Consider the following 57,671-nt stretch of genomic DNA (forward strand, 5'->3'; position numbering starts at 1 on the left):
AACTTGCGGTAATCGAAGGTATTTTAATTTCACCCGTTCCTACTTCTTTAGGAATTTCAAAGAACCTCTTTACATTTTCTGTTAAAATTTCGATGTTTTGATAACCCTTCTCTATTGATATGGTGTAAAGAATCGGATTGGTCCATCCATCTGGGCGAAGAGAAGCACTAGAGGAAGCAATAAAACCTTTTCCATCCGGCTGCCATTCATAATCGCTTACACCTAGGGCGATATTATAAAAACTGTTTAGGTCAGATATATTTAAAACGGGACCACTCTGAAATGCGACAATATTTTCGTTTGGTGACCATTTTGGATTATATCCATCGTAGAAGATTTTAGTATGCTTTTTTGTATTTATGTCATAAACCCATAATTCATTTTGCGTTTCCTTATTTTCATTGATGTTTTCTGTCACTTCTTTTTGATAAAGAAGCATCTTCCCGTCCAAAGACCACTGAGGAGAATTAGAATATGATGCTTTTTTATCTGTCAGCTTTTCAATTCGTTTATTTTCTTTAATCCATAAAAACCCATCCTTAATAAAGGCTACTTTCACGCTTGGATTGTTCGGCTCTGCGTGTGCATGGATAATGGATGGAGAAATCAAACATAAGATAATAAGGATATGAAGTAATTTTGCCATATTAACACCTCTGATTCATATGTTCTCCCGAAAATGATAAATTAGGCATGAATGATAGCTAGTTTTTTGTTGCTTTATATCATTTGAGAAGTTACACATTTTTATATTATTCAAAGGCTTTAAAACAATCGAAGAAGGATTTATATGTGGAAAAGACGAATACCTTTATATTTAAGGGATGTTTGGAGTATGAGATGTAGAGCGCGTATTAAATGAGGATCTACCGGAAGGCAGGAGAAAACATGAGTAATATAAAAAGTGACCTTCCTACTAAATTAGCAAAGCCAGCACAACGAGCACTTGAGGGAGCTGGGTATTTGCGACTTGAGCAATTCACTAAACTTAGTGAAGTTGAGGTCTTGAAATTGCACGGTATGGGACCAAAAGCTCTTGAGCAAATTCGGCTTGCACTTAACGAGAGAGGATTATCTTTTGCCAATGGCTCTTAGAATTAGCCACATATTGAAATGTCTGAGAAGATTTGTTTAACAATCATGCAACTTAAAAAAGACTATATAGGATAAGGAGTGATTCCAATCATGTATGAACCAAAAACGAAACAAACAGAAGCTAGTGTCATAGAGTTCATTGAAAACGTCGAAAATATTAAAAAGCGTGAAGATGCATATAAATTATTAGATATTTTTACTGAAACGACAGGTTTTCCTGGAAAGATGTGGGGACCAAGCATCATTGGATTCGGTTCATATCACTATAAATACGAATCTGGCCACGAAGGTGATGCAGCACTTGTTGGTTTTTCGCCTCGCAAAGCAAAAATCAGTTTGTATTTTACAACAGATGAAGCTATCCAAGGGGATTTATTAAAAGACCTTGGAAAACATACGTCTGGCAAATCTTGTGTTTATATTAATAAACTAGCGGATATTGATGTAGATATCATGAAAGCTTTAATTAGCCAAACCGTCACTTTCATGCAAAACATATATCCGAGCCGTTAAAGAGCAGATCAATAAGCTCTTTATATCCTAAAGTACACTAAAAAAGTACTTAAAGATGCAAACTAAATTAATTATACGTTGGGCACGCCCCAAAAACTAACGAAAAATAGGCAATCGTGACGTCAATTCACCGACCTGTTGGGAATGAAAATATGTGTGGTGAGCAACTTGATGGACATCACTTTCGAAAAAATCGCAGGGATGTATAAATCGGTGGACTATCGAAACGTTTTTTTTGCGGGATTAATCAAAATTTGAATGTTCCTGTGTGGACACCTGCAGGGGCTTATTTAATCACATGGAATTTTCTCAAATGATTTGTTTTACCACTCCTATAAATTTAATGTTCTTTCATGGAACATGAAAAGCGAAAACTTCAAAATCCCGTCAACTCAACAATGTATATTCAAGGAACATGAAATGGATTATGGAAAAAAAGAAGTGTTATTCAGTAAGGTTTAGGGTGTAGTTAAATTCCTTAATTTTCTATATAATGAAAAAATAGAGGGGGTATTAATGATGAAACAAATTTGGAATTCTGATGTGCTAGACCAATATGAATTGAATCCACTGACACCCGAAAAAGTCGAGTCAGCTCAAAGCGAACTTAAAGTAAAACTGCCTGATTCTTATTTAAAATTATTAAAAGAGCAAAATGGGGGTTCTCTTTATCTGAATGCATTTCCCATTTCTTTCGAAGACGAAGACCATTTAGCAGTCGATTATTTACTTGGAATTGGAGAAAATAAAAGGGAAGGTATACAATAATCCGGTTATTTTATTAAGGAATGGGGATTACCAAAACGCATTGTCTTATTATGCGGAGATGGGCATACATGGATTGCGCTTGATTATCGAAAAGTTAATGAAAACCCTCCAATCATATATATAGACGTTGAACAGGAAATTGAAAAACAACTATCTTTGTCATTTGATGAGTTTGTTTCTAAACTTTATCATATTGAGCAATTAAATAATTTCGTTGTTTTTGAAGGGGATAAAACTGAATTTACATATAAAGAAGGAGAAAAAGCTTTTAAAGGCAATAGCCCAGGGATAGTTGGTAATGCTCTCCACTATTTCAGCAAAATTGATTGTGATGTAAATTGGTATATACATCAAATTGGAAAACTTGCAAAAAAGAAAGATGAATTCATTGTGCAGGACGCCGAAATGGCATTAATGAAAATCATAATCAATAAATATGATACACCAGGGACGAATACTGAGGGTATTCAAGAAATTGTGGCATATTTAAAAAGTCATCAGGATGATACGGTTCGAAATTATGCAAATAAATTACAGCGCTTAATCGATCAGAAAATAAATCAATAGATTTCGGAAAACTTCGATTCTTGATTTCGTCTGGATTTGGTTAAAACTTGTAATGACATGGATAGTTTAAATTAGGAGGGACCGTATATGGAGAATGATAAATTTGAAGATATTGAGTCTAAAATAGCTTTAATAACCTACTGTATATCAGAACTACATGAGATAATTAATACCGAATATAAATCACGAGCATACGAACTTTTAATGAATGGTTTTAATTCAAGAGAAATTGAATTAATTGACCAATATTTTTCGGAATGCTTAAGAAACCAAGTAGCACCCTCTTTTAACGATTTTAGAGAAACAGTCATTCGAATAACAAACAATCAACCTTTTACTATTGGATCAGCGGAAAAATTACTTTTAGCTTATAAGCACGAAAACCTTTTTATAAATGTGGTAAATAAAATTCTAAAAAATAAATAGAAAAATTTCATTTGGACTTAAATTCAAAAAGCAACACTTCGTTTCGAAATCGAACAAAATGGGGCTTTTTTCTTTCTATAGATGAACTTTTCATCCTAGTGTTAGTCAACCTATGATGTATAAGTGATACTATCCAATTAAATAAGTAAATCGCTGCTTTGCTGACTAATAACCCTTTTTCTGCACATACCTGCACGTTGGTACGTATTGGTTTGAAGTGTTCTTTTTTAAGCATCATGGAACAATAAATCCTTCATGAATAATATACAGGCTTGGGCTATTCCTACAAATCTGAAAAAGTGACGATTAACATCACGACGAGCATGAAACCATCGGATGAAGAGGAGAAAAAGACGGTTGCCAAAATCCGAAAAGAAATAACAGAATTCCTGGACAGCGAGGAAGTAAACACAAAGACAGCGAACCAGAAATATGAGCTGATTATCCACGACAAGAACGGCAAGGATTTTCCTTTTTAATTAATCAAGCAAATTATAAAACTCGCTAATTATGGGGGTGTCTCATACTCATAGAAAAGTGCTGCCTTTAACTTTTTTAATGCGCTTTTATTATGAATGAGGAAGTTGAATACTTCCTCATTGTGGTGTTATGTCAACCTAGGATGTATGCGCTATACAAATTGGTTCACGTATTGAACCGAGGGGGTTGGGGGACGAATGAACCCGTATACCAACTAAAATGACAGGTATGTTGAAGAAGGATACTTTTAATAATATGGAGAAATAAGCAAAGCATGTGGATTTTCTATTTAATTAAAAGGGAGGTTTTACTTTGAAGAAATTACTTATTCTTGGAGCAAGTGGATTGGTTGGGAAAGCATTAGTTGAAGAATGCAAAGACGGTTTTGATGTTTATGGAACCTACTCTTCATCATCTTTGAAAATGCCTGGAGCTAATCAGTATCGATTACAGATTAACGAAATTGATAAGATGAAAGACATAGTTGAATCAATAAAACCTGACCCAGTAATCTCGTGTTTGAGGGGTGATTTCAATCAACAATTGATATTTCATAAAGAGTTAGCTTTAAAAATAAAAAATATAGAAAGTATATTGTACTATTTTTCAACTGCAAATGTTTTTGATGGGGATTTTTCTGAGCATCATTCAGAGTTAGACACTCCTAACGCAACTTCACCTTATGGGAAATTCAAAATTAACTGTGAAAATACATTGCAGGAAATATTAAATGAACGTGCAGTTATTCTTAGAATACCTCAAATATGGGGAGAGAAATCTCCGAGAATGGATATTATTAAATCTGGAATCGAGAACAATCATATTGATGTATATAGTAATTTAGAATGTAATAATCTATCCGATACGTTACTAGCAAAACAGTTAAAATACATTATGGAAAATAAACTTAACGGGATTTTTCATCTTGGTTCTGTAGATATGATGACACATGAACGATTTATTGAAAAATTAACTAAAAGTCTTACTTACAAAGAACTTCATTTCAACCATAGCTTGTTTCAACAAATTACTGATAACTGTTATTTTGGGTTAAAAAGTTATAGAAATGATATTCCTAAGAGTTTGCAAAAGACAAACGAGGAAATTATTTCAGATTTAGTTAGTTGAGTAAGGAGTATGAAACCATTGGCGTTGTCGCGCCTTCGGTTTTTTATTTTGCCTTACTGATCTCAAACCTATTTCATCCATCTTATTTTCAATTTCTCTTCCTTTGCGAACTGAAGGTAATCACTTCTTCAACCGGATGTTATGTCAACCAGTAGGTATTGTTAGGTGAGTTCATTCAAATTGAGGAGGTAATGAAATTGAGAATAATAGGAACAATCTTGGGAGTTATAGCTGGTGTATTTAGTATTTTTTTGTGGATTATGCTAGTTTTTTATAACCCTTATACAGGTTCAAGTTCTGAAGATGTGGCAATCAATACATTTTTTACGTTATGCCTTCCTGCTTGTTTAGCTATCACTTCTTCTTTCATGAATAAAAAATACCTCATGTTAATTGCATTTATTTGGTCATTACCGATTAGTTTGTATGTAATGCTTACACCTGGTATCTTTGCTTGGTTCATTGTCCCATGTATTACTTATTTCATTTGTTTCTTATGTTTTTCCCCAAGAATAAAAGCGAAAGTAATTCATTAAGTATATTCCAGTAATTGGGACGATGGAATATAAGAGTAGTCGCTATTTGCACTAACGAGTGCTTAGTTGAATAACCAAGTACCATAGGAAAACTTACTAACTAAAATAAAAACGCTGCATTTGGCCAAATTCGGTCGAATGCAGCGTTTTTCAGTTTGGGAAATGGTCGATGACGACTAAAGAGCTACGGTTAAAATATCAATCTTGACGAAACAAGAAAGGAATTGAATATGGACTGACTCACTTGATTTAAAATATTCAGTCGTGCACCTATACTTAGTTTCGTATACGTTATTGAACATTGATTGTTGAACGAGTTCTTGAACATTAACGAAATAGTTAACCCTCAGAAAACACTGTAAATATAGGGTGTTCATTAATTCCTGGTTTTCTGAACAAAACCTTGCTAGTTTGTGTGGTAACTTACATCCTACACGAATCTGTCATGAGTTTTTCTATTGGTGTTTCACTTTATATTACAATCCGTACATACAAAACGCACCGCATAATACGATGCATTCATTTTCAAATGTGAAATTTTGCGAACGAAACGGGAACCGTTACTATCTTTTGCTATGAACTACATAAAGCTTTCAAATTATTTCACTATCCATAAATCAATAATGATAAGAGATACAAAATCAATAAATGAGCTGGATAGAAAGCTCGGTAGAAAAGTCTAGGAATTTTCACTTCAGGTAAGTAATTGTTAAAAATAATAATAACCGTCGCAATGATACTGAATGACTGTATCGAATGCCAAGATTCAAAATAAGTAAAACTATATAGAACATCTAAACTTAAATGACCTATCACTAGAGCTACAGGTCTTTCTTTTAGAAAATAATAAAGTAAAAACAGTAAGTATCCATACATACCGTAGTCTGTGAAATCTGAAATAGGTAGCATGATGAGACCTAATATCACGAGGATGAAAATTCCCCAAATCCGACTAACTTTTTCATACAGTACAACTGCACTTGCTCCGTATAATAAGGTGAAGATTACGTTTAATGTATAGATTTCGAATAGGAGCGTAAAAGGAATTTGTGCTAATACCGCAATACCGACTAATCTTTTAAAGTAAGTAGACCTATTTCTCGTTAATGTTAACCCCCTCACTAACAGGAACGTGTAAACAGGAAATGCAATTCTTCCTATGGTTCTCCAAGTTAGATCACCTGGGAAAAATTCATATCCGATATGATCAATTAACATGGTTATTATCGCTATCCATTCCAACATTATAAAGACCTCATTTGCTAATAAATTAGATTTATTATATCGGTTAAAATTAAATCAAAACACACTAATCCAGGTCTCATGTTGATATTCATATTTTATAACAGTTGTCAGGATATGTACTTATTTTCTAATATTCATTTCTTTAATTATATATTGTCTTTTGAAGAAAAAGGGAAATATGTTTACTTGTAGAATTATATAAAATAGACGATGTGAACCCATACATCAAATTAACGAAAAGAGGACTGAATAATGTCTGATCAAGTACATTTAAAAGAACATCTATTACAGCTAGAAGAAAAATTATTGTTACCTGAAATACGTACTTCACGTGAAGAACTTACAAATTTACTTGCAAGCGATTTTTTCGAGTTTGGAAGTTCCGGAACAGTATGGTATAAAAATGGAATTGAGGTTGATGGTATTGGCGTTGTAAAGATGACATTAAGTGAGTTTGAAATTCATCAACTATCAACAAATACAGTGTTAACCACTTACCGAATATATAACGAAATAAAAATGCAGCATACATTGCGTAGTTCCATATGGAAATTCAGTGATGGCAAATGGAAAATGTTTTTCCATCAAGGGACACCCACTCAAACACAATAAAACGGGTTTATCATTTCATACTGTTGTGGTGCTAGAGAAGATTCTAAATGGGGGAACACAAATGAAACGAAACATTATTAATAAAATACATAACTTGCAAAGTAATAATCAGTTCTCGGGGACAGCATTTGTTAAAAATGGAGACCAGGTTTTAGTAGATGTAAGTTACGGATACGCAAATCGTTCTGAACAAATTAAAAATCAAACAGAAACTCGTTATGGTATAGCTTCAGGCTGTAAGCTCTTTACTTCAATCGCAATTTGTCAGCTTGTAGAGGAAGGGAAAATTTCCTTTGACTCTACTTTAAGAGACTGTCTAGATGTGAACTTTCCGCATTTTGCCGAAACGATTACGATTCATCAGTTGTTAACTCATACTTCTGGAATACCTGATTATTTTGATGAAGAAGTAATGGATGATTTCGAGGAATTGTGGATTAAAAATCCAATGTATCATATTAGGTGTTTGAAAGACTTTTTACCTTTATTTCAAAATGAGAACATGAAATCTGCAGCGGGCGAGCGTTTTCACTACAATAATGCAGGATATATATTGCTGGGTTTGGTCGTCGAACAAGCAAGTGGACTTGTCTTTACTGACTACGTCGAGAAACGGATTTTTAAAAGAGCAGGCATGTTGGATTCTGGGTACTTTGCTTTTGATTCTCTCCCAGAAAGGGTTGCTATAGGTTACATTGATAATGCTGATGGGACATGGAAAACGAATATTTATTCATTACCAGTAAAAGGAGGGTCGGATGGTGGAGCATTTGTGACAGTAACAGATATGGTGAAGCTTTGGGAAGCTCTGATGAATAATCAACTGATAAACGAAGCACTTACCAATCAGTTACTTACTTCTCACACCCAAGTCAAAGAAGATAGCTTTTATGGTTATGGATTATGGATAAAGAAAAATGGAAATTTGATATCGAAGTATCATATTATGGGCTATGATCCTGGAGTTAGCTTTCATTCGGCTTATTATCCTGATTCTTCATTCAAAGTGATTGTATGTTCAAACAAGTCGGAGGGTGCATTTGACATAATGAACGCAATTGAAGATGAATTGTCAAAAGTGAAAATCTAAAAGGGAATGTGGGATGGCTTTTAAAGTCCTGTTGTAAACCGTGCAAAGTTGGTGTTTATATGAAGAAAGTTAATTCTAAACCTATCCACTCGTCAATAAGGGAACTCCTTTCGTATGCAACCTCTGAAGGAGTTATTGATTTAGAATATCAAAATTACTTGCAATCAATTAATTTGAATTTATATACCATGGAGTCAAATGGAGAATCAATTGGTTGTATTGGCTTCGAGTTTATTAGTTCTAATCATTGTAAGATAAAACATATTGCAGTATCTCCTGCGGAAAGAGGAAATGGTTTAGGGAGGAAAATGATTACATTCATTTGTGATAAATACTCAGTAAGCTTGATTTCTGCTGAAACAGATAGAGATGCAGTAAATTTTTATAAAAACTGTGGATTCAAAATAATCAACTTGGGCGAGAAGTATCCTGGGGTTAATCGGTTTTTGTGTGAATTAAGAAGAAATAAGTCTTCTATAGCTTTTAAAGTATTGGATCGTGAAGCAGATATTTAGAATAATTCGATTTATGGTATTTACGTTCTGATCTAAACATCAATAAAGATATATATAGCTAGTTTAGCGTGAATATTTCTTCAACTACATTACATAAGCATCAAAAAGGATGTGTTCACTTTGTTTTTTCTTCAAATGTCTGGATTTCCAGGTTCTGGAAAATCGACTCTGGCTCGGCGAATTTCAAAAATAACAGGAGCAGTCATTATTGACCACGATATCGTCAAATCTGCATTATTAGAATCATTAGATACTGATAATATCGACTCGAATGCTGCTGGTAAAATAGCCTACGATATCGATTGGTCATTAATCGATTTTCAATTGTCTCAAGGTCAAAGCACAATATTAGATAGCCCATGCTTTTATACCGAAATGGTGGAAAAGGGCATAAGGATGACAGAGAAATATCTGGCCACATACAAATATGTTGAATGTTATCTTAATGAAATTTATGAAATTGAACGTAGAATAAAAAATCGAACACCTATGATTAGTCAAATTCAACAGGTTCCCTCTGAGAAGTCATTTATGGAATGGGTGAATAAAAGTAAAAAACCATCAGACCTCCAATGTCTTAGAGTCGATTCTGGAAAACCTATAGAAAAATACATAGATGAGGTTATGTTGTATATCAATAAATAACGTATGCCAACATTCATTTAGGAGTGGGATTTTTGTTTATTGTCAATGTAGAAGGTGCTATTTATAAAGACGAAAAGTGGCTTTTAATAAGACGTAGTGAAAAGGAAGAACACGCAGGGGGTACACTTTCCCTTGTTGGTGGAAAGGTAGATTACGAAGGATCTTCATCAGATATTTTAGAAAGAACTTTGATTAGAGAAATCTATGAAGAAGTAGGTATAGAGGTTTCAAACCTTAGATATGTTAATAGTTCTTCATTTGTTACGGAATTAGGAGGTCATGTTGTTGACATTGTTTTTCTCTGCGATTACCAATCTGGTGAAGCATTTGCGAAGAGTCCTGATGAAGTAGATGAGGTTCATTGGATGTCTACGCAACAAATTTTAAATGATGATGAATTACCGATTTACTTAAAGGAAAATATTAAACTTGCGGATAGAAAAGTAATTCAGGAGTTATTAAAGAGCTAAATAATACGATTTTTAATACTCATACATTAAAATGGTGTAATTAGTCATAGAAACTAGGAGGACACACAATGTGGACAAAACCATCAAATGAAGAATTCCCCGCTTATTTTGGAAAGTATATTGATTTAGTTTCTGAAGGCTCTTTAGAAGATACTCTTATCAAACAACTAAAGGACACAACTGCATTCCTTTCAAACATTTCAGAAACGCAGGGAAATTATCGTTATGCAATAGATAAATGGACCCTCAAAGAAGTAATTGGTCATATCACAGATACGGAACGAATCATGAGTTACAGGTTGCTTCGCATAGCAAGAGGAGATCAAAGTCCACTAGCTGGCTATGATGACGAGCAGTATGTAAAAGAAGCAACATTTCATTCCCGCTCCTTCCCAGATTTACTTAAAGACTTCTCTGCCGTAAGACAATCCACAGTTTCACTTGTGCGTAGTTTGCCTGAAGATGTTTGGTCTAGAAAAGGAATCGCAAACAACAGCGAAATTTCAGTAAGGGGTTTGGCATACATTATTGCTGGACATGAGCTTCATCATGTGGAAATCATCAAGGATAAGTATGTAGTATAGCTGATAAAATAGATTCAAAAACTGAGCCACAAGCGGAAGCTTTCCCGCTATATCTAAAGCTGTAATAAAATACTAATCATTTGTGAGGGAATATGCGAAACGAAACAGTAAGTCTCATCATGAGAAAATTAATCACAACGATTATTGCTACAATTATCTTCTCGATCGTGTTAGCTTCTGGAAGCCTGATTGGAAATGATTTAGATATTGTATATAACCAAGGAAGCAATTTTATTGGTTGGTTTTTTATTTACTTTCTGTATATAGGTGTAATTATCTTAATCTACGGTAATTTGGTTTCTGTAGGCATAGAATTTGTGCAAAGAAAATGGTTTCAAAAGCACGATTGGCTTTATATTTTATTGCACAGTATTTTCGGGTTAGTTAATGGTGTGATTTTTCAAGAAAGGACCCTAGCCTTTTTTGGAGTGTTAGCCGCTTTATTATACGCATGTATAGATAGATGGTTATTTAAAAAAGAATTAAATAGCACAAGTGTAAAAATGCTTATTGTTTTACCTATTATTTCACTGTTCTTATGTTGGGGTTATTTTCAATTAATTTCTCCTCCTATGCCTCCGTTTACAAAAGAAGATGCCGTTGAATTTGCTACAGACGTAGAAGGAACAATTGAAAATGCTTTTCCTAAGGAAATTGGCAAATGGCAGGGTACAATAGATGGATTTCAGGTCGAAAGAGAGACCGATGTAATTGAAATAGAAGATGAAATTTATATTGTTACGTTTAAGGAAGACTGGAGACACGGCACGCGAACTGGTTTTTGGTCATCTTCCTTTAAAGTAGAACGCGGAACTTTATCTGCTACAGGTGAAAAGGGCATATTGCCTGCCTACTATGAAGAGAACTAAAAAAATAGTAAACGATAAGATATGTTCATTCCAGCGCAAGTGTCGATCTATAAGGGGCTTTTCGCTTTTCTTTTCATAAATCAAAGCGATACCGGAGTATCATTGAGCTGCTCAGTTGCAGCTCTTTTTTTATCTGAAATTATGTAAAGAGTAAAATAGAACGGGTGAAGGGAAAATTAAACTGCTTGTCGAATTACATTTTATATTATGGGGAAATGTGGAATATACATGATTGAGAGAGCAACAGAAAAGGATAAAGAATTCATAGCGACTAGGGCTGCTGAATCTGCAAGTGAAGGTGCTCAGCAACCAATAAGTGCCGAAAAGGCATACAGTATGTTTGATTCTATAGTAAACAAAGGTGGTTATTATTTTAGTCTATCGAAATACAGACAGTTCAATTGCTGGTTGGATTTTGCTCGGTGAAAATACGGATTATTTTTCGGATAAGAAATTTGGTTTCATTTATGATGTTTATGTCTTACCGGAATATAGAGGTAGAGGAATATCAAAGGAGTTTATACAAGAAGGAATAAGCACGTTAAAAACATCTGGCTTTGAAGAAGTTGTTCGTTTAAATGTATTTGCTACTAATTATGCTAAAGAAATATATAAGAAGGTAGGATTCAAAGATCTAAACTCCATTATGACTTTATCTATTTAAATTAATATCATTACACCCAGTGCGTTTACTAACAAGTATGGCTGCTTGCTAATAACATAGAAAATGAGGGAATGAAAATGCCTCCTACAGTAGAACTCACAAGATTTAAGGTTAAAGAAGGTAAAACAGAAGCAGTTGATCAATGGATGAAGCTTTTAAATGATAATATGTCTAGTGTTTTATCGACACTTAATGATGAAAAGATGTACATAGAGACGATTTTCCGTGAAGAGATTGAAGGTAATGAGTATCTTTATTGGTATTCTGTTCAGGGAAAAGGTGGGATTGAGGTTCAAGATTCAGATCACGATATCGATAAACAGCACTTGGCATATTGGAAAGAATGCATTGACCAAGATTTTCGGCCAATTGACTTGAAAACTGAAGTGGTTATGATTCAAGAAAATATACTCGCCGCGATAGAGTAACAGAAATTTATAAAAAGTTTGGCTTCAAAGATCTAAACTCCATCATGGCTTTATCTATCTAATTCAATCTCAATAGTAAGGAATAATTAAGTTAATTATTGATCTTCAGAAGTATAAAGGAGATATCTCATGACTAAATCGTTTGTGGAAACAGAATATTTCACATTGAATTGCCTTTCTGAAGGAGTGTATGCAGCCATTGCAAAACCTGGACAAGGCGCATGGAGTAATGCCGGGATTGTGGACTTGGGGGGTGAGTTGCTAGTGTTTGATTCATTTAGTACACCTTCAGCTGCTCAGATGTTAAGGCAACAAGCCGAAGTGATGACAGGGAAGAAAGTGAAATACCTCATAAATAGCCATTATCACGGCGATCATGTATTTGGAAATCAAGTTTTTGAAGACGTAACGATTATATCTACGTCTTTAACAAAAAAATGGTTTGAAGACCATAATAGTTTTATTGATGTGGCAAAAGAAATAGAAGAAATGAATCAATATCTTGATAATTTAAAAAATCAGTTAGAATCAACAATTGATCCTGTATTGAAGTTCAGTTTATCAAATCAATATGCGGAAATGTCCAAAGTGTTAGACGAGTTACCTCATCTGAAAATGGTTTTTCCTTCACTTGTTTTTGAGAAGCTTTTAGTTATCCAAGGCTCAATGCGAAACGTAGAATTACATTGTCTTGGAGGAGGCCATTCGCCTAGTGATACTTTTTTGTATCTGCCTGCAGAAAAGATTGCCTTCATGGGTGACATCATCACAGAAAATCTTCATTTACCTATCTATAATCCAGATGAATTTTTAAGCATTTTAAATGAAGTGAAAACAATTGAAATAGAAACTGTCATACCAGGCCATGGAGATATTGGTACTCTGGAATTAAGTGGTACCATGGTGAATTATTTGTCATTTTTGATTAAGAAGGTAAAGGAAGCACTTGATAACGAAGTATCCTTAAATGACTTTATTGCAGAATTCATCACACCAAGTGAATATGCCAACTGGAAAGGTATGAATGGAATCAACCGGAACCTAACTACTTTATATAATTTCTATAGGTAGTAGGCTGTTCAGTATTGAATTGTGAAAACTAAAAATAAGTGAACCTAATATCATCAGGTTCACTTATTTTTCATTTATAGAATTTGCAATATCGACTAATACTTCTTTTGTAACCGTATTTGAGATTCTCTTATCCACCAATAATGTATATTGCCACTTATCTTTTTCGAATACCAGTACATCAAGGGGTAATTTGGTGCTGTAAATTGCTGCGCTTCCATCCTTTAATTTTATGGTGTGATCAATTTTTTCATCACTGATTTCTAATTTGTACTGTACTGGCCTAACTCGTATTTGATAATGATTTTGTCCGACATGGTCATTCATATAGGCTATTTCAAATTCATCATTTTCTTTTCCAAAAGAGTGATTCAATCTGCCAAAGTTGTGAGTGAAAGTAACTGGAGGTAGTTGGGTGGGCAAAGTAATGTCACGTTTAAAATAATCATTACTTTCTTGCAGGGCTTTATTGACTTCCTTATACCCAATTTCTAACAAACTTTTTTCAAGTGAATTTACATTTGTTTTAATCTTATTGGCACTTGAAGGAATTTGAAGATTAACTGCAACTGAATAATCTTTAAAAATGGTTTCTTGTGCTAATTCATTTGCTATTTCTTTAATGTCTTTTTCAATTTTATTTAGATATTGTTGGTTACCATTAACTCGAATTCGGATTTCTTTAATTTGATAACTGATTCCTATTGCTGATATGTCTATATTTTTCTCCTCTTGAAGTTTATTCTCTATTTTTTGGGTTAACTTACGGGTAGTGTTCAAGAGAACTTCATCGGAGACTTCTTTCTCATCTTTAGAAGTCTGTATTATTTGATTTGACGTTTCAGAAGGTAGTGTTGATTGAAAGAAGAAATTAAAAAGCACAACAAAAGTTAGACCTATTATTTTCATATATGTAACCTCCAGTGTTTAGAAATCACCTTATCATTCCCTCATTTTTGTTATCTATGCTAATTTAATAAACGAAAGCAGCAGTGTGCCCATTGAAAGTTGTAAAATGCCGCTTTCTTTTCTCATAATAAAGAAAAGGAGGGATGGCGCATGAACAAACACATACTCGTCGTTGGTGCTGGAATCGGTGGGTTGACCGCCGCTTCGCTATTAGCTAAACATGGAGAAAACGTGACACTTCTTGAATCGTCATCTGAACTTGGTGGATGTGCGGGGAAGTTTAAACGACATAATTATGTATTTCCTGTAGGTGCAACTCTTGGTATGGGATTAGAGCCAGGTGGCATTCATGAACGGGTATTTCGATATCTAGAAAAGCCAATGACATTACAACCTCTTGATCAAGTCATGCAAATGGTACACCCGCACGCAACGTTCACCTTTTATAAAGATCGCGCACAACATGTTGAACAGATGACCAGCCATTTTCCGCAAGCCTCACAAAATATCACAGCGTTTTATCGTGAAATTTATCAAACTGCTGCGACTGTGCGTACCTTGATGGACCGTTTGCCCGTCCTCCCGCCAACTACCGCAAAAGAATGGCTCTATTTAATTGGCTCACTGCAACCTAAACACATAAGATTACTGCCATATTTTAATCAAACTTTAGAGAAGAGGCTACGTGTCCATGGACTATCAAAGCTGCCCGAGTTTCGTCATATGATAGATGGCTTATTAATTGATAGCATGCAAACGGGTAGTGAGGATGTATCTTATTTACTCGCAGCGATTGCACTCGATATTTACCATGAAGGCGCTTATTATGTACCAGGCGGTTTGTATCAATTAGCAGAAAAAATGGGAGAAAGCTTTATTGAAAACGGTGGTACTCTCAAAAAACGTCGGACAGTTAAGAAGCTCGAACGAAAAAATAATCAATGGAGAGCAACGGATCACCGAGGCAATACATATGATGCACAACACGTGGTATTGAATGTGCCGATTCACCAATTACCGAACATTCTAGCACCAGACTTGTTGCGACAGTTAAAGAAACCACTGCGTGAAGGAATGACGACACCAACATGGACGACGTTGGCGTTGTATATTGCAGTGGACTGGAGAAAGCTCCAAGCGCCACTTCCACCTTTTCGGCAAATATCACTTGATGGTGAACAAGGACTTGCGGAAGTAGGACATTTTTTCATGTCAGTGTCAACTCCTGCAGATTCATTGAGAGCACCAGAAGGCATTCAAACCATTACGATTTCCACGCATTCGGAGGCGCATCGCTGGGATACAAAAGAAAAATATGATGCGGTACGTGACGAATTAAGTGAACGCATGCTCGAAGCAATCGAAAAAGTGATTCCTCATATTAGGCAAGCAATCGTTCATTTCGAAACGGGTGCACCAAAAGGATGGGAACGCTACACAGGTCGTCCAAACGGCTATGTCGGTGGATTTCCTCAAACACTGAAGTCTTCTCTATTTAATTCCATCTCTCATCAATCGGGGCTAGAGAATCTGTATGTATGTGGCGATCATATTTTCCCAGGTGGAGGGACAATTGGCGCAGCGACAAGTGGAATTCACGCCGCTCGATCCATATCAGGTGAGCGACTTATCTAAAGGTTCAAAGTGTTCGAGTTTCTCGAACACTTTTTTCTTATGGTTTTCAACACCTAATAGAGCTCACACAAGTAATTGAAAATATTTTCCACCCATTGATTAAGAACATTCGTTCGGGGTATAATCATGATAAGGGAAAAGAACGTTTGTTCGTTTTTTAAGGAGGAGAACACCATGTATGAAAAATACCCAGATCGAAAAATCGTCTGTCTCGATATGCGTAGCTTTTACGCCAGTTGTGCAGCAGCGGATGAAGGGCTTGACGTGATGAAAATCCCGATTGCGATTATTGGCAATCAACAACAAAAGGGAAGTGTCGTTTTAGCTGCTTCGCCCCCATTAAAAAAAGAGTTTGGTGTAAAAACAGGGACGCGTTTATATGAAATCCCTGATCATCCGGACATTCGAATAATCGAACCGAAAATGGGCTTTTTTGTACGGATGTCTATGGAAATTACGCGATTGCTTAGTGAGTATGTGCCGAAAGAAGCGATTCATGTTTACAGTGTGGATGAAAGCTTTATCGATTTAGCTGGTACGGAGCGGCTGTGGGGACCAATTGAACAAACCATCCAGCGCATTCAAGACGATTTGCTAGAAATGTTTCAATTACCGTCTGCGATGGGCATGGGACCGAATATGTTGATGGCGAAGTTAGCACTCGATATAGAAGCGAAGAAAACAGGCTTCGCTCGTTGGACCTATGATGATGTGCAAACCAAGTTATGGCCAATATCCCCACTTAGCGAAATGTGGGGTATCGGGTCTCGAATGGAAAAAAACTTAAATGCCATGGGGATTTTTTCAATCGGAGATTTAGCAAAGACCGAGTTAACAACACTCGAATCGAAGTTTGGCGTGATGGGAAACCAGTTGTATCACCACGCCTGGGGAATTGACTTATCAGAACTAGGTGCTCCCATTATCGACGGGCAAATTAGTTATGGCAAAGGGCAGATTTTATACCGAGATTATCGGAAAACAGAAGATATTCTAGCGGTTGTACTTGAAATGACCGAAGACGTGGCGAGACGTGCGCGTGAAGCGGGAAAAGTTGGGCGCACCGTTCACCTCGGCGTTGGCTACAGCAAAGATACTTTTGGGGGAGGATTTCATCGGTCTCTGTCAATGGAAGAAGCCACAAATGACACGATGAAAATTTACAAAATATGCGTGAAATTGTTCCACGAACATTTTGATGATCGACCGGTTCGGCGTTTGTCGGTGACCTTATCGAACATGGAACCTGAGCATTCTATGCAGCTCAGTCTGTTTGAAGCGGAAAAATGGCGCAAACGCAAGCTCGGTTCCGCCATGGATCACATTCGTAGTAAATATGGTTCAACGGCTTTACTACGCGCAGTTTCCTATACAGATGCAGGAACAGCTCGAGCTCGTGCGAAATTAATCGGAGGACATAAAGCTTAATAAATGAGGGGGAAGCTCGGTTACATGAATTGGATGTAACCGATTCATGTAACCGAGCAATTTTCACTATAAACGAAATAAATGTGAAAACTATTTCTTAACCCGAATTATTTTCATTTCGTATCTTCTCTAAATTCCGAACATTTGCTAAACTAATAAAGGCTGAAAAAAAGAAATCGGGGGATAGTTGCGTGAAAGTATTTTTAGATTTATGGTGGTTTTTTAAAGAGAGAAAGAAACAGTATATCTTCGGTATCGTAATGCTGATGGTTGTTGCGTTTTTGCAACTGCTGCCACCTAAAATAATTGGTTACGTCGTCGATGAAATTCGACTAGGTACCTTAACAGGCGAAGCGCTTTTTAAAGTGTTGCTATTGCTTGCTGGTGCGGCAATTGCCATGTATATCATTCGTTATTATTGGCGCATGCTGATTTTTGGTTCAGCAATTTTGCTCGCACGCCAATTGCGAGCTCGTTTATTCCGGCATTTTACTCGCATGTCACCACGATTTTATCAAAAGCGACGTGTCGGCGATTTAATGGCACATGCGACCAATGATTTATCAGCGGTTCAACAAACAGCAGGAGTGGGTGTCTTAACGCTCGTGGATTCACTAGCAACAGGAAGTTTTGTTATAGCCGCAATGGCGATAACAATCGACTGGAAATTAACACTAATTGCCCTTATTCCAATGCCCATTATGGCGTATTTAACGAATTACTACGGCAAGCAGCTACATAATCGTTTTCACTTTGCCCAAGAAGCGTTCTCGAACTTAAACGATAAAACACAAGAAAGTATTTCAGGAATAAAAGTCATCAAAACATTTGGCCAAGAAAAAGAAGACATTCAAGACTTTGTCCAGTTATCAGATGATGTTGTAGAAAAAAATATTCATGTAGCGAAAATAGATTCGTTATTTGACCCTACGATTTCTGCAATTGTCGGTGTTTCATTTTTCCTATCCATACTATTTGGTGCACGATTCATTGTTGCAGGCGATATGACAATTGGAGATTTAATCGCCTTCACTGCGTATTTAGGTCTACTCGTCTGGCCGATGCTCGCTTTTGGCTGGTTGTTTAATATTGTTGAGCGAGGTCGTGCTTCTTATGACCGGATTCGTGCGCTTCTTGCTGAACCAGCAGATATTGACGATGCGACACATGCACTGGATATCAAAGCACAAGGTGACTTAGAGGTTCATATCGATGAGTTTAAGTTCCCAGATGATGAGCGTGCAGCACTAAAAAATGTTCACTTCACATTAAAGCGCGGGGAAACTTTAGGTATCGTAGGGAAGACTGGCTCTGGTAAAACGGCCATTCTAAAGTTATTACTACGCGAATTTGAAGGGTATGATGGATGGATTACATATGGTGATCATTCGATCAATTCATACAAAAAAGAACGTCTACGTTCTGCGATCGGGTATGTACCGCAAGATCACTTCTTGTTTTCAACGACCATTGCTGGCAATATCGCATTTGCAAATACCAGTGCTCCACTTGAAGATGTTTATGAAGCATCTCGGCTTGCACACATTCATGAAGACATATTAAATTTCACCAGTGGCTATGACACCATAGTTGGTGAACGAGGAGTGTCTTTATCAGGGGGACAAAAGCAACGTATATCAATTGCTCGTGCGTTGATGATGAAACCTGAATTATTGATTTTAGATGATTCCTTATCTGCTGTAGATGCTCGAACAGAAGAAGCGATACTTGAGTCTTTGAAAGCATCTCGTGTAGATGAGACGACCATTATTACAGCTCATCGACTTAGTGCGATTCAACATGCACATCAAATCATCGTACTGCATGAAGGTACCATTGTTGAAAAAGGTTCACATGAAGAACTCATGAAAAGACAAGGACGTTACTATGAAATGTATCAATTACAACAACTTGAAGCACTTGTCGAAATGGGAGGTGAGGCATAATGGACCAACAGCCGAAGCTAACCGGTAAAGATCAAAATATTATTTTAAGAAGACTCGTTTCTTATTTGAAACCCCACAAAAAAGTAATTATTTTCGCCTTATTCCTACTTGGACTTACCGTTATTGGAGACGTATTTGGCCCGATTTTAATCAAAACGTTTATCGATGATTATTTAACCGTTCGAAATTTCCCTCAAGGACCACTTATTGGACTTGCGAGCGCTTATATTTTTATTCAAATATCCAATGTGTTTATTAGTTATTTCCAATTGCTGAAATTCCAAGAGATCGCACTAAAAATCATTCAGCAAATGCGCATTGATGTTTTTACAAAAGTACAGAACCTCGGCATGCGTTATTTTGACAAAACGCCTGCAGGGAGTATCGTATCTCGAGTAACCAATGATACGGAAGCAATAAAAGATATGTTCGTCAGTGTCTTAGTAGGCTTTGTACAAAGTGCCTTTTTAGTTGTTGGTGTGTACATTGCGATGTTTATATTAAATGCAAAATTGGCACTCGTTACACTAGTGCTATTGCCGATCCTGTTTTTAATTATTAGCACATATCGACGCTATAGTTCCGTTTTTTATCAGGATTTACGTGAACGGTTAAGTCAATTGAATGCCAAACTGGCGGAATCATTGCAAGGAATGTCCATGATTCAAGCATTTCGACAAGAGCCACGTTTAAAAGATGAGTTCAACGACATAAACGAACAGCACTGGGAAGCTGGCAAACGCAATATCAAAATGGATAGCTTGTTGCTTAGACCAGCGATTGATTTGGTGTATGCACTTGCATTGATCATGTTGCTCAGCTATTTCGGAATCACTTCGTTCAATAATACGATAGAAGTTGGGGTCATCTATGCCTTTGTCACGTATATTGACCGATTCTTTGAACCAATTAATCAAGTGATGCAACGTTTATCGATTTTCCAACAAGCCATTGTTGCTGCATCACGTGTCTTTAAATTGCTAGATGAAGAGGAACTTGTACCGGCTCAAGGCAATACAAACGCTCGCATTGAAGCTGGAAAAATTGAATTTAATAATGTGACATTCTCCTATGACGGTCAAACGGATGTTTTGAAAAACATTTCCTTTACTGCGAACCCTGGAGAAACAGTGGCATTGGTCGGCCATACGGGGAGTGGAAAGAGTTCAATTATCAATTTGTTGATGCGATTTTATGAATTTGAACAAGGTGATATATTAATAGATGGACATTCGGTAAAAAACTATAAGGCGCAAGAGTTACGCGAAAAAATGGGACTCGTTCTGCAAGATCCGTTCTTATTTTTCGGGGACATTGAAAGCAATATTCGCTTGCACAATCAAGCGATGACTGACGAAGAAGTTCGAGCTGCTGCTGAATTCGTTCAAGCCGATTCCTTCATTAATCAGTTGCCAGACGGTTACAAACAAAAAGTCACAGAACGGGGCTCGACATTTTCAAGTGGTCAACGCCAACTCGTTGCATTCGCCCGTACGATGGCAACCGACCCGAAAATTTTAGTGCTTGATGAAGCGACGGCAAACATTGATACTGAAACAGAAGTGGCCATTCAATCTAGTTTGGAAAAAATGCGTCAAGGACGAACGACGATTGCCATTGCACACCGTTTAAGTACGATTCAAGATGCTGAACTAATTCTCGTTCTTCATCAAGGTGAAGTCGTCGAACGTGGTAATCATCAACAATTACTTGCTAGCAAAGGGCTCTATCACAAAATGTATTTACTGCAAAACGGTATTGTTGAAGAAACCGTATAAACATAAAAGAGGACACAATTGTGTCCTCTTTTGTTCAGACAAAAAAATGTCACAGGCAATAATGAAGTTATTTGACTGATTATTTGTTACGATGTTAGAAGAATTGTAAAGGAGCGAACTTAATGACCACAGATATCAATTTATTATTGGCATTTGGAGCAGGTTTTCTAAGCTTTATCTCGCCGTGTACTTTGCCATTATATCCAGCATTTCTTTCTTATATTACAGGTATGACGTTAGATGAATTGAAGACAGATCGCGGTGTTTTGCAAAAACGTGGAATGCTACATACGCTATTTTTCTTACTCGGTTTTTCATTTATCTTTATAGCGTTAGGTTTTGGAACAAACTTTGTTAATACGGCGTATATTCAATATCAAGATGTCATTAGACAAATTGGTGCTATTTTTATTGTGTTATTTGGTTTAATTGTTATAGGCGTTTTTAAACCAGAATTTTTAATGAAAGATCGAAAATTACAATTTAAAAATAGACCATCGGGTTATTTAGGAACTATAGTCATTGGTATGGCATTTGCAGCTGGATGGACTCCTTGCACAGGTCCTATTTTAGCATCTGTTTTATTCCTTGGAGCAACAAATCCAGGCTCTGGTGTATGGTATATGGTAGCTTATATATTAGGATTCGCAATTCCGTTCTTCGTCTTATCATTCTTTATTACACGTATGAACTGGATTCGAAAACACAATGCGAAAATCGTCAAAATTGGTGGTATCATCATGATAGCAGTCGGTATTTTATTGTTCTTTGACGGCATGACGTTCATTATCCGAATATTAAGCCCGATTTTTGGTGACTTCCAAGGGTTTTAACAAGTAAACTATTGGTAAGAAAGAGATGGTGTTGAAGATGAAATCCATAACAAAATATGAGCAATGGAAAGAAATCGTTGAACACGAGAAACATCTCTTACTATTTGTGAAAACGACTAACTGCTCGGTATGTGAAGGGCTATTTCCACAAATCGCAGTACTCGAAAATGATACAACCATTCCTTTTTATGTTGCAAATGCAGCAGAAGTACCTGAACTAGCAGGGCAACTCAGTTTATTTACAGCACCTGTGGTCATTTTAATAAAACAAGGTAAGGAATACGCCCGGTATGCTCGGTTTGTTCCTGTACAAGAAGTAATAGAAAAACTACATGAATTAATGAAATGGGAGGAATAGCATGTTTGAACAAATTCCTTCGCAGTGGATCGTCATTGGATCAACCATAATGGCAGTCGTTATGGGAACTCTTGTTATGACGGTAAGAGCAAAGTCGTCAAAAAAGCCAGTAAATGCTAAGAAAATTATTTTACCACCACTTTTCATGTCGACGGGTGCATTCATGTTTGTTTTTGAATATTTCCGAGTAGCTCCGATGCAAATTGTAGAATCAATTGGAGTGGGTCTTCTTTTTTCTACCGTCCTAATTTGGACATCTAGATTTGAAGTGAAAAACGGGGACATTTATTTAAAACAATCAAAAGCCTTTGTTTTCATTTTAATTGGATTATTGGTTGTCCGATTAATTGGTAAAATCATATTAAGCTCGACCATTGATGTCGGTGAGTTAAGCGGCATGTTTTGGTTACTTGCCTTTGGTATGATTGTACCGTGGCGCATCGCTATGTTGCTTCAATATAAAAAGCTCGAAAAAACAATAGAGGGAAATTCCACACAAAAGCCGACCTATACTTCATAAGGTCGGCTTTTTCTTTGTTCTTTAGTTTAAACAGAAAAGCTAAACAGAAAATGCTTTTCTATCTAAATAAGTGTTCGTATGGCGTCATGTCAATTTCCATTGACTCTAACTTCTTACGCAAGAATTTGTGATCTCTCTTCGGAGTTGCTTGAATATACCCGCGAATAAGATGATCATTTTCAATGGATGTTGCATCTTCTTCTAAAGCGATTTGTGCGACTTTACCGGCAATTTTTTGCTTGGCAACTGGTCGAAACAAGTCAGGAACTGGCGTAACAAGTTCATTTAGCATTGCTTTTGCTTGATCTCCCCATAAATGAAGGGATTTATTTACATAATACTCTTCCCAATCGAGCATGGATTTCCCATCGTCTTTCGGTAACACTTTTAAAAACTTGCGGAACATAAAAAAGCCACCAATAGCAAAGAGTCCAGCTAATACAAAAACCCAAAATACAATAAACCATAAAAACCATCCATCCAATACTCTCACCTCTTATTACAACTATTCTTCTATTATAAAAGGTTCTGCGAAAAATAACACGCACGATGTATTCTTTTCTTCAATTTCTCTCTATCTAAAGAGGGAAAGGGGGTGATACAACATGGCAATCGTTGATTTTACAGAAGCAATAGTCCGTTTAACGTTTGACGTTGGGATGACACAAGATGGAAAAGTACTAAAAAAATCAAGCTCTTATCGAAACATTCATGAATCTGCAACAGCAGAGCAATTAATGGGTGTGACTAGTATTTTATCTGGGTTTTCATCTTATCCGATTTTGGCAGCAGAGAAAATTGCAACTGGCAACATACAAAACTAATAGGGAGGAGGACTAACACATGGCACAAGTATTAGAAATGCAATTTGAAACGGCTGGTGGTAAGAAATTAACGATTTCTGTAGATGAACCTCGTGCGAATTTAACTGCGCTAGAGGTAGAAACAGGCATGCAAGCTCTTATTGCTAGCAGCGTATTTGAAGTAAATGGGTTTGGACTGGCTAGTGCTTTTAGTGCGAGATTGATCGAACGCAATGTATCTGATTTAATGTAAAAATGAAGAAAGGCCGCCAAATAAGATGGTGGCCTTTCTTTACATTAGGGACTAATACAAATACTTAGACACAAATTCGTTAGAAACAAGGGATGGTCGTACCTTGAATTCGTAAATTTCATTCGCTAAGATGTAAAAGAGCGAAAGTGGGGGAGTCCATGACGAAATATAAAAAAATGTTCACACTTATTGTGTTGAGCGCAATCATCTTATCAGGATGTAATTCTTCAAAGTTTAAAGCAGACACCGACTGGGAAGTTGAATCTTTTTCACATGAATCTCAAAGAGGTGAGGAAGTTTCATTAGAAAGTTTAAATGGTACGGTGTGGTTGGCTACTTTTATCTTCACTAATTGTGATACGGTATGTCCGCCAATGACCATGAATATGACCCAAGTACAAGATGAATTAATAAAAGCAGAAGTAGAAGATTATAAAATAGTCGCATTCAGCGTAGACCCTGAAGTCGATACCCCAGAAATCATGGCAGAATATTTAGCGAAGTTTAACCCATCTGACGAATCCAAATGGGAATTACTTTCTGGATATGACCCTGAGTATATGGAACAGTTTGCACGAGACTCATTTAAATCTCTCGTGAAAATGGATCCCACCTCAGATCAAGTCTTACATGGCACAAGCTATTTCTTAGTTGATCAAGATGGGATTGTTGTTAAGAGTTATAACGGCTATCAAGATGTACCAAAAGAAGAAATTGCTACGGATATGAAGGCGCTAATTGAACAAGGGAAATAAAAAACATGATTAAATACACTAGAAAAAAATCTAGAAAATAGAAAAAACCTCAATTCAGGTAGTTGAATTGAGGTTTTTTCTGTGTAATCGGTAAACGTTTGTTGAAATTCCATGAAATAGGCAGTCCTACGAACAAAATTGAACATTACCTAAAAAGGAAGAATTTGAAATATGTAGTACAATAAAAAACAAAAAGGAGTTGAGATAGTGGATTTTGTTATTTTCTTATATTTCTTCATAGGTTTATATTTGGCAATTCAAAAGAAATTAAAATTTTCAACCGCATTATTACCATTATTGTTATTCTCGATCCTGGCAAATGTGGCTTTGGCTCAAAATTATACGCAAAGTTTAATAGCTGAAGCTAATGATGGACTCGGTATATCAAATAAGTTAGCTTACGTTCTAATTGGAGAAGATCGCTGGTCTCAAGAGTTATTCCAATCAAGTTATAATTTCTCAACAAATGTCTCACTTGTATTATTAATTACATACTCCATCATATTAATTTCAGAAAAAATATATGAAAGCAAGTCAATTTCATAATTCATAAATTTGATGTAAACACGAAAATTCTAAAAGCAGACTAGTCCATAAAAAAGAGAGCCTGAACGACCTGTCGTTCAAGCTCTCGCTAAGAAGTAAATTTACTTTTTCAATGGTCTCGAAGAAAAGTATGGTTTTTTTCTGTCTTCTCTACAAAGTCTTTTGGTTTTTCAATAAATCACGAATCTCAGATAGTAACGCTTCTTTCGCATCAATCGCTGGACCTTCTTCAACTACTTCTTCTTTCTTACGTTGAAATTTCATTAATATACGAACGAACATAAAGATTGCTAAAGCTACAATGATAAAGTTGAAAATTGATTGAATGAAGTTTCCGTACATAACTTGAGCGTCACCAACTGTTAATACTAAGCCAGTGAAGTCTACTCCACCTAAAATAATACCTATTAAAGGTGTGATAATGTCTTTAACAAGAGATGTGACGATAGCTGCAAAGGCTGCTCCGATAACAACAGCAACTGCCAAATCCATAACATTTCCTTTTAAGATAAATTTTTTAAAGTCTTGTAACATTTTTCGTCACCACCTTAATTAGTAAGTTTACAAAATGAGCCACATTTTGTATATGAAATTTTGTTTAACGCTGTCGAATTTTGCAAGATTATACTATGTGGGAAGTAGGTTTTTATAGCTTGTTAACATATTTGAAGTGATGAAAATGATGGGTATCTTTGAAAGATGAAAGTTATTTCGAAGGAATACAACACACTACTATATTAGAATCATGTGATGAACCAGCCAATTTGTGATAAAATAAAGAAAAAATAGGATGCGACCACATGAAAATTCGTAATAAAAAGAAACCATTATCTATAGCCACAAAAGGCTTGATCATCATTCTTATGGTTCCAATCACGATGACAATGTTCGTATTGGCAAGTGTGTACTGGGGAGACTTACAAAGAATTCCAATCATCCACACATTAAAAGAATCCATACAACATGCACCAAACAAGGTGATGGAAATGGACATTCCAAAAGAATATATCCCGATTTATCAAGAAGCAGCCGAAAAATATAAAATACCATGGACATTACTAGCTGCACATCATCGTATTGAAACTAAATTTTCGACAATGGATCCGCTTCTTTCTCCAGTAGGAGCAGAAGGTCATATGCAATTCATGCCATGTACATTCGTTGGCTGGCAACATCCAAGTTGTACAGGTAATGGAAAAGGCGCAATTTCAGAAGAAGATAAAACAAATCCAGAAATTATTGCTAAATACGGTGGATACGGTGTAGATGCCAATGAAGATGGTATAGCCGATCCTTTTCAATTAGACGATGCCATGCATAGTGCTGCAAAATATTTAGCAAGTAGTGGCGCGGCCACTGGTGATTTAGAAAAGGCAATCCATATGTATAATCATAGTGATGAATATGTTGAAGATGTTCTGTATTATTACAATAAATATGAAGAAGAGCAGGAGCAAGACGGACAAGCTTTATCTTCAAGCGAATAAAAAGACAATAAAAAAGAGTCGTTCGAAGTTCGAACGACTCTTTTTAAATTCTTATTTACGAAGTGCTTTTAAAATCATGCTAACGATGAAGATTAAAATAATTGCACCAATTAAAGCTGGAATAATTTGAATGCCGGCAACTGCTGGTCCGAAACTGAATAACATTCCGCCGATCCAAGCACCAATAATACCTGCAATAATGTTACCAATAATTCCGCCTGGTACGTCTTTACCTAAAATAAGTCCTGCTAACCATCCAATAACTCCACCAATAATAAGATATAATATGAATCCCATGTTTGACATCTCCTGTTCAATTATGTTTTTTTCTTGCTTACCTAATAGATAACCTCAAATGGTAAGATTCAAACCATTTGTTTGAAATGTTTTTTCAAAAGAGCGGTTTTGCAAATAATCAAGATAACCAACTAAAGATTAAAATTATCTTAATATGATGGTTCCCAACCGTTCATTTTTCATGAGTTTCGACATAAAATATTGAAGGAAGCCTTGCCATGTATTTTATGTGAAAAGTTGTGAAAATATTTTGCCGATTCCGAATTTGAGGCGTATAATTTAAGAAGAGGAGCGCTTGGGATGGATCAAATCATGATGAAAAAGCTAAATAAACAGGCACTGGTGTTTGTGGTCGTTCATACTTTATTCATCTTTAACCTAGCATTCGATATAATAGGGTTTTTATAAAAAAAATGTGGATAGTTAACTATCCACATTTTTTAATGTGAAAGATAAAAAGGGAGTTTTATTGTGAAAGAACCATGGAATCGTCATACATATGTCCAAGTATTTGAAAACCTTCGCAATGAACAACTTGCGGAACCAATGAAAGCCTATATGAAACATCATTTTCCCTTTTTAGGAATTAAAAGTCCAGAGCGGACTGAAGCATTAAAAACATATTTCGCAACACATGAATCACCTGAAAAACCTGAACTACTCAAAGAAGTATGGAGGATTTACGCATTACAAGAGCGAGAGTATCAATATGTAGCCATCGCTTTACTTAGCAAAAAACTTAAAACTTTATCGATTGAAGATTTGGCGTTTCTCGAAAAATTGATCACAGAAAAATCGTGGTGGGATAGTGTAGATTCAATAGCACCAACCATTGTTGGTACAATTGTCAAAAGAGACCGTCTGAATGGAGAGAAAATCATGCTTCAGTGGTCAGATTCTGATAATATGTGGTTAAATCGCGCAGCCATACTTCATCAATTAAAGTATAAAAATGATACAAATGAAAAAATATTAACTGAAATTATTTTACAACATGTACATTCAAAAGAATTCTTTATTCAAAAAGCCATTGGTTGGGTATTAAGAGAATATGCAAAAACCAATCCTGTCTTTGTTAGGAAATTTGTTGAAGAACATGAGTTGAAGCCATTAAGTAAACGCGAAGCTTTAAAGCATATTAAATAAAAGAAGCTGTTCTAAAGTCATGAAAATTGACTAAGGGCAGTTTCCATTTTTTATTTTGTGAGGTGTTTTCCGTTTGAAGTCTAGTGAATCATAAAACGACAGGCCTTTCTAATAAGGAGAATGGTCGCATGTGACATGGCAATTGAAAACGTTAGATTGTCGTTTATTGGTCGATTCAAGTAATATAAGAAGAAAAGGTGAATTTTATGAATACTAAGTCTCCTATTCTTTTTTATGATGGAAGCTGTGGTTTTTGTCAACAATCTGTCCAGTTTATTTTGAACCATGAGCGAGCTGAAGAAATCTATTTTGCAGCTCTTGATAGTGAACTTGCCAATCAAATGAAAAAAAGACACCCCAAACTACAAAAGATTGATTCGATTGTTGTACTTAAGGGAAAAGAGTTATTAGTAGAGTCTGATGCAGTGTTTGCACTTACGACTTATCTGAAAGCACCTTACCATTTGGCAAAATACGCACAATTTGTTCCAAAATCGTTACGTGATCATGTTTATCGTTTCGTCGCAAAGCATAGACATCGCTTAATTCGTCATAATGAAGCGTGTTTATTACCGTCACCTCAACAGCGGATAAGATTTTTGAAGTAATTAAAGGAGAGATTTAGATGTTTTTAGAAGACAATAATGAAATTCGAAAAGAGCTATTTCAAACAATTGAAGGATTAACAGACGAACAATTCAACAAGAACCCTTCAAATGGTGGATGGTCTCCAAAACAAATTTTTGAACATCTTTTACGAATGGAAACAGTAATAGTCACAAATATTGCGCGAGAATTACAAGATCCGGAAAGTTCGAAAGCAATGAAAAAACCAATTTCCCTTTCTACGAGCCGACTTGTAAAAGTGGAGGCTCCTGGCTATACTTTGCCAACTGAAGATTACAAATTAAAACAAGAGATGAAAAAAGAGCTTCATGATTCACGTCTCTTCTTATTAGACGTCTATGAATCAAGCACAAAAGAAGTATTTCGTGAAAAATCATTTAAACATCCGATATTTGGGCGAGTGCCATTGATTCAATGGTTTTCGTTTGTTGGACTTCACGAAAAAAGACATTTAAAACAATTAAAGAAAACAATTGAAATGCTGTAAGGTCATAATAAATACTTATCACATCCTATAATTTTAATGTAATTTACTTATAAACTAGACTGCGTTATGATTAGAACTGGAGAAAAGTCGCTACCAATAGATGAGAGCCTTTTCATAAGATAAAAGGAGGAATAGACATGGCAAAAAGTAACTTGCATAATAGCCGTACTTCTTTCGATTTAAACGGTAAAACGTATAACTATTACCGTTTAGCAGCGTTAGAAGAGGCAGGGATCGCAAATGTTTCCCGACTTCCTTATTCAATTAAAGTATTACTTGAGTCCGTATTGCGCCAACACGACGGATATGTCATCAATGATGAACACGTAGAAAAATTGGCAAACTGGGGTAAAGATGTTGATCCAGAGGCGGAAGTTCCGTTTAAACCATCACGTGTTATCCTTCAAGATTTCACTGGCGTACCAGTAGTAGTAGACTTAGCAGCACTTCGTTCGGCAATGGCTAAAATGGGTGGAGATCCTAACAAAATCAACCCGGCAATTCCGGTTGACTTAGTTATTGACCACTCTGTTCAAGTAGACAAATACGGTACAGCTGATTCACTTCGCATTAATATGGAATTAGAATTTGAACGTAATGCTGAGCGTTACCAGTTCCTTAGCTGGGCTCAAAAAGCATATGATAACTACCGTGCTGTACCACCAGCAACAGGTATTGTTCACCAAGTTAACTTAGAGTATTTAGCAAACGTAGTTCATGCAGTTAAAAATGAAGAAGGTACATACGAAACGTATCCCGATACATTAGTAGGTACTGACTCTCATACAACGATGATTAATGGTATCGGTGTTCTTGGATGGGGCGTTGGGGGTATTGAAGCTGAAGCAGGTATGCTTGGTCAACCATCATACTTCCCAATTCCTGAAGTAATCGGAGTTAAATTAACTGGTGACCTTCCAAATGGCACAACTGCTACTGACTTAGCACTTAAAGTAACTGAAGTACTTCGTAAAAAAGGCGTTGTCGGTAAATTCGTTGAGTTCTTCGGAGCTGGTGTTACAAAACTTCCACTTGCTGACCGTGCGACAATTGCAAATATGGCACCTGAGTACGGCGCAACTTGTGGTTTCTTCCCAGTTGATGAAGAAGCACTTGATTACATGCGTTTAACTAGCCGTGACGCTGAACACATCCAAGTAGTAAAAGAATATTTAACTGCTAACGGAATGTTCTTTACAGTTGATAATGAAGATCCAATCTACACGGATGTTGTAGAACTTGATTTATCAACAATTGAACCAAACATGTCTGGACCTAAACGTCCTCAAGATTTAATTCCATTGTCTGAAATGAAACTTGAGTTCAACAAAGCGGTTGTAGCTCCTCAAGGCAACCAAGGATTCGGTTTATCTAAAAAAGAATTCAAAAAATCTGCAACTGTAACTCTTGATGGGAAAGAAGTAACGATTCCAACAGGTGCTATTGGTATCGCAGCCATTACATCATGTACAAATACATCAAATCCATTCGTTATGATCGGTGCAGGTCTTGTTGCGAAAAAAGCAGCAGAAAAAGGCTTACGTCCACCTGCATATGTGAAAACTTCACTTGCTCCAGGTTCAAAAGTAGTAACAGGTTACTTACGTGATGCTGGACTTCTTGAGCCATTGAGTGCTGTAGGATTTGACTTAGTTGGTTACGGTTGTACGACTTGTATCGGTAACTCAGGTCCAATGCTTCCTGAAATCGAAAAAGGTATCATCGAAAACGACTTATTAATTACGTCTGTTCTTTCTGGTAACCGTAACTTTGAAGGTCGTATTCACCCTCTAGTAAAAGGTAACTACTTAGCTTCACCACCACTTGTAGTTGCTTATGCATTAGCAGGCACGGTTGATATTGATCTTCAAAACGAATCACTAGGTAAAGATCATGCAGGAAACGATGTATTCTTTGCTGACATCTGGCCAACAACAGAAGAAATTAAAGAAGTTCTTCTTAAAACAGTTACACCAGAATTATTCCGTAGTGAATATGAACATGTATTCAATGAAAATGAGCGTTGGAATGCGATTGAAACATCAAATGATTCATTGTATACATTTGATGAAGATTCAACGTATATTCAAAACCCTCCTTATTTTGAAGGTTTAGCAATTGAACCAAGCCCAATTCAAACGCTTGCTGGACTTCGCGTAGTTGCGAAATTCGGAGATTCAATTACGACTGACCATATTTCACCAGCTGGTGCGATTGGTAAAGATACTCCTGCCGGTAAATACTTGCGTGAACGCGGAGTAGCAGTACGCGACTTCAACTCATATGGTTCACGTCGTGGTAGTCACGATGTTATGATGCGCGGTACATTTGCAAACATTCGTATTCGTAATCAAATCGCAGCAGGCACAGAAGGTGGATTTACTACTTACTGGCCAAACGGCGAAATCATGGCTATCTATGATGCTGCAATGAAATACCAAGAAGACGGTACTGGCTTAGTTGTTTTAGCAGGTAAAGATTACGGTATGGGATCTTCACGTGACTGGGCAGCAAAAGGCACAAACCTTCTAGGTATTAAAACAGTTCTTGCTGAAAGCTACGAGCGTATTCACCGTTCAAACTTAGTTATGATGGGTGTTTTACCTCTTCAATACTTGGCTGGTCAAAGTGCAGAAACACTTGGTTTAACAGGTAAAGAAGAAATCAGCGTAAACATTGCTGAAGGCGTAAAACCTCGTGATATCTTAACAGTGAAAGCTGTTTCTGCTGACGGTTCTGTAAAAGAATTCGACGTATTAGCACGATTCGATTCAGAAGTAGAAGTTGATTACTATCGTCATGGTGGTATCTTACCAATGGTATTACGTGATAAATTGAAAAACTAAAGTTTTTAAGAAGACTGTCCTTAGGGGCAGTCTTTTTTTTTAGATATATTTAAAAAACTTTTTCGAGCTACGCTTGAAACTTGGAAATTTGTTTTTCGCCCACTCACTGTGGGTTATCGTCCATTCAACTCAGTTTTCCGTCCACTCACGATGAGTTTTCGTCCATTCAACTTGTGTTTCTGTCCACTCATGCAATGTTTCTGTCCATTCGCTTGGAGATGTACACCATTCCTCCAGAGAAAGACACCAATTCCAATAAAGAGAGACTTATTTGAAGGAATTGTCCGTCAATTCTGGAGTTGAGATAGAAGGTGCATTGTGCTTTACTATGCGGCTTATTTAAAGGCGTAGAAAAGCATATTACAAAGTTGAATGAATAATCATTCATTTTTGAACATTGATGTGCTACACTTCTCATATGTTTTTAAAAAGGTTCTATAAGGGGGGCAAATCATGAGGTTACAAGATCAAGTAGCGATTATTACAGGCGGTGCTAATGGCATTGGTTTAGCAGCGTGTGAACGTTTTGCACAAGAAGGCGCTAAGGTAGTAATGGCAGATTTTGATGATAAAGCAGGGAATAAGCAACAACAAATTTTACGAGATAAGGGCTATGACATTACATTTATACAAGTGAATGTTGCAGATAGAGAAAGTGTGAATCAACTTGTTTCCAATGCAGTAGAAGCATACGGAGGAATAGATATTTTAGTAAACAATGCTGGGATTACTCGTGATGCGATGCTGGCTAAAATGGATCCTGCTGATTTTCAAGAAGTTCTTAATGTAAACATCAACGGGGTTTTCAATTGCACGCAAGCAGTTCTTCCGTATTTATTAGAAAAAGGCAAAGGCAAAATCATTAATACGTCTTCAGTGAGCGGAGTATATGGGAATGCGGGCCAAACCAATTATGCCGCATCAAAAGCTGCTGTCATAGGTATGACTAAGTCATGGGCGAAAGAGTTAGGACGAAAAGGAATAAATGTAAACGCAGTTTCTCCAGGATTTACGCGTACAGCTATGGTTGAAAACATACCAGAAAAATTAGTTGCGCAAATGTCTTCCATGATTGCACTACAACGTCTCGCGTTACCGATAGATATCGCCAATGCTTATTTATTTTTAGCATCAAGTGAATCGGATTATGTTCAAGGTCACGTTCTCCAAGTAGACGGCGGCATTATGATGTAGGACATACAGAGATACTTTATCCGCCCATTGAATGATTGTTTTTTGTATAATGGTTCTAGAGGTGACTGAATTATGTTTATTAGTGAAAAAGAAATAGAAATACGCTATGCCGAAACAGATCAAATGGGTGTTGTTTATCATGCCAATTATTTAGTATGGATGGAAATTGGTCGTACAACATTAATAGAGGACCTAGGCTATACGTATGCTGGATTAGAGCGAGAGGGTTACTTATCACCTGTTATCGATTTATCAATTCAATATAAAGCGTCGATGAAGTACGGACAAAAGGCAACCGTCCGAACATGGGTAGAGTCACATGGTAAACTTCGTACGATGTATGGTTATGAGATTTTACACGAGGATGGAACGGTAGCAGCAACGGCTAAGTCTGAACATGTACTAGTGAAGAAAGACACATTCCGACCCGTGTCATTGAAAAAAGTCCATGCTGCTTGGGATGCTAAATATAATGAAATTGCTAGGGTGCAAGGGTAATGGCTTTTGGAATAAAACGACCAGAGTTAGTTTCATGGAAAGACGCTGTAAGCAGAGGAGAAATTGCCTTTTTAACTCACTATTGGCTAGATGAGCGATTTCCTGGATGTAAAACGGTGACGAAAGTGGGTTGTTCAGATATTGAAAGGCTGATCAGGTGGGGCAATCAATACGGCTTAAAGCCAGAGTGGATTGATTACAAAGAAGCCTATCCCCATTTTGATTTGTTTGGACCGCATCAACAAGCGATTATGACAAAAGAAGGCATGTTGAACCAATTGGACAGATTCTAAGAAGTCCATCTTCTTATATGGAAAAAATAATAATCCACTAAGAGTATGACCTCTTAGTGGATTATATTATTTCTTATATGAATACGTAAGTTCTTGTAATTCCGAATCAACATTGACGTGTAAATCATGATCGTCAAAATACCATATATCGCGATCTTCTATATAGAAATGGATGTTATCTTCTATAAGCTCAACAGATAGTTCCATTGGTTCTTCTTTAGTTACGCCTAATGAAAAACCTTCGTGCAAGGCACTTGAACCACCATAGCGAGCATAAAAACGAATATATTCTCCTGATGTGGTTTCCATTTCTTCTTTAAACCAGGCCATTGCGTCATTTGATAAAACAATTTTCATGTGAACATCAACCTTTCGTGGACTATTCTTATAGTTTTATAGCCACTTCACTTTTGGCTCAGTTCCTGCTTTGATACGGGCAATATTCGAACGATGTCGATATAAAATAAATGAAGATAATAAAAGGATAACGACAAGTAATGGTATATCTTTTACAAAGAATATGTTATATAAAATAGTATATACCAATGCAATCACTCCAAGTACCATTGACGTAAACGACACCATTTTTGATAGTTTCAATACTACAAAAAACGATAAGAGCATAAGTATGAAGATCGGCCAGTGATAAGCAAGTAATACCCCTCCAGAAGTCGCTACAGCCTTACCACCTTTGAAGTTAGCAAAAATCGGATACATATGACCAATAACAGCCACTACCCCTAGAATGAGCGGGTTTATGTCCGTAGCGGCAAAGAAAGGCAGGAGCGGTAATAAAGTAGCGGCCGTTCCTTTTAAAATGTCCATAATGGAAACAATTAAGCCTGCTTTAACTCCTAATGTACGAAATGTGTTGGTTCCGCCTAGGTTCCCACTACCGTGTTCACGAATATCAATTTTGTAAAAAAGCTTTCCAATCCATAATGCTGAAGGAATCGATCCTATTAAATAAGCGAATAATATGAGAATAACAGTATTCATAAAGTGCTCCTTTTAAATTAGTACGTGCTCTTAATATGTAAAACTAGTTTATCACTTGTCACAACCAGTCACAACGCATTAATAGAACTTTCATTCATACAAGTTTATTAGTTGAAGATCGGTATTAAAGCTGTAGACTCATTGCAAAGGCAGCTTTCATTCTATACAATGAAAACATCTGTTTGTTTTTTGGAGGAGAACGATTTGGCAAAAAATCAATCATTAACAGCATATAACGACGATGCTATTCAAGTACTTGAGGGACTAGAGGCGGTTCGTAAACGTCCAGGCATGTATATTGGTTCTACTGATGCTAGAGGCTTGCACCATTTAGTTTATGAAATTGTCGACAACTCTGTAGATGAGACCTTAGCTGGATTCGGTCATCACATCATCGTCAATATACACGAAGATCAAAGTATCAGTATTAGAGACTTTGGCCGTGGAATGCCAACTGGTATACATAAGACCGGGAAACCGACTCCGGAAGTCATTTTTACTGTGCTTCACGCAGGAGGTAAGTTCGGTCAAGGTGGTTATAAAACAAGTGGAGGGTTACACGGTGTTGGTGCTTCCGTAGTGAATGCCTTATCTTCATTTTTAGAAGTGACCATTCATCGTGATGGCAAGAAGTTTCGTCAGCGATTTGAAAATGGCGGACATCCTGTTACAACACTTGAACATATTGGTTCTACAAAAGAATCTGGAACGGCTATTCATTTCTTACCTGATCCAACCATTTTTTCCGTAACTAAATATAACTATGAAACGATTTGTGAGCGATTACGCGAATCTGCCTTTTTATTAAAAGGATTGAAAATAGAGTTAAATGACTTGCGAAATGGCACACAAGATATCTTCTTTTATGAAACAGGAATTGAAGCTTTCGTTGGTTATTTGAATGAAGAAAAAGATGTCTTACATCCAGTTTCATACGTTGAAGGAACTCAAGATGAGATTGAAGTTGAATTCGCATTCCAGTTTAATGATGGATATTCAGAAACGATTTTATCTTTTGTTAATAACGTGCGAACACGCGATGGTGGGACGCATGAAACGGGTGCGAAATCTGCATTAACCCGTGCCTTTAATGAATATGCACGGAAAACTAGTTTATTAAAAGAAAAAGATAAAAACTTAGAAGGTGCAGACATTCGCGAAGGAATTGCTGCAATCATCTCGGTACGTATACCTGAAGGAATCCTTCAATTTGAGGGACAAACAAAAGGTAAACTAGGAACGAGTGAAGCGCGTGCAGCTGTTGATTCTGTGGTATCAGATAAACTCTTATATGTATTAGAAGAAAATGCAGAATTGAGTGCATCACTTGTACGTAAAGCAATTCGTGCTTCACAAGCACGTGAAGCAGCACGCAGAGCTCGTGAAGATGCTCGTAGTGGAAAGAAATCGAAGAAAGCTAGTTCGATCCTATCTGGGAAGTTAACTCCTGCACAATCCCGAAATGCTGCAAAAAATGAACTGTATTTAGTCGAGGGAGATTCTGCTGGTGGGTCCGCTAAACAAGGACGCGACCGCACATTCCAAGCTATTTTGCCGCTTCGTGGGAAAGTTATCAATACGGAAAAAGCAAAACTTGCAGACATTATGAAAAATGAAGAAATTTCAACAATTATTCATGCTATTGGTGGGGGAGTCGGCGCTGATTTCTCGGTTCCAGACATTGCCTATGACAAGATTGTCATAATGACCGATGCCGATACAGATGGAGCACATATACAAGTGTTGTTGTTAACATTCTTCTATCGTTATATGAAACCTTTAATTGAAGCGGGCAAAGTATATATTGCGTTGCCACCATTGTATAAAGTTTATAGAGGTGTAGGGAAAAAAGAAGTCCTTATTTACGCATGGACAGAAGCTGAGCTTCAAGATGCTATTCGAAAAATCGGTAAAGGCTATTTGATTCAACGTTATAAAGGTCTAGGTGAAATGAATGCGATTCAATTATGGGAAACCACAATGAATCCTGAGACTAGAACGTTAATTCGCGTGGAAATTGATGATGATGCTCGTGCGGAAAGACGCATCACAACGTTGATGGGTGACAAAGTAGAACCAAGACGACTATGGATTGAAAATAATGTTAATTTTGGTATAGATGTGGAAAGTAACATTTTAGAAAATGAGCTCATCCATACCGAGGAGGATTCAGAATGACACAAACCGAACGTTATCAAGATTTACCATTAGAAGAAGTTATCGGCGACCGGTTTGGCCGATATAGTAAATATATTATTCAAGATCGTGCCTTACCAGATGCACGAGATGGCTTGAAACCAGTACAACGTCGTATTTTGTATGCGATGTTCCATGAAGGAAACACCAATGAAAAGCCATTTCGTAAATCAGCAAAAACAGTTGGTAATGTAATCGGTAACTATCATCCTCACGGTGATACATCCGTTTATGAAGCTATGGTACGTATGAGTCAAGACTGGAAAGTTCGACATATGTTGATCGAAATGCACGGGAATAATGGATCGGTAGATGGCGATCCTCCTGCAGCCATGCGATATACAGAAGCACGTTTATCTGCTATTGCAATGGAAATGCTACGAGATATACAGAAACAAACAGTGGATCTCGTGCAAAACTTTGATGACTCTGAATTAGAACCTACTGTATTACCAGCTCGTTTTCCTAACTTATTAGTCAACGGTGCATCAGGAATTTCAGCAGGATATGCAACAGATATGCCACCACATGCACTACATGAAGTGTTAGATGCGGTATTAATGAGAATGAATAAGCCACAATCGTCTGTTGATGAACTCATGACCGTCTTAAAAGGTCCTGATTTTCCAACAGGTGGTATTATTCAAGGTGTCGATGGCATCAAAAAAGCATACGAAACGGGTAAAGGGAAGATTGTTGTCCGTTCAAAAGCTGACATTGAACCTTTAAAAGGCGGAAAAGAACAGATTGTTATTACCGAGATTCCTTTTGAAGTGAATAAAGCGGTGTTAATTCGTAAAATAGATGATCAACGATTGGATAAACGGTTAGATGGCATTGCAGATGTACGTGACGAATCGGATCGTACAGGCTTGCGTATTGTCATTGAATTAAAAAAAGAAGTAGATGCACGAGGCATTTTGCAGTTCTTATTCAAAAATACAGATTTGCAAATTGCATACAACTTTAACATGATCGCCATTCATAATCGTCGTCCAACCATGATGACATTGCCATTACTACTGGACGCCTATATTACGCATCAAAAAGATGTCGTGACAAGACGTTCTAACTTCGAGTTACAAAAAGCAAAAGACCGAATTCATATTGTTGAAGGTTTAATGAAAGCATTGTCCATCTTGGACGAAGTAATTATTACCATTCGTCAATCACAAGATAAACGGGATGCGAAGAATAATTTAATTCGTGCTTTTTCGTTCACGGAAGAACAAGCTGAAGCAATTGTTTCTCTACAATTATATCGATTAACTAACACAGACATTACCGATTTGAGAAATGAAGAAGCAAGTCTACAAAAATTAATTAGTGAGCTATTGGCGATCTTAAATAATGAATCCCAATTGGCAAAAGTAATCAAGCAAGAGTTGCAAACGATACGTAAGCAATTTGCTGAACCAAGAAGATCTATTATTGAGGACGAAATCGAAGAAATTAAAATAACACTAGATGTTATGATTCCAAGTGAAGAAGTCGTTGTTACTGTAACGAAAGATGGCTATGTGAAACGCACAAGTACGCGATCTTATAGTGCGTCAAACGGCAAAGATTTCGCGATGAAAGAATCGGATTATCTGTTATTTGAATCGATGATGAATACGCAACATCACTTATTATTATTTACGAGCTTAGGCAATTATATATATCAACCTATACATGAATTACCTGAAATTCGTTGGAAGGACTTAGGTCAACATGTTTCAAGCATTGTTTCGCTTGACTCAAATGAGACCATTATTAAAGCGATTCCAATCGACAAATTCGACGACACGCGCTTTATTCTAGCTGTTTCCAAACTTGGTCAAATCAAGCGTTCATCACTTGCAGAGTACCAGGTTCAACGCTATTCACGTGCGTTAAATACCATGAATTTGAAAAAAGGCGATCAAGTCGTCTATATTGATTTAGTTACACAAGCAGATGATGTCTTTATTGCAACTTTAAATGCGTATGCTGTGAGATTTAATATGGATGAAGTTCCTGTCACTGGTGTTAAAACCGGAGGAGTTAAAGGAATTAACTTGAAAGATGGCGATGTTGTTGTCAATGCAACGACTATTCCAGCAGATGCCCGCGGAGAATTATTCCTGGTCACGCATCGTGGTGCCGTTAAAAAAATGTCCTTAAAAGAATTCGAACAAGGAACTCGTGGTAAACGAGGAATTGTCGTATTACGCGAATTAAAATCGAATGCCCACCGTGTTAGTGGCGTACTATATGTACAAGAGAATGAACAAGTGGTTATTGAGACTGCAAAAGGTGTTCGTGAAGTAGTTGAAACGAAACCTATACGTAATTCCGATCGTTATTCAAACGGATCATTTATTGTCGATACAGACAAAGATGGTGATGTGGTTCGTCTGTGGAAAGTACTTAAGAAGAGCATCGAGAGCAAGAAATCGTGAAAGGGTACAACTAGGGGGCTAATTTAGCCCCTTTTGTTGTATAAAGGGGAAAGTATGTGGAAGAATCGCAATGTGTGGATTATTTTAGTTGGTGAATTGATTGCTGGTCTGGGGTTATGGACTGGAATCATCGGGAATTTGGAGTTTATGCAAGAACGAATTCCTTCAGATTTCTTGAAATCAGTTATTATGGCCATTGGTTTGTTAGCAGGTATTCTAGTTGGACCGCTTGCTGGTAAAGTTATTGATCAATCAAGGAAAAAGACCGTTCTATTAATCTCTGGATTTGGTCGAATGATTAGTGTGAGCTTTATGTTAATTGCAATTGGTACGGGGTCTATATGGTGGATGGTCGCATTTATGATTAGTATCCAACTTTCAGCAGCATTTTATTTTCCAGCGTTGCAAGCAACGATTCCATTAGTTGTAAAAGACGAACATTTACTACAAATGAATGGCTGGCATATGAACGTCGCAACAATGGCTCGAGTCATTGGAACAGCACTTGCGGGTGTTATATTGGTGTATTGGTCATTAGAATCACTTTATTTCATGTCAATCTTTGCTTATGGCGGTTTGCTGCTCTTTACATTTATGCTACGGATCGATGAGGAAGAGGGAACAGAGGCACTCGTAAAAGTTTCAGCACCAGGTAAAGGCGGATTTATGGAAGTTTTTCCAATATTAAAGTCGTACCCAGCGGTCATGATGACGTTAGTAATGACGTTAATCCCTTTATTATTTATCGGATCATTTAACTTATTAGTTATTAACATTAGTGAATTGCAAGATTCAGCATCGATTAAAGGAACCATTTACGCTGCAGAAGGTATTGCGTTTATGATTGGTACAGTCGTTGTGAAATTTATCGCTAAAAAATGGAGCACAAGTACGATATTATTCTTTTTTGCATTTGTAATAGGATTAGCCGAGTTAATCTTAATATTTGCAGCAAGTCCAATATTGTCGGTAACAGCATTTGCCGTATTCGGATTTGCAGTTGGTAGTTTTTTCCCAACAGCGATGACAATTTTTCAGAAGCAAATGCCGAAAGCGTTCCATGGAAGATTTTTCTCATTCCGAAATATGCTGGAGCGAGTGATTTTCCAAATCGTTTTGTTAGCAACAGGAGCATTATTAGATTTAATCGGCTTACAATGGATGGTCGTCGTATTTGGCGTCATCAGTTTATCACTGACAACGATTTTCTTAATTCAAATGAAGCGTAGAAACATAATATTAGATACAAATGATCAAACCACCGAAATTGCTTAAATTCGGTGGTTTTTTTGATTTTGTCTCACTGTTACAAGTATACTTGGTTACTGAGATGTAGCTTCCTATAATTTATATTATGTCAACTAAAATAGAATTAATAAAATAAGGAGTTCTCATTTTCCTTTGAGACTCCTCTTTATGTTGTTTAAATCAATGAACTGCACACTATATTCAATTAAGTCATTCATGTTTAGTTTATGATGTTTTGCAGCAGTTTTTAAATCATTTAATAATTGTAGATCATAAGTAGTTTTATATTGCACACGGTCTGTCGGCTTAATTATTTTACTGAATGTAAAATCGTTCTGAGAAAGTAAATTCTTCAATCCGCTTTCAAATAAATGATTAACATGTGTATTATGCTGATACGCTAATGCTTTTAACGAACCTAACAAAGATTTACTTATGTTCGTTCTAAATGAAATTCTAGTACTATTTGGTGTTCGAACAATTTTCCCATCAACAATTTTCCATAAAGGAATTTTACTATCGTCTTCAATCAAATAAGAATCAACAGAATGTTGGGTCATATAAACTCTTTTATAAATATGGAAATCCTCGGAATTTACTTCTTTATAGACAATTTCAGAAAGCTTTTGTAGCTCTAATTTTCCTCTAACCCAAATTCGATAAATAGCATTTCCGTTTTGTGTTTTGATTTCAGTAATATTTGATTTCAACTTCCAAGATCGAAAAACTTCTAAAAGACCAACTGCAAAATTTAAACTAGCAGAAGTAACATTCATTTGGTACCCTCCACTCCCTACCCAACCGTCTCCATCTATGACACCTCGTACAAAGGAAGCCACATATTCTTCTGGAACAGTTGGAAATGGAACAATTAGCGATTTCTTTGCTGTGATGCCCATTAATTCCAGATCTTTTTTACTTTCTTTAGAATTAATAATTAAAGTCGGCGTTGTTTTCGTTTTCCCGAATGGTGTTAATACGTAATCTGCGTCCATCATCTTAGCAATTAAACGAAGAATTCGCTCATCTTTCTGCGAGAAACAAATGCTATGAGATTCATTATGAACATGGCCATCTGTAACGAATGAACCAAGGATCCAAGCCATTTCGTGTGTCCAAGTTTTAAAGAAATCCTCATTCACTTTATGTTTTCTAGGTTGGCCAGAAAATTGTTCTCTATTCATTGAAATTCCATGCTTGTAGAGAACATTACGAATAGCACGGTCAGAAAGACCAATTATCGGAACCATCTCTTTAAATGACATACCACTTTTGTACATATTGATAATTTTTTCATCTGTTACTCCAGGGTTACGAGGCATAGTTAAGCTCCTTTCCGAGGTAATTTAAATGAATAATATTATATTTATAATACAAACATATGTTCTTTTTGTCCGGTAATTACCATGGACTAAAAAGTAGTTTTTTCCTTAGATAAGCTTAAATAGACTGATTCCAATAATTCCAGTAACTACTCCCTTCATCAAAAATTGTTACTAAAAGACATTTTCTTATTAAATTACACATAGTATGGACTGTGATGAAAATAGGAGGCGAATTATGGCTAATGAGTTTATTGTACGATCATTGGATGAAATTCGATTTTGGGCGAGAATAATGAAGGAGCATGCACTCTTTTTAAGCCTGGGCTTTACTTATAATGAACAAAAGCTAATTGATGAAGCACAAGCTTTTATTGTCGTATTCGAAAGAATTGAGGAACAATTAAACGGTTTTACAATTCACTCTGATCCTAAGCAAGTTAAAGCTTTTAATGTTCAAGTTTACCAGGCAGTGGCCAATATATGGGCTTATAAAAGAAAGGTATTAGGACTCATATTACGCTGCGAGATTCGTTCAAATAATTACGCATTACTGGTCGATCATACGAGTAGAGAAGCTGCTTATTTTGCCAATCGATTACAAGAACTAAACGAAGGGAAATTACAACCTTTACCAGAAGCAATTATAAAAGAGAATGTCTTTTTCTTAAAAATAATGGCTGATCATGCTAAGTTTATTGGACATTTGTTAGATCCTAGTGAACGGAAATTAGTTGATCAAGCACGAGATTTCAGTCACGATTTTGATCAACTTCTATTCCAGGCTGTCGATTTAGATAGTATGAGACCTGAGTCAGAGACACCTGGTCTGTTAGATCAATTCCTTGATCAAAACAGAGTATCCGTGGTTTCCTTAAGAGACTTTAAGAAGACGGCAAGAGATTTAATCGAAGAATGTCGTATTAAAAGTAACATCCACCCACTCTTGGCTGATCATGTTTTTAGAGAAGCAGAACGATTTATTGAAATCATTGATATTTTTGAAGAAAGCCTAACGTCAAACAAAAAATAACCCACAGCATTGTAAAACAAAGGAGAGGCTACATACCTCTCCTTTGTTTTTATATTCTTTAATCAAATAACTAATTATTCTTTAATCAAATGATTTAACTTTGGAAAGGTCTAAATCCCATCGTTCTTCAATTAACTTAGTTCCAGTCCATTCATCATTTGATTTTTCTTCAGTTAATGTGAAATTGTATTTTTTGTATAGATATCGCGCCGTTTCTAAAATACTCACTGTCCATAAGAACACATGTTGATAGCCTTGATTGTGACAGAAATTAATTGCGGTTTCCATTAGCTTCTTCCCTATACCAAGACCCTGGTAATTCTCATCCAGTACAAACCATCTAAGCTGAGCTACCGTATCATTCGATTTAGTAATGGCAATCGAACCAACTATTTTCCCATTGACCTCTACAACCCACAGTTCTCCCCCATCGTTATTAATCATAAATTCTGCTAAGCCTTTCATAACGTAATATTCGAACTTAGGGCCAAACTTATATGTTTTATCGTATAAAATTCCATGAAGGTGAGCTACATACCCTACGTCCCCTGCTCTAAAGGAGCGAATAGAGACATTTGACTGGGCAGGATTTTCGTTAGAAAATATAGATTCAATGTTTTCCATAGATGTGATCAGATTGGACAACTCAGGTTGAGAAATGGATTCAATCATTTTCTCTACTCCTTGATTTGCATTTTCAACTAAGCCGTTATAGATTTCTTCACCATTGTTTGTTAGATAGAGTGAATACTGACGTTGGTCATTTGATGAACGTTTTTTAGCTATAATATTGTCATCCTCAAACTTTTGAAGAATCCTGCTCATATAACCACGGTCAATCCCTAGTTTTTCTCTAACTTCCGTCGCAGTAGTTCCCTTTGTAAAATGAAGTTCAGTTATAACGCGTGCTTCCGTAAGAGGAAATGGTTGATTATAAATATCTTGATCGATTTTCCCTAAGACATTTGCATAATCTCTATTAAATTTCCTTATTTTTTCTATATATTGAATCCTCTCCACTACATACACTCCTTAATATTCTGAATATTATTTCTATCAACAGTATATTTAATATAGTTGACTTAGTCAACTATATTCTGAGTTTATTCGTCGTGAAGAACGTCCTCATGATTTTTTGGTCAAAAAACAAAAGTAGATTTTTCTTTTTTATCGATACATCAATTAATTTGAAAGTGATTTTCAATATGTTATAATAATAGTAATTAAAGCGTAAACTAAAAAAGATCGCTGGTGCGCTAACACCAACGATCGACGTAATAGCAGGTTCCCATCAAGGGGATTGGCTACTAAATGGTAGGAATGACCCATCTGAGCGGCTAACTCAAGGATGGGTTATTTTTTATGGTTAAATGACAGGATTGACACGATTAATGCTGCGAACGTTACTGCAAACATCAATGCTTCGAATACTGACATGGCACCACCCCCTTTCGAACGGGAGTGAACCAACCACCCTTGAGTTACCTATTCTATTACTACTTCATTATACCTTTTTCAACCTATCAGCACATGGTTAAAATGGTATATATGCATGCTTTATGCCATATTTACCAAAAGGCGATGTTAAAAAATCAAAAAGCCATCTCTACCTCATTTCGAGTGGTTGAGATGGCTTTTCTATTATATTATGCGATTTTCTTTTTCAGTAATCCAGCCATTAAAGCTGTCACAATCGAACCTGCAATTATTGCTACAGCATACAACATAACTTTTGCGATACCACCGTCAACAAGTCCCATGACGAATACTCCACCGTGAGGGGCACGAAGACCAATATCGAATAACATGACAAGTCCACCAGCTAAAGCTGCTCCAGTTACTGCTGAAGGAATGACACGTGCAGGGTCTGCTGCTGCGAATGGAATAACGCCTTCTGTGATAAAGCATGCCCCAAGGACATAAGCAGTTTTCCCAGCTTCTCTTTCTGGCTTAGTGAAACGGTTTTTGAACAATGTCGTCGCTAATGCCATTCCAAGTGGCGGCACCATACCGGCAGCCATAACTGTCGCGATATACGTAAAGTTTTCTGCATCGAGCATCGCAATGCCGAATGTGTAAGCAGCTTTATTGATGGGTCCACCCATATCGATAGCCATCATTCCACCTAAAATCAACCCTACAAGTACTGCGTTTGTGCCACCAAGTCCCTCTAAGAAAGAAGAGATTCCTGTATACACTTTGGTTAACTGCGGATTCACAAGCATCATGATAATCCCGGTAATCGCAATACTAAATAGCGGGAAGAATAATACGGGTTTCAATCCTTCAAGAGCTTCTGGTAATTTCGAGAACATTTTCTTAACAAACAGCGTGACGTAACCTGCAAGGAAACCAGCGATAATACCACCTAGGAAACCAGATCCTCCGCTAGCCCCTTCTACACCTGTTACGGTTATTGCGATTAATCCACCAATCATACCTGGTGCAAAACCTGGTCGATCCGCGATACTGCTAGCAATAAACCCAGCTAATACTGGAACCATAAGGAAGAATGCTTTCGCACCGCCGATTGTGCCTAGCATCGCCGCAAATGCATTGTATTCTGGACTGTCGGGGTCACCCGAATTAATCCCCCAGAAGAATGAAATAGCGATTAATATCCCACCACCGACGACAAATGGCAACATGTTAGAAACACCATTCATTAAGTGTTTATAGAAACCATTACTTGATTCTGTTTTTGTCGCTTCTTCTTTTGAAGAGTCATGATGATAAATTGGTGCGTCATTGGTAATTGCACGATTTAGTAAACTATCAGTCTCGTAGATTGCTTTACCAACTTTTACCTGAATGACAGGTTTTCCATTGAAGCGAGACATTTCTACTTTTGTGTCAGCAGCAACAATGATGGCATCTGCTTCTGCGATATCTGCGTCAGTCAATCGATTCTTCACGCCACTTGAGCCATTTGTTTCTACTTTGAGTGAAATGCCCAATTCTTTTGCTCGTTCTTTTAGCTTTTCAGCAGCCATGTACGTATGCGCAATCCCTGTTGGACAAGCCGTTACTGCTAGAATTTTCTTAGATGAACTTACAGCATCAGGTGTTTGTTGTGCATGTAAGTCTTCTGAAGGTCCATCCACTTCCGTTTCCTTATCAGTTACAGCTCTCAATACTTCTTCAATAGACGTTGCTGCAAGTATTTTCTGTCTGAAATTCGAATCCATCAAGAAAGTAGCTAATCTTGAAAGAGCATCTAAATGATCATTATTTGCGCCTTCACTGGCTGCAATCATGAAGAATAGATGCGCTGGTTGACCATCAAGTGATTCATAGTCAAGTCCAGCAAGAGATCTCCCAAACGCGATGGCAGGTGCTTTTACAGCTGCTGATTTCGCATGAGGAATCGCAATTCCATCCCCAATACCAGTAGTACTCTGAGCTTCACGTGCTAATATGTCTCTAGTAAACGCTTTTTTATCTTTCAGCTTGCCTGCTTGGTCGAGCTTGTCAATTAACTCGGTCAACACATCTTGTTTGGAAGCTGCTTGTAGATCCAAAATAATCGTATTTTCTGTCAGTAATTGTGTAATTTTCATCCTGTCACATCCTGTTCATGGAATGGGTTTAGTTGTACTTGATCTAACAGTGCTTCAACATCACTTTTTTCACATAAATCTGAGCGGAAAGCGGTGGCACTTCCACTGGCTACACCATATCGGAATGCCTTTTGTGCATCTTTTTCTTTTGTATAGGATGCGATAAATCCTGAGATGACTGAATCTCCAGAACCCACCGTGTTTACAACTTTTCCTTTCGGTGCTTCTGCGGAAACACCAAGGTCTTTTGTGACAAGAAGTGCACCTTCTTCTCCCATAGAGACGATCACGTGTTGAACACCTTGATTAACTAGTCTCTTGGCATAGTGATAGGCTTCCTGTTTATTCGCAATGATCGTATCAAATAATTCACCAAGCTCATGTTCATTTGGTTTTATTAAAAAAGGTTGTGTAAGTACTAGCTCTTTAAGGGCAGGTCCAGATGTATCTAAAACAAAATGGATATCTTGGTTCGTGCAAATCGATGCGATTTCCAAAAAGAACGATTGCGGAATGGACTCTGGTGAACTTCCAGCGAGGACAAACCAATCACCTTTTTGCAGTGTTTTGATTTTTTCCATTAAAACGGATTGTTGCTCGGTATTTATCACTGGACCTGGACCATTCAATTCTGTTTCTTCTTGGGCTTTAATCTTCACATTGATTCTTGTAATCTCTTTAGTTTGTATGAAGTCAGTTTCAATACCTTCCTTCTCTAGAAACTGTTCAATATAGTTTCCTGTAAAGCCACCAGCAAATCCGAGTGCAACGCTATCGACGTCTAAACGTTTTAACACACGCGATACATTAATCCCTTTACCTCCTGGATAGTAAAATACTTCATCTGAACGATTGAGTGTAGCTGTTTGAAAATCTGGTAAATAGGTGGTGTAGTCGATTGATGGTGTAATGGTGCATGTATAGATCATGTTTTCTCCACCTTTACAGTAGTTTTTTCCAGTAATGATTTAATAGCTTTCTGTGGAAGGATATCAACAAGTAAAACGGCCTCTTCTAAATCTAGAATTTTAGTGAAGCTTACTTTTTCATGTTTCGTGTGATCTGCAACCACATACGTTTTTTTAGCAAGTGAACTAGCTAGTTTCTTAATAGAAGCCTCTTCAGGGTCTGGTGTCGTATAGCCATAGTTCTCATGAAAACCATTTACACCAAGAAAGCATTTATCAAATCGATAGCTTTGTAATGCTTGAATGGTTTGAGAGCCAACAAGCGCTGCCGTTCTGGACTTGATTAAGCCACCAGTCAAATACGTTGTAATTCCATATTCATTCAATGTATCAATATGCGTAAGGCCATTCGTAACAACGACAATGTCTTTATCTTTTAAATGGGGAATCATTTGAAATGTAGTGCTACCAGCATCAAGAAAAATGCAATCGCCTTCTTTAATGAAAGAAGCTGCAAACTTAGCTAAGCGTTTCTTTTCTTGAAGGTTTTTGGTAGACTTATCTACGATGCTTGGCTCCAATGAATTTCTGTCTGATAATGTAGCTCCGCCGAAGACTCGTTCTAACTTATGTTGATTTTCAAGCTCCGTCAGATCTCTTCTTATCGTTGATTCTGAAGCACCAGTAGCGTCCACAATATCTTGCATTTTAACTGTTTGTTTCTCAACTAATAAGTCTAAAATTATGTCATGTCGTTCATTTGTTAACACATCGACACCTTCTTTATTGTTATTAAAATAGATATTACTTGAAATCGCTTTCAAAATCAATCATAATCAATCAAGAACAGTCATAATCATTCAGAAACAACATGCTTGTCATGTCTGAACCATAAAATTAGAGGAGGAATTTCAATGATTGAAAAACAATATAACATCACATCTTCAGAAGGTATTCATGCGCGTCCAGCAGCAGTTTTGGTAGGGGCTCTTGCTCCATTTAAATCGGATATTACACTTGAGTGGAATGACAAAAAAGTGAATTTAAAATCGATATTAGGTGTCATGTCTCTTGGCGTTTCATCTGGTGCTAGCATCACTATAGCGGCTAACGGAGAAGATGAAGAACAAGCAATGGCGAAAGTAGCAGAAATCATGGAAACACAAGGAATTGGCAACTGATGATTCAAAAATTATCCGGAATTGCAGCGTCAAATGGAATTGCCATTGCCAAAGCTTTTAGACTTGAAAATCCGGAACTAATTGTTGAAAAAACGACTATTTCAAATACTGAGGCTGAGCTGACTCGCTTTGAAGCAGCTCTTACCCAGTCGAAATCTGAACTTGAAACAATTAAAGCTCATACGGCTCAGCAAATGAATGATGAAGAAGCCGCTATTTTCAGTGCTCATCTTCTTGTGTTGAGTGATCCAGAATTACTCGGACCCATCACTGAAAAAATCAAGTCGGAAAATGTGAATGCTGAGTTTGCCTTACAAGAGACTGCTAATATGTTCATCGGATTATTTGAATCGATGGACAATGAGTATATGAAGGAACGTGCAGCGGACATCCGTGACGTGACGAAACGTGTATTAGCACATCTATTAGGTGTGTCCATTCAAAGTCCTAGCATGATTACAGACGAAGTAATTATCATTGCAGAAGATTTGACTCCTTCCGATACCGTTCAGCTGAATCCGCAATTTGTTAAAGGATTTATTACAGATATCGGTGGTCGCACATCACATTCAGCAATTTTAGCGCGGACACTTGAAATTCCAGCGGTTGTTGGAGCACAGACGGTGATGTCTTCCATTCAAAATGACATGATTGTCATTGTGGACGGACTGGACGGCGACATTATCGTCAATCCAGATGCGGAAACAATTGCTCATTATGAGGACAAAAAAGCAAGCTACGAACTACAAAAGTCCGAATGGGCAACGCTGAAAAACGAAGCTACTGTCACTTCTGACGGTCATCATGTGGAACTAGGTGCCAATATTGGCACTCCTAAAGATGTCGTGGGTGTTCTTGAACACGGTGGTGAAGCAATTGGTTTATACCGTACTGAATTTCTTTATATGGGACGCAATCAGTTCCCAACTGAAGAGGAGCAATTTGAGGCTTATTCATCCGTTCTTAAACAAATGGATGGCAAACCGACAGTTGTTCGCACACTTGATATTGGTGGCGACAAAGAACTTTCCTATTTGCAATTACCGAAAGAACTGAATCCATTTTTAGGTTTACGTGCTATTCGTCTTTGTTTAGAAATGGAAGATATGTTCAGAACGCAACTTCGTGCATTGCTTCGTGCTAGTGTCCATGGTAATTTGAAGATTATGTTCCCGATGATTGCAACACTTGAAGAATTCAGACAAGCAAAAACGCTTTTCCTTGAAGAAAAAACAAAGCTTGAAAATGAACAAATTGAAGTGAGTAACTCGATTGAAGTCGGAATCATGGTTGAAATTCCTTCAACAGCAGTCATGGCAGATGTGTTTGCTAAAGAAGTAGACTTCTTCTCGATTGGTACGAACGATTTGATTCAATATACAATGGCTGCAGATCGCATGAATGAACGAGTTTCTTACCTTTACCAACCGTTTAACCCTGCTATCCTTCGCCTCGTGAAAAACGTTATTGACGCTTCACATAAGGAAGGGAAATGGACAGGTATGTGTGGTGAAATGGCTGGAGATGAACTAGCTATCCCTATCCTTCTAGGACTCGGACTAGATGAGTTTTCAATGAGCGCGTCATCTATCTTGAAAGCCCGCTCGCAAATTAGAAAACTGTCTAAATCAGAAATGGAAAGTCATATTGATACTATTCTCTCTTTATCTACTTCAGATGAAGTGGAGTCGTATGTTAGAGCTTTAACAACAAAATAATGTACCAGACAAAAAGGCATGTAGATTCAATTGAATCTACATGCCTTTTTTTAGATATATAGAAGTCTTGTGATTTTTTCTCACAACACCAACAATTAGCCACCGATATAGGACATGCCAATTTTCTTGCGACTTCTTGAAGTTTGTTCAGTACGCTCATCTGAATAGCGATCAGTACGTTTCAGCCATACGTTGCTGATTGCAGCTAAAACCTCTTCATCGTCCAAGTCGCTTCGGAGCAGTTTTCTGAGATCAAAACCCTCAGTCGCAAACAAGCATGTATAGAACTTTCCATCTGACGACAAACGTGCACGAGTGCAAGAAGAACAGAAAGATTCCGATACTGACGTGATAAAGCCAACATATGAATTGCTATCTTTGTAGCGGTACCGCTTGGCAACTTCTCCGAAATAATCCTTGTCTATCGGTTCTAGGTCGTAAACGGATAGAAGATGTTCATGAATCTCCTTTTTAGTAACGACTTTTTTAAAACTCCAACCATTATCGTTACCAACATCCATGAATTCGATGAAACGAAGCGTAATCCCTCGTTCTTTAAAGTAAGCAGCCATCGGTAGAATTTCACAATCGTTGACACCTTTTTGGACGACCATGTTCACTTTGATTTCAAACCCTACTTCAATTGCATGATCAATCTGTTTTAAAATATGCAATGGGCTGACTCCACGTCCGTTCAGTTTGCCGAACAACTCAGCATCGAGAGCATCCAAGCTGATATTTAATCTCCGTAAGCCGGCATCATATAGAGGTTGTGCCTGTTGGCCAAGCAAAAGACCATTTGTTGTCAGCCCAATATCCTCCACCCCATCAACTGATAAGATTTTCTTCACAAGTTCTGGAAGACCGCGTCGCATGAGTGGCTCTCCACCGGTTAACCGGATTTTCTTGACTCCTAGTGAAACAAATAGCTTTGTCAGCCGATGAATCTCCTCAAATGACAGCAAGTCTTGTTTTGGCAAAAATGCATAATCATCTCCAAAAACCTCTTTTGGCATACAATACGAACAGCGGAAATTGCACTTGTCCGTTACTGAAATTCGTAAATCACGAATGGGTCTTCTAAGCTGGTCTTGTAGCGGATAGTCAGTCATGTACATCACCCTCCCTTCCTACTAATCATCTGTGTTAATGTTACGGAAAATAGTTTTATCAACATGGATTAGCCTCGAATCCACCCATTTGGTCTCTACTTGATCCAAAAACTTCATCACACTTAGTTGTTTATTTAATACTTCTTGAATCAAGTCTTTTTTCACACGATGATTCCAAATGCTGAACAAAGGAAGGTGTTCTTCGCTTGTTCTTACAGCGGTCACATCATGTGTACCTTCAGCCAATTGGATAAGTGCAGCAGTTTCTTTTTGTCCGATAAACGGCATATCACATGGCAACACGAGATATTGATCGGCAGGACGCTCGGTCATTGCTGTATAAATACCTACGAGTGGACCGAGTCCTGATAATGAAGGAAGATCAATAATCACATCTAATTCCTCGGGGAAACGGGGAATTAATTCTTCCCTTGTAACGATGACAACATGATCACAGGCAGCGTCAAGTGCACGCCACACTTGTTCGTAAAAGAACCTGTCATTTATTTTGGCAAAAGCTTTTGGCGAACCAAAGCGCCTTGACATCCCCCCGGCGAGCAAGATTCCGATTGTCTCCATTAGCCGCCACTTACAGGTGGAATAAATGCAACCGTGTCGCCACTTTCGATGACGTCTGTAGGCAGTGCATATTCTTCGTTTACCGCAATTCGCGCAGAGCTATTTCGGATACCCGGGTATTTTTCATCAGCCCATTTCCACAAGTCCTCCACCGTTTGATTGGAGAAATTGACGCTTTCTTTTGGAATTCCTGTCAGTACTCGAATTCCAGCAAAATAATGCAATTCAATCATACGACTTCCTCCTTAGGCTTTTTCTTCTGGTCACCTATCCATTCTTCGCCGTCTTCCCAAATTTCCTTTTTCCATATCGGCACAATTTCCTTAATGCGTTCGATAGCATATTCATTTGCTTCATATGCAGTTTTACGGTGTGGAGAAGAAACCGCGATGACAACAGCAATGTCACTGATCTGTAGCTCCCCGATTCGATGAGCAATCGCGACCCTTGTCCCTTCCCACTTGACTTCGATTTCTCTTCCTATTTCTGCTAGCTTTTTCTCAGCCATTGGTACATATGCCTCGTACGCAAGGTACATTGTCCGAACACCTTGCGTCCATTCACGAACATGACCGGTGAATAATGTTACTGCGCCAGCTTCCGGTCGCAGTACATAATCGGCGTACAGTTGCGGGTTAATTGGTTCGGTTACCACTTCAAATGCTTTCACTTGTTTCACCTGCCATCCATTTAGCAAACCACTTGTATATATCATCTAAACGACTTCGCTCTAAGGTATTAATTCCTTTTAGTTTCACGCCTTCATGGACGATGACCAGAACGATGTTGTCGAGTTCCTGCAATGTATCCCAATCTTGTTGTGATCGAACAAGTACAACCTTATCAAACGCAGCTTTTTTAAAGCCTTCGATGAGTACGATGTCCGGTTTTGTTTGGCACGACAGTTCGATAAGGTCATCAAGATTACCTGTATTGCTTTGCATATGTATCTGTACAACGCCTTCGCCATATGCAAGGGAACTTTGTGCCCCATGATCAAAAAATTGCATGCTGTCCGTTTCTACAGGAGGTAAATCAAGTGAACCACCGTGACCATGATGTTTAATGGTAGAGATCGTTTTTCCATTGTTCTTCGCTAAGTCAAGAAACTCTGTGATTAACGTTGTTTTCCCACTGTTCTTAAAACCGACCACTTGTAACACTTTTACAGTAACCATTTCACAGTTCCTTCCTCTACACCAAGAAGTAGCACGTCGACTTTGTCGCCTACTGTGAAGCCTCTTGAGCCTCCTGGGAGGACAATGAGCGCATTGCCTCTAGCGATAGAAGATACAGCGTTTGACTTATTGAATCCTGCGGGTCTTATTGTAGCTCCATCATATACAGCCCGGATAAACCGGCTGAACGGATTTGCTTTTGTGAAATCCTCCGCAAGAACTGCTGTTGTTTGTGGTAAGTATATTTTATCGGCACCCATCATTTTCAGTAGAGCAGGTCGTACGAACAATTCGAATCCGGTAAAACAAGCTGAAGGATTGCCAGAAAGTCCGAAAAGATATCGCCCGTTTGCCACTGCTACTGTCGTCACACTTCCTGGACGCATTGCCACTTTATTAAATAGTACTTCCGCTCCCAAACGTTCATAAATGGCTGGAAGAAAGTCAAAATCTCCTACGGAAACACCGCCTGTTGTTATCAAACAGTCTGTTTCTTTCGCGGCACTTTTCACCATTTCTAAGCTTGCTTCAAGATTGTCTGCTGACAACCCAAACATTTTGCATGAGATGCCCATTCGTGCTAGTTGTGCTGCAATCATCGGACCGTTACTATTGCGTATTTTGCCTGGTGCAAGTGGTTCGCTGACATCCAGTAGTTCTGTTCCAGTTGATAGGATACCAACAATTGGTTGTTTTGCAACTTGCACCTTGTCATAACCAAACGTAGCAAGCAGTGCTACAGTTCCGGGATGAATCAAGCTTCCGACTTCGATAATTTCTTCCCCTTCCTTCACGTCCTCACCTTGTAAGGAAACATTTTCAAGTGCATCAAATGGCTTGCGAATGGTAAAGGAATCACTTGATTCTATGGTCTGCTCAAACATGACAATAGCATCTGCACCAGATGGAAGCGGCGCTCCTGTCATGATTCGAACTGCTTCATTTTGGGTTAGAATTTTATTTGACACGATCCCCGCTCCTATATGATCAACGACACTGAATTCGATACGCTTGTCACCTGTCGCACCAACAGAATCTACTGAACGAATGGCAAACCCATCATATGGGGAGCGATCAAAATGTGGTACATCATGTACCGCTATAATGGGTTGTGCAAGAATTCTTCCATAGCTTTCAAAAAGATTCACGGTTTCTTCTCCAAGCAGTTGTGCGTGCTGGATTACACGGTCAATTGCTTCTGCTACAGATATGGGTTTACGCTGTTCCATCATCGTCATCAACTCCTTAGTCAATCATGATATACTGAATTTATTCAATCCGGAAAGGATGATTCAGTTGTCTGAACTCACTCATTTTAACGAACAAGGTCGTGCGAAAATGGTAGATGTGTCTGAAAAATATGACACGGTCCGAACCGCACGAGCAAAAACATCTATTCTGTTAAACGAAGCTATTTACCATCAGATTAAAGATGGTAGCAATAAAAAAGGAGACGTCTTTGCTGTTGCACAAGTTGCTGGCATTATGTCTGCCAAAAATACGGCTCAAATCATTCCGATGTGTCATCCCCTAGCACTTAGCGGGGTCGATATTGAATTTGAGTGGAATGTCAATAAAGAAGCATCACATTACGAAGTGATTTTGTACGCGGTTGTAAAAACGAAAGGTCCAACTGGCGTGGAAATGGAAGCTCTCACTGCCGCCTCCGCTGCTGCCCTCACAATTTACGACATGTGCAAAGCGTCTGGTAAAGAAATGGTGATTGGTCCAACAATGTTACTTGAAAAAACAGGTGGAAAATCTGGCGATTACATCCGAAGCTGACGATGCTTCGTTAGCTCAAATACAATATGCCGGATTTCCGGTAAAATGAGTCTCTCCATTGCAAGCTTCACTGCCCCGCGGGAACCTGGTAGGACAAAAACAGCTTTATTCGATGCAACTCCTGCCCCTGCGCGGCTAAGAAGTGCCTTTGTTCCGACATCTTCTGTAAAGCTTAAATAACGGAACATCTCGCCAAACCCAGCCATCTCTTTATCGAAAAACGACTGAACAGCTTCAAGAGTTACATCGCGTTTAGCAATCCCCGTTCCCCCCGTCGTAATAATTGCATCCACACTTTCATTTTTAAGCCACACGGATAAAATTTCACGAATACTTTCAGTGTCGTCTTTCCTCACTTCATATGCCACTACTTCTAGTTCGTAATCGAGAGCGAGTTGATGCACAAGTGCTCCACTTTGATCGGTGTGCTTCGTCCGTGTATCACTTACCGTTAAAACAGCGATTCGAATCTGCCTATCTAATTGAAATGATTGCGACATTTGGATAACTCCCTCTCGTATTTAACCGAATAACTGATGATACAGTTTCCGACCTTCCGAAACATTTCGGATACCATGGATGAGAAGACGACCGTTGCCGAACAGTATCATACGGTGATTGAAGATATGTAACTCGACAAAATAAGGTGTACGCTTCACAGGAACTTGCATGTGTCTGCCAATTGATTCTGCGTCGTCTAAGGTAATGGGACGTTGTGGATCAGGCAGTACTTGTACCGCATCTCGCCCACACAGAACAGCATATGTTTGTCTGATTGAAGAATCCAGTGACGGGAATGTTGGCTGAACGCCACATGTTTCACAGTGCTTGTTTTGAATGCGGGAAATACCGATATCCAACTGCGTATTTTCCCATAAGTTGAAATGATGCACTTTTTTCCGCATAGCTTCCTGGTTGCCGCTTAACCACTTAATTGCCTCCGCACATTGCAAGGCAGCTGTGATCTGTACAGCAGGCGAAATAATACCTGCTGTATCACACGTTTCATTGATAGCGGGAAGGACAGGAATTAAGCAACGAAAGCAAGCCGATTCACCTGGTATGAAAGGAAAGATAACTCCTGAGCTTCCAACGCACGCGCCGTAAATCCAGGGTACTCCATGTTTCACGGCGGCATCACTGATTAACAGTCGTGTTTCAAAGTTATCAGTTGCATCCATAATGAGTGTGCTAGCGGATGCAAGCTTTTCGATGAGTTGTGCATCTAGATTATCAAGATATGTGTATAACCGAACGTCACCACGTATCGCTTTCAATCGTTTTTCTGCAACAGTCACTTTTGGTAACATCTGCGCAGCGTCTTGTTCCGTGAACAGCTGCTGTCGTTGTAAATTCGATATCTCTACATAGTCACGGTCGACCAGATGAATCTCACCAACCCCAGCCCGGACTAATGTTTCAACGATGGAAGAGCCGAGTGCACCACAACCAATTACAGTGACCACAGTTTTCTCAATATTCATCTGCCCTTGAATTCCTATTGGTTTAAATAAAGTTTGTCTTGAATAGCGTTCATCCACTGAAAGTCTCTCCTTTCAATTAGCGGGCACTCGCTCAAATCCACCCTTCTTTTCAATTTCAGATGTGATGTCAGTGAAAGTTCCTACATAGCGGATGTTTTCGCCCGTATCATCTTTAACTGCGCTAATGTTCAACCATTGCAAGTACTCTTCTCCACTTTTCCTCTTATTCCAGATTTCCCCTTGCCACATTCCATGCTCTTGAATGTCTTTCCACATATCTTGGTAGAAATTTTTCGATTGTCGTTCAGACTTCATCATGCTAGGGTTTTGACCGATGACATCCTGTTCGTCAAAGCCGGTCAATTTTGTGAAAGCTGGATTGACCTTCTTGATTTTTCCATTAACATCTGTCACGAGAATCCCTTGACCGGTCGAATTGAACACTTCTGAAGACAGCACAAGACGGTCCTGAAAATACATCCAAACGACGAGTACAAGACTGGCTAAAGCCACTTGTGATAACAGCATAAAGCCAATTGAATACTGACCGGTGATGGAGTAGATTGCAGATAGCAACAGCGGTGGAAAGAAACCTCCGAG

The 57,671-nt window shown here is 37.7% G+C and carries 63 protein-coding genes and 1 pseudogene (2 of these 64 cut by a window edge); 42 read left to right on the forward strand and 22 right to left on the reverse strand.

Features of this window, described 5'->3' with window-relative positions; genetic code table 11:
• Nucleotides 1-646 carry the 5' portion of a TolB family protein gene (locus ACFPYN_RS11190; RefSeq protein ID WP_377734210.1) on the reverse strand. Its footprint begins 617 nt before the window's first position, so the window shows 646 of its 1,263 coding nt (coding positions 1-646); its start codon is at nt 644-646; the stop codon falls past the left edge of the window.
• A gap of 242 nt (nt 647-888) precedes the next feature.
• Here ACFPYN_RS11190 and ACFPYN_RS11195 point away from each other — a divergent pair, with 242 nt between their 5' ends.
• From ACFPYN_RS11195 to ACFPYN_RS11220, 6 genes and pseudogenes are all read left to right on the forward strand, one after another.
• Complete coding sequence (locus tag ACFPYN_RS11195; protein WP_377734211.1) at nt 889-1,095, forward strand: DNA-binding protein; 207 nt, start codon at nt 889-891, stop codon at nt 1,093-1,095.
• 90 nt (nt 1,096-1,185) lie between these two features.
• Nucleotides 1,186-1,608 (forward strand): DUF1801 domain-containing protein, encoded by a 423-nt coding sequence (locus tag ACFPYN_RS11200; RefSeq protein ID WP_377734212.1) that lies wholly within the window; start codon nt 1,186-1,188, stop codon nt 1,606-1,608.
• Between the two features lie 519 nt (nt 1,609-2,127).
• A pseudogene (locus ACFPYN_RS11205) lies at nt 2,128-2,943 on the forward strand (SMI1/KNR4 family protein).
• An 87-nt stretch (nt 2,944-3,030) separates the two neighbouring features.
• On the forward strand, nt 3,031-3,369 hold the full coding sequence (locus ACFPYN_RS11210) for a hypothetical protein (protein WP_377734213.1): 339 nt from the start codon (nt 3,031-3,033) through the stop codon (nt 3,367-3,369).
• A gap of 792 nt (nt 3,370-4,161) precedes the next feature.
• Entirely contained in the window at nt 4,162-4,977 is an 816-nt protein-coding gene (locus tag ACFPYN_RS11215) for a sugar nucleotide-binding protein (RefSeq protein WP_377734215.1), read from the forward strand.
• A gap of 197 nt (nt 4,978-5,174) precedes the next feature.
• Nucleotides 5,175-5,513, forward strand: coding sequence for a hypothetical protein (locus tag ACFPYN_RS11220; RefSeq protein WP_377734216.1), 339 nt, complete (start codon nt 5,175-5,177; stop codon nt 5,511-5,513).
• A gap of 606 nt (nt 5,514-6,119) precedes the next feature.
• Here the strand turns inward: ACFPYN_RS11220 and ACFPYN_RS11225 are convergent.
• Nucleotides 6,120-6,758, reverse strand: coding sequence for a TraX family protein (locus tag ACFPYN_RS11225; RefSeq protein WP_377734217.1), 639 nt, complete (start codon nt 6,756-6,758; stop codon nt 6,120-6,122).
• A gap of 252 nt (nt 6,759-7,010) precedes the next feature.
• Here ACFPYN_RS11225 and ACFPYN_RS11230 point away from each other — a divergent pair, with 252 nt between their 5' ends.
• From ACFPYN_RS11230 to ACFPYN_RS11275, 10 genes are all read left to right on the forward strand, one after another.
• Complete coding sequence (locus ACFPYN_RS11230) at nt 7,011-7,370, forward strand: nuclear transport factor 2 family protein (RefSeq protein WP_377734218.1); 360 nt, start codon at nt 7,011-7,013, stop codon at nt 7,368-7,370.
• 61 nt (nt 7,371-7,431) lie between these two features.
• A complete protein-coding gene (locus tag ACFPYN_RS11235) occupies nt 7,432-8,460 on the forward strand; it encodes a serine hydrolase domain-containing protein (protein ID WP_377734219.1) in 1,029 nt (342 codons plus the stop codon).
• Between the two features lie 59 nt (nt 8,461-8,519).
• A complete protein-coding gene (locus tag ACFPYN_RS11240) occupies nt 8,520-8,975 on the forward strand; it encodes a GNAT family N-acetyltransferase (protein ID WP_377734221.1) in 456 nt (151 codons plus the stop codon).
• A 120-nt stretch (nt 8,976-9,095) separates the two neighbouring features.
• Entirely contained in the window at nt 9,096-9,620 is a 525-nt protein-coding gene (locus ACFPYN_RS11245) for an AAA family ATPase (protein ID WP_377734223.1), read from the forward strand.
• Between the two features lie 32 nt (nt 9,621-9,652).
• Nucleotides 9,653-10,090: an NUDIX hydrolase gene (locus ACFPYN_RS11250; RefSeq protein WP_377734224.1), complete on the forward strand. Its 438-nt coding sequence runs from the start codon at nt 9,653-9,655 to the stop codon at nt 10,088-10,090.
• A gap of 68 nt (nt 10,091-10,158) precedes the next feature.
• Complete coding sequence (locus ACFPYN_RS11255; protein ID WP_377734226.1) at nt 10,159-10,674, forward strand: DinB family protein; 516 nt, start codon at nt 10,159-10,161, stop codon at nt 10,672-10,674.
• A 119-nt stretch (nt 10,675-10,793) separates the two neighbouring features.
• Nucleotides 10,794-11,543: a hypothetical protein gene (locus tag ACFPYN_RS11260; RefSeq protein WP_377734227.1), complete on the forward strand. Its 750-nt coding sequence runs from the start codon at nt 10,794-10,796 to the stop codon at nt 11,541-11,543.
• Between the two features lie 361 nt (nt 11,544-11,904).
• Nucleotides 11,905-12,207: a GNAT family N-acetyltransferase gene (locus tag ACFPYN_RS11265; protein WP_377734228.1), complete on the forward strand. Its 303-nt coding sequence runs from the start codon at nt 11,905-11,907 to the stop codon at nt 12,205-12,207.
• A 77-nt stretch (nt 12,208-12,284) separates the two neighbouring features.
• Nucleotides 12,285-12,635: a DUF6176 family protein gene (locus tag ACFPYN_RS11270; RefSeq protein WP_377734229.1), complete on the forward strand. Its 351-nt coding sequence runs from the start codon at nt 12,285-12,287 to the stop codon at nt 12,633-12,635.
• Between the two features lie 129 nt (nt 12,636-12,764).
• On the forward strand, nt 12,765-13,706 hold the full coding sequence (locus ACFPYN_RS11275; protein ID WP_377734231.1) for an MBL fold metallo-hydrolase: 942 nt from the start codon (nt 12,765-12,767) through the stop codon (nt 13,704-13,706).
• A gap of 63 nt (nt 13,707-13,769) precedes the next feature.
• Here ACFPYN_RS11275 and ACFPYN_RS11280 read toward each other — a convergent pair whose 3' ends face one another.
• A complete protein-coding gene (locus tag ACFPYN_RS11280) occupies nt 13,770-14,615 on the reverse strand; it encodes a hypothetical protein (protein ID WP_377734232.1) in 846 nt (281 codons plus the stop codon).
• Nucleotides 14,616-14,765: 150 nt separating this feature from the next.
• On the opposite strand from ACFPYN_RS11280, the gene ACFPYN_RS11285 reads away from it, so the two are divergent.
• The 7 genes from ACFPYN_RS11285 (at nt 14,766) to ACFPYN_RS11315 (ending at nt 23,113) form a co-directional block, all read left to right on the forward strand.
• On the forward strand, nt 14,766-16,250 hold the full coding sequence (locus tag ACFPYN_RS11285) for a phytoene desaturase family protein (protein WP_377734233.1): 1,485 nt from the start codon (nt 14,766-14,768) through the stop codon (nt 16,248-16,250).
• A 174-nt stretch (nt 16,251-16,424) separates the two neighbouring features.
• Nucleotides 16,425-17,678: a Y-family DNA polymerase gene (locus ACFPYN_RS11290; RefSeq protein ID WP_377734234.1), complete on the forward strand. Its 1,254-nt coding sequence runs from the start codon at nt 16,425-16,427 to the stop codon at nt 17,676-17,678.
• 191 nt (nt 17,679-17,869) lie between these two features.
• A complete protein-coding gene (locus ACFPYN_RS11295; protein ID WP_377734235.1) occupies nt 17,870-19,624 on the forward strand; it encodes an ABC transporter transmembrane domain-containing protein in 1,755 nt (584 codons plus the stop codon).
• On the forward strand, nt 19,624-21,402 hold the full coding sequence (locus ACFPYN_RS11300; RefSeq protein ID WP_377734236.1) for an ABC transporter ATP-binding protein: 1,779 nt from the start codon (nt 19,624-19,626) through the stop codon (nt 21,400-21,402). The genes ACFPYN_RS11295 and ACFPYN_RS11300 overlap by 1 nt, the downstream gene beginning before the upstream one ends.
• Before the next feature lie 122 nt (nt 21,403-21,524).
• The gene (locus tag ACFPYN_RS11305) at nt 21,525-22,235 is read left to right on the forward strand and encodes a cytochrome c biogenesis CcdA family protein (protein ID WP_377734238.1); all 711 of its coding nucleotides are present in this window, start codon (nt 21,525-21,527) and stop codon (nt 22,233-22,235) included.
• Nucleotides 22,236-22,272: 37 nt separating this feature from the next.
• Complete coding sequence (locus ACFPYN_RS11310; RefSeq protein ID WP_377734239.1) at nt 22,273-22,593, forward strand: thioredoxin family protein; 321 nt, start codon at nt 22,273-22,275, stop codon at nt 22,591-22,593.
• Between the two features lies 1 nt (nt 22,594).
• Entirely contained in the window at nt 22,595-23,113 is a 519-nt protein-coding gene (locus ACFPYN_RS11315; protein ID WP_377734241.1) for a CcdC family protein, read from the forward strand.
• A gap of 58 nt (nt 23,114-23,171) precedes the next feature.
• On the opposite strand, the gene ACFPYN_RS11320 is transcribed toward ACFPYN_RS11315, so the two are convergent.
• Nucleotides 23,172-23,606, reverse strand: a complete 435-nt coding sequence (locus tag ACFPYN_RS11320) for a DUF2621 domain-containing protein (RefSeq protein ID WP_377734242.1) — start codon at nt 23,604-23,606, stop codon at nt 23,172-23,174.
• Between the two features lie 112 nt (nt 23,607-23,718).
• Between ACFPYN_RS11320 and ACFPYN_RS11325 the strand changes: the two genes are divergently transcribed.
• The 4 genes from ACFPYN_RS11325 (at nt 23,719) to ACFPYN_RS11340 (ending at nt 25,470) form a co-directional block, all read left to right on the forward strand.
• On the forward strand, nt 23,719-23,937 hold the full coding sequence (locus ACFPYN_RS11325) for a DUF1659 domain-containing protein (RefSeq protein ID WP_377734244.1): 219 nt from the start codon (nt 23,719-23,721) through the stop codon (nt 23,935-23,937).
• Between the two features lie 19 nt (nt 23,938-23,956).
• Nucleotides 23,957-24,169, forward strand: coding sequence for a DUF2922 domain-containing protein (locus ACFPYN_RS11330; RefSeq protein WP_377734246.1), 213 nt, complete (start codon nt 23,957-23,959; stop codon nt 24,167-24,169).
• A gap of 158 nt (nt 24,170-24,327) precedes the next feature.
• Nucleotides 24,328-24,924, forward strand: a complete 597-nt coding sequence (locus tag ACFPYN_RS11335; protein WP_377734248.1) for an SCO family protein — start codon at nt 24,328-24,330, stop codon at nt 24,922-24,924.
• A 207-nt stretch (nt 24,925-25,131) separates the two neighbouring features.
• On the forward strand, nt 25,132-25,470 hold the full coding sequence (locus tag ACFPYN_RS11340; RefSeq protein WP_377734250.1) for a hypothetical protein: 339 nt from the start codon (nt 25,132-25,134) through the stop codon (nt 25,468-25,470).
• A gap of 150 nt (nt 25,471-25,620) precedes the next feature.
• Here ACFPYN_RS11340 and mscL read toward each other — a convergent pair whose 3' ends face one another.
• Nucleotides 25,621-26,004 carry a large conductance mechanosensitive channel protein MscL gene (gene mscL / locus ACFPYN_RS11345; protein WP_377734251.1) on the reverse strand — a complete coding sequence of 128 codons (384 nt, stop codon included), beginning with the start codon at nt 26,002-26,004 and terminating at the stop codon, nt 25,621-25,623.
• Nucleotides 26,005-26,270: 266 nt separating this feature from the next.
• Between mscL and ACFPYN_RS11350 the strand changes: the two genes are divergently transcribed.
• Entirely contained in the window at nt 26,271-26,957 is a 687-nt protein-coding gene (locus ACFPYN_RS11350) for a lytic transglycosylase domain-containing protein (protein ID WP_377734252.1), read from the forward strand.
• Between the two features lie 51 nt (nt 26,958-27,008).
• On the opposite strand, the gene ACFPYN_RS11355 is transcribed toward ACFPYN_RS11350, so the two are convergent.
• The gene (locus ACFPYN_RS11355) at nt 27,009-27,254 is read right to left on the reverse strand and encodes a GlsB/YeaQ/YmgE family stress response membrane protein (RefSeq protein WP_377734254.1); all 246 of its coding nucleotides are present in this window, start codon (nt 27,252-27,254) and stop codon (nt 27,009-27,011) included.
• 471 nt (nt 27,255-27,725) lie between these two features.
• Between ACFPYN_RS11355 and ACFPYN_RS11360 the strand changes: the two genes are divergently transcribed.
• From ACFPYN_RS11360 to ACFPYN_RS11390, 7 genes are all read left to right on the forward strand, one after another.
• The gene (locus ACFPYN_RS11360) at nt 27,726-28,400 is read left to right on the forward strand and encodes a DNA alkylation repair protein (protein WP_377734255.1); all 675 of its coding nucleotides are present in this window, start codon (nt 27,726-27,728) and stop codon (nt 28,398-28,400) included.
• Between the two features lie 206 nt (nt 28,401-28,606).
• The gene (locus ACFPYN_RS11365) at nt 28,607-29,008 is read left to right on the forward strand and encodes a thiol-disulfide oxidoreductase DCC family protein (protein WP_377734256.1); all 402 of its coding nucleotides are present in this window, start codon (nt 28,607-28,609) and stop codon (nt 29,006-29,008) included.
• Between the two features lie 17 nt (nt 29,009-29,025).
• Nucleotides 29,026-29,514 (forward strand): DinB family protein, encoded by a 489-nt coding sequence (locus ACFPYN_RS11370; RefSeq protein WP_377734258.1) that lies wholly within the window; start codon nt 29,026-29,028, stop codon nt 29,512-29,514.
• Between the two features lie 137 nt (nt 29,515-29,651).
• A complete protein-coding gene (gene acnA / locus ACFPYN_RS11375) occupies nt 29,652-32,360 on the forward strand; it encodes an aconitate hydratase AcnA (RefSeq protein WP_377734260.1) in 2,709 nt (902 codons plus the stop codon).
• Between the two features lie 453 nt (nt 32,361-32,813).
• Nucleotides 32,814-33,554 carry a 3-oxoacyl-ACP reductase FabG gene (gene fabG, locus ACFPYN_RS11380; protein ID WP_377734262.1) on the forward strand — a complete coding sequence of 247 codons (741 nt, stop codon included), beginning with the start codon at nt 32,814-32,816 and terminating at the stop codon, nt 33,552-33,554.
• A 72-nt stretch (nt 33,555-33,626) separates the two neighbouring features.
• A complete protein-coding gene (locus tag ACFPYN_RS11385) occupies nt 33,627-34,052 on the forward strand; it encodes an acyl-CoA thioesterase (protein ID WP_377734264.1) in 426 nt (141 codons plus the stop codon).
• Entirely contained in the window at nt 34,052-34,345 is a 294-nt protein-coding gene (locus ACFPYN_RS11390; RefSeq protein ID WP_377734265.1) for a hypothetical protein, read from the forward strand. Before ACFPYN_RS11385 ends, ACFPYN_RS11390 begins: the two co-directional genes overlap by 1 nt.
• A gap of 66 nt (nt 34,346-34,411) precedes the next feature.
• On the opposite strand, the gene ACFPYN_RS11395 is transcribed toward ACFPYN_RS11390, so the two are convergent.
• Nucleotides 34,412-34,702, reverse strand: coding sequence for a HesB/YadR/YfhF family protein (locus ACFPYN_RS11395; RefSeq protein WP_377734267.1), 291 nt, complete (start codon nt 34,700-34,702; stop codon nt 34,412-34,414).
• Nucleotides 34,703-34,738: 36 nt separating this feature from the next.
• A complete protein-coding gene (plsY, locus tag ACFPYN_RS11400) occupies nt 34,739-35,344 on the reverse strand; it encodes a glycerol-3-phosphate 1-O-acyltransferase PlsY (protein ID WP_377734269.1) in 606 nt (201 codons plus the stop codon).
• A 204-nt stretch (nt 35,345-35,548) separates the two neighbouring features.
• Between plsY and parE the strand changes: the two genes are divergently transcribed.
• From parE to ACFPYN_RS11415, 3 genes are read left to right on the forward strand one after another with little or no spacing between them, the layout of a single operon-like run.
• The gene (gene parE, locus ACFPYN_RS11405; RefSeq protein WP_377734270.1) at nt 35,549-37,522 is read left to right on the forward strand and encodes a DNA topoisomerase IV subunit B; all 1,974 of its coding nucleotides are present in this window, start codon (nt 35,549-35,551) and stop codon (nt 37,520-37,522) included.
• Nucleotides 37,519-39,963 (forward strand): DNA topoisomerase IV subunit A, encoded by a 2,445-nt coding sequence (gene parC, locus ACFPYN_RS11410; RefSeq protein WP_377734272.1) that lies wholly within the window; start codon nt 37,519-37,521, stop codon nt 39,961-39,963. The genes parE and parC overlap by 4 nt, the downstream gene beginning before the upstream one ends.
• A gap of 54 nt (nt 39,964-40,017) precedes the next feature.
• Complete coding sequence (locus tag ACFPYN_RS11415; protein WP_377734274.1) at nt 40,018-41,238, forward strand: MFS transporter; 1,221 nt, start codon at nt 40,018-40,020, stop codon at nt 41,236-41,238.
• A gap of 116 nt (nt 41,239-41,354) precedes the next feature.
• Here ACFPYN_RS11415 and ACFPYN_RS11420 read toward each other — a convergent pair whose 3' ends face one another.
• Complete coding sequence (locus tag ACFPYN_RS11420; protein WP_377734277.1) at nt 41,355-42,533, reverse strand: LAGLIDADG family homing endonuclease; 1,179 nt, start codon at nt 42,531-42,533, stop codon at nt 41,355-41,357.
• A gap of 238 nt (nt 42,534-42,771) precedes the next feature.
• On the opposite strand from ACFPYN_RS11420, the gene ACFPYN_RS11425 reads away from it, so the two are divergent.
• Nucleotides 42,772-43,566, forward strand: a complete 795-nt coding sequence (locus ACFPYN_RS11425; protein WP_377734278.1) for a DUF2935 domain-containing protein — start codon at nt 42,772-42,774, stop codon at nt 43,564-43,566.
• An 81-nt stretch (nt 43,567-43,647) separates the two neighbouring features.
• Here ACFPYN_RS11425 and ACFPYN_RS11430 read toward each other — a convergent pair whose 3' ends face one another.
• The 4 genes from ACFPYN_RS11430 to ACFPYN_RS11445 all read right to left on the reverse strand — a co-directional run bounded on the left by ACFPYN_RS11430 (nt 43,648) and on the right by ACFPYN_RS11445 (nt 48,804).
• A complete protein-coding gene (locus ACFPYN_RS11430) occupies nt 43,648-44,586 on the reverse strand; it encodes a bifunctional helix-turn-helix transcriptional regulator/GNAT family N-acetyltransferase (RefSeq protein ID WP_377734281.1) in 939 nt (312 codons plus the stop codon).
• A 626-nt stretch (nt 44,587-45,212) separates the two neighbouring features.
• Nucleotides 45,213-47,126, reverse strand: a complete 1,914-nt coding sequence (locus ACFPYN_RS11435) for a PTS fructose transporter subunit IIABC (RefSeq protein ID WP_377734283.1) — start codon at nt 47,124-47,126, stop codon at nt 45,213-45,215.
• On the reverse strand, nt 47,123-48,055 hold the full coding sequence (pfkB, locus tag ACFPYN_RS11440) for a 1-phosphofructokinase (protein ID WP_377734285.1): 933 nt from the start codon (nt 48,053-48,055) through the stop codon (nt 47,123-47,125). The genes ACFPYN_RS11435 and pfkB overlap by 4 nt, the downstream gene beginning before the upstream one ends.
• On the reverse strand, nt 48,052-48,804 hold the full coding sequence (locus ACFPYN_RS11445) for a DeoR/GlpR family DNA-binding transcription regulator (protein ID WP_377734288.1): 753 nt from the start codon (nt 48,802-48,804) through the stop codon (nt 48,052-48,054). The genes pfkB and ACFPYN_RS11445 overlap by 4 nt, the downstream gene beginning before the upstream one ends.
• Nucleotides 48,805-48,948: 144 nt before the next feature.
• On the opposite strand from ACFPYN_RS11445, the gene ACFPYN_RS11450 reads away from it, so the two are divergent.
• Together ACFPYN_RS11450 and ptsP are read left to right on the forward strand one after the other, a co-directional pair.
• Nucleotides 48,949-49,215, forward strand: a complete 267-nt coding sequence (locus ACFPYN_RS11450) for a phosphocarrier protein HPr (protein WP_377734290.1) — start codon at nt 48,949-48,951, stop codon at nt 49,213-49,215.
• A complete protein-coding gene (gene ptsP, locus ACFPYN_RS11455; protein ID WP_377734293.1) occupies nt 49,215-50,933 on the forward strand; it encodes a phosphoenolpyruvate--protein phosphotransferase in 1,719 nt (572 codons plus the stop codon). The genes ACFPYN_RS11450 and ptsP overlap by 1 nt, the downstream gene beginning before the upstream one ends.
• A 95-nt stretch (nt 50,934-51,028) precedes the next feature.
• On the opposite strand, the gene moaA is transcribed toward ptsP, so the two are convergent.
• From moaA to ACFPYN_RS11485, 6 genes are read right to left on the reverse strand one after another with little or no spacing between them, the layout of a single operon-like run.
• Nucleotides 51,029-52,045, reverse strand: coding sequence for a GTP 3',8-cyclase MoaA (gene moaA, locus ACFPYN_RS11460; protein ID WP_377734295.1), 1,017 nt, complete (start codon nt 52,043-52,045; stop codon nt 51,029-51,031).
• Between the two features lie 21 nt (nt 52,046-52,066).
• Complete coding sequence (gene mobA, locus ACFPYN_RS11465; RefSeq protein WP_377734296.1) at nt 52,067-52,624, reverse strand: molybdenum cofactor guanylyltransferase; 558 nt, start codon at nt 52,622-52,624, stop codon at nt 52,067-52,069.
• On the reverse strand, nt 52,624-52,857 hold the full coding sequence (locus ACFPYN_RS11470; RefSeq protein WP_377734297.1) for a MoaD/ThiS family protein: 234 nt from the start codon (nt 52,855-52,857) through the stop codon (nt 52,624-52,626). Before ACFPYN_RS11470 ends, mobA begins: the two co-directional genes overlap by 1 nt.
• Nucleotides 52,854-53,294 (reverse strand): molybdenum cofactor biosynthesis protein MoaE, encoded by a 441-nt coding sequence (locus ACFPYN_RS11475; RefSeq protein ID WP_377734298.1) that lies wholly within the window; start codon nt 53,292-53,294, stop codon nt 52,854-52,856. The genes ACFPYN_RS11470 and ACFPYN_RS11475 overlap by 4 nt, the downstream gene beginning before the upstream one ends.
• Nucleotides 53,281-53,802, reverse strand: a complete 522-nt coding sequence (gene mobB, locus ACFPYN_RS11480) for a molybdopterin-guanine dinucleotide biosynthesis protein B (RefSeq protein WP_377734299.1) — start codon at nt 53,800-53,802, stop codon at nt 53,281-53,283. Before mobB ends, ACFPYN_RS11475 begins: the two co-directional genes overlap by 14 nt.
• Nucleotides 53,790-55,034, reverse strand: a complete 1,245-nt coding sequence (locus ACFPYN_RS11485) for a molybdopterin molybdotransferase MoeA (protein ID WP_377734301.1) — start codon at nt 55,032-55,034, stop codon at nt 53,790-53,792. The genes mobB and ACFPYN_RS11485 overlap by 13 nt, the downstream gene beginning before the upstream one ends.
• A gap of 64 nt (nt 55,035-55,098) precedes the next feature.
• Between ACFPYN_RS11485 and moaC the strand changes: the two genes are divergently transcribed.
• Nucleotides 55,099-55,587, forward strand: a complete 489-nt coding sequence (gene moaC / locus ACFPYN_RS11490) for a cyclic pyranopterin monophosphate synthase MoaC (protein WP_377734303.1) — start codon at nt 55,099-55,101, stop codon at nt 55,585-55,587.
• On the opposite strand, the gene ACFPYN_RS11495 is transcribed toward moaC, so the two are convergent.
• The 3 genes in view from ACFPYN_RS11495 to ACFPYN_RS11505 are tightly spaced (at most 21 nt apart) and all read right to left on the reverse strand, a layout consistent with a single transcriptional unit that may run on beyond the window.
• Nucleotides 55,572-56,087 (reverse strand): MogA/MoaB family molybdenum cofactor biosynthesis protein, encoded by a 516-nt coding sequence (locus tag ACFPYN_RS11495; RefSeq protein WP_377734304.1) that lies wholly within the window; start codon nt 56,085-56,087, stop codon nt 55,572-55,574. The genes moaC and ACFPYN_RS11495 overlap by 16 nt on opposite strands.
• Before the next feature lie 21 nt (nt 56,088-56,108).
• Nucleotides 56,109-57,128 (reverse strand): ThiF family adenylyltransferase, encoded by a 1,020-nt coding sequence (locus ACFPYN_RS11500; RefSeq protein ID WP_377734306.1) that lies wholly within the window; start codon nt 57,126-57,128, stop codon nt 56,109-56,111.
• 15 nt (nt 57,129-57,143) lie between these two features.
• On the reverse strand, nt 57,144-57,671 hold the 3' portion of the coding sequence (locus ACFPYN_RS11505; protein WP_377734308.1) for a nitrate/nitrite transporter. Its footprint extends 1,002 nt past the window's final position; 528 of the gene's 1,530 nt are visible here — the last part of the coding sequence; its start codon lies off the right edge, out of view; its stop codon occupies nt 57,144-57,146.

This window comes from Paenisporosarcina macmurdoensis (assembly GCF_042658845.1).
GTDB classification, from domain to species: Bacteria; Bacillota; Bacilli; order Bacillales_A; family Planococcaceae; genus Paenisporosarcina; species Paenisporosarcina macmurdoensis.

Excerpts from the sequence above, each read along its gene's own strand:
- ACFPYN_RS11195 (WP_377734211.1), top strand. The coding sequence starts at position 889 with ATGAGTAATATAAAAAGTGACCTTCCTACTAAATTAGCAAAGCCAGCA.
- ACFPYN_RS11200 (WP_377734212.1), top strand. The coding sequence starts at position 1,186 with ATGTATGAACCAAAAACGAAACAAACAGAAGCTAGTGTCATAGAGTTC.
- ACFPYN_RS11210 (WP_377734213.1), top strand. The coding sequence starts at position 3,031 with ATGGAGAATGATAAATTTGAAGATATTGAGTCTAAAATAGCTTTAATA.
- ACFPYN_RS11225 (WP_377734217.1), bottom strand. The coding sequence starts at position 6,758 with ATGTTGGAATGGATAGCGATAATAACCATGTTAATTGATCATATCGGA.
- ACFPYN_RS11230 (WP_377734218.1), top strand. The coding sequence starts at position 7,011 with ATGTCTGATCAAGTACATTTAAAAGAACATCTATTACAGCTAGAAGAA.
- ACFPYN_RS11235 (WP_377734219.1), top strand. The coding sequence starts at position 7,432 with ATGAAACGAAACATTATTAATAAAATACATAACTTGCAAAGTAATAAT.
- ACFPYN_RS11240 (WP_377734221.1), top strand. The coding sequence starts at position 8,520 with ATGAAGAAAGTTAATTCTAAACCTATCCACTCGTCAATAAGGGAACTC.
- ACFPYN_RS11255 (WP_377734226.1), top strand. The coding sequence starts at position 10,159 with ATGTGGACAAAACCATCAAATGAAGAATTCCCCGCTTATTTTGGAAAG.
- ACFPYN_RS11260 (WP_377734227.1), top strand. The coding sequence starts at position 10,794 with ATGAGAAAATTAATCACAACGATTATTGCTACAATTATCTTCTCGATC.
- ACFPYN_RS11270 (WP_377734229.1), top strand. The coding sequence starts at position 12,285 with ATGCCTCCTACAGTAGAACTCACAAGATTTAAGGTTAAAGAAGGTAAA.
- ACFPYN_RS11275 (WP_377734231.1), top strand. The coding sequence starts at position 12,765 with ATGACTAAATCGTTTGTGGAAACAGAATATTTCACATTGAATTGCCTT.
- ACFPYN_RS11280 (WP_377734232.1), bottom strand. The coding sequence starts at position 14,615 with ATGAAAATAATAGGTCTAACTTTTGTTGTGCTTTTTAATTTCTTCTTT.
- ACFPYN_RS11285 (WP_377734233.1), top strand. The coding sequence starts at position 14,766 with ATGAACAAACACATACTCGTCGTTGGTGCTGGAATCGGTGGGTTGACC.
- ACFPYN_RS11290 (WP_377734234.1), top strand. The coding sequence starts at position 16,425 with ATGTATGAAAAATACCCAGATCGAAAAATCGTCTGTCTCGATATGCGT.
- ACFPYN_RS11300 (WP_377734236.1), top strand. The coding sequence starts at position 19,624 with ATGGACCAACAGCCGAAGCTAACCGGTAAAGATCAAAATATTATTTTA.
- ACFPYN_RS11305 (WP_377734238.1), top strand. The coding sequence starts at position 21,525 with ATGACCACAGATATCAATTTATTATTGGCATTTGGAGCAGGTTTTCTA.
- ACFPYN_RS11310 (WP_377734239.1), top strand. The coding sequence starts at position 22,273 with ATGAAATCCATAACAAAATATGAGCAATGGAAAGAAATCGTTGAACAC.
- ACFPYN_RS11315 (WP_377734241.1), top strand. The coding sequence starts at position 22,595 with ATGTTTGAACAAATTCCTTCGCAGTGGATCGTCATTGGATCAACCATA.
- ACFPYN_RS11325 (WP_377734244.1), top strand. The coding sequence starts at position 23,719 with ATGGCAATCGTTGATTTTACAGAAGCAATAGTCCGTTTAACGTTTGAC.
- ACFPYN_RS11330 (WP_377734246.1), top strand. The coding sequence starts at position 23,957 with ATGGCACAAGTATTAGAAATGCAATTTGAAACGGCTGGTGGTAAGAAA.
- ACFPYN_RS11335 (WP_377734248.1), top strand. The coding sequence starts at position 24,328 with ATGACGAAATATAAAAAAATGTTCACACTTATTGTGTTGAGCGCAATC.
- mscL (WP_377734251.1), bottom strand. The coding sequence starts at position 26,004 with ATGTTACAAGACTTTAAAAAATTTATCTTAAAAGGAAATGTTATGGAT.
- ACFPYN_RS11350 (WP_377734252.1), top strand. The coding sequence starts at position 26,271 with ATGAAAATTCGTAATAAAAAGAAACCATTATCTATAGCCACAAAAGGC.
- ACFPYN_RS11355 (WP_377734254.1), bottom strand. The coding sequence starts at position 27,254 with ATGGGATTCATATTATATCTTATTATTGGTGGAGTTATTGGATGGTTA.
- ACFPYN_RS11365 (WP_377734256.1), top strand. The coding sequence starts at position 28,607 with ATGAATACTAAGTCTCCTATTCTTTTTTATGATGGAAGCTGTGGTTTT.
- ACFPYN_RS11370 (WP_377734258.1), top strand. The coding sequence starts at position 29,026 with ATGTTTTTAGAAGACAATAATGAAATTCGAAAAGAGCTATTTCAAACA.
- acnA (WP_377734260.1), top strand. The coding sequence starts at position 29,652 with ATGGCAAAAAGTAACTTGCATAATAGCCGTACTTCTTTCGATTTAAAC.
- fabG (WP_377734262.1), top strand. The coding sequence starts at position 32,814 with ATGAGGTTACAAGATCAAGTAGCGATTATTACAGGCGGTGCTAATGGC.
- ACFPYN_RS11385 (WP_377734264.1), top strand. The coding sequence starts at position 33,627 with ATGTTTATTAGTGAAAAAGAAATAGAAATACGCTATGCCGAAACAGAT.
- ACFPYN_RS11390 (WP_377734265.1), top strand. The coding sequence starts at position 34,052 with ATGGCTTTTGGAATAAAACGACCAGAGTTAGTTTCATGGAAAGACGCT.
- ACFPYN_RS11395 (WP_377734267.1), bottom strand. The coding sequence starts at position 34,702 with ATGAAAATTGTTTTATCAAATGACGCAATGGCCTGGTTTAAAGAAGAA.
- plsY (WP_377734269.1), bottom strand. The coding sequence starts at position 35,344 with ATGAATACTGTTATTCTCATATTATTCGCTTATTTAATAGGATCGATT.
- parC (WP_377734272.1), top strand. The coding sequence starts at position 37,519 with ATGACACAAACCGAACGTTATCAAGATTTACCATTAGAAGAAGTTATC.
- ACFPYN_RS11415 (WP_377734274.1), top strand. The coding sequence starts at position 40,018 with ATGTGGAAGAATCGCAATGTGTGGATTATTTTAGTTGGTGAATTGATT.
- ACFPYN_RS11420 (WP_377734277.1), bottom strand. The coding sequence starts at position 42,533 with ATGCCTCGTAACCCTGGAGTAACAGATGAAAAAATTATCAATATGTAC.
- ACFPYN_RS11425 (WP_377734278.1), top strand. The coding sequence starts at position 42,772 with ATGGCTAATGAGTTTATTGTACGATCATTGGATGAAATTCGATTTTGG.
- ACFPYN_RS11435 (WP_377734283.1), bottom strand. The coding sequence starts at position 47,126 with ATGAAAATTACACAATTACTGACAGAAAATACGATTATTTTGGATCTA.
- pfkB (WP_377734285.1), bottom strand. The coding sequence starts at position 48,055 with ATGATCTATACATGCACCATTACACCATCAATCGACTACACCACCTAT.
- ACFPYN_RS11450 (WP_377734290.1), top strand. The coding sequence starts at position 48,949 with ATGATTGAAAAACAATATAACATCACATCTTCAGAAGGTATTCATGCG.
- ptsP (WP_377734293.1), top strand. The coding sequence starts at position 49,215 with ATGATTCAAAAATTATCCGGAATTGCAGCGTCAAATGGAATTGCCATT.
- moaA (WP_377734295.1), bottom strand. The coding sequence starts at position 52,045 with ATGACTGACTATCCGCTACAAGACCAGCTTAGAAGACCCATTCGTGAT.
- mobA (WP_377734296.1), bottom strand. The coding sequence starts at position 52,624 with ATGGAGACAATCGGAATCTTGCTCGCCGGGGGGATGTCAAGGCGCTTT.
- ACFPYN_RS11470 (WP_377734297.1), bottom strand. The coding sequence starts at position 52,857 with ATGATTGAATTGCATTATTTTGCTGGAATTCGAGTACTGACAGGAATT.
- mobB (WP_377734299.1), bottom strand. The coding sequence starts at position 53,802 with ATGGTTACTGTAAAAGTGTTACAAGTGGTCGGTTTTAAGAACAGTGGG.
- ACFPYN_RS11485 (WP_377734301.1), bottom strand. The coding sequence starts at position 55,034 with ATGATGGAACAGCGTAAACCCATATCTGTAGCAGAAGCAATTGACCGT.
- ACFPYN_RS11495 (WP_377734304.1), bottom strand. The coding sequence starts at position 56,087 with ATGTCGCAATCATTTCAATTAGATAGGCAGATTCGAATCGCTGTTTTA.